Source organism: Chloroflexota bacterium, assembly GCA_026713825.1.
GTDB lineage: Bacteria > Chloroflexota > Dehalococcoidia > Lucifugimonadales > UBA1127 > UBA1127.
Window position 1 is genome coordinate 1 of record JAPONS010000026.1, and the last position, 57,245, is coordinate 57,245.

Below are 57,245 nucleotides of genomic sequence, written 5' to 3' on the forward strand. Positions count from 1 at the left end.
CCCCCGGCCCAACGACCTTCGGCGCCGGCAGCGGCCCGGGCTCCTCGGCCACGTCGGCCTCCGGTGCCGCCACCGCGTTCGCGGACGCCGCCACAACCTCGAACCGCACGTCGAGCGGCTCGCGCGCCACCCGTTCGACGGCCCGCTGCACGACGCCCCGCATGCGCTTCAGCAGGTACTCCGCGACGAAGGCCGTCGGCGCGGCCACCACCAGGCAGTCGCCGTCCATGGCGATACCCACGGTCTGCTTCAAGAAGGTATCATAGCTTGGCCGGGCGACCTGCACTTGCAGGTCGCCGAGCACAGCATCCCAAAGCTTTCGAGGGTCCCTGGAACTCAAAGTCGTCGTCTCCCTGGCCCGTACATGGCCTATGACACAGGCCGGTTGCGGGAAGTCAGCGGTAGGACTAAAGATAGAATCTATCATCGGGGCGGAGGGGCCTTCTAGGACAATGATTTGTGGATTTTCGACGGTTTTGCCCCGCCGTGCGCGTTCTACGACTGGGTGTACCGGTGTTCTACACCCGTCCAAAACATATTTTTCTCGGAAATACGACGGTCGTTCTGCAATAGCAATTCAATCAATGGCCCGTGAATTTCAGGTCAGGTTAGTGTGAGCGAGGTGCAATGTTCCCTATTAGCAGACACATTCAGGCTAGGGAGATAATCCGGAACGCTGACGGGCCTGCATCCTTGGACGTCGCACTGCTTCGCCACAAAAATGCTTTTGGCTGGAAGTTCCCGTGCGTATAGTTTTCCTCGGGACGCCCCATTACGCCGTGCCGGTGTTGTCAACCCTGTTTGACGCCCGTTATGAGGTCGCGGCGGTGGTGACTCAACCTGACCGCCCCGCCGGCCGCGGCCGAGCCCTCGCATCGCCCCCCGTCGCCGTCTGGGCCCGCGAGCACGGCGTCCCCGTCCTCCAGCCCCCGTCGCTGCGCCCGCCGGAGGTCGCCGAGCAGATCGCGGCCCTCGCCCCTGACGCCATGGTGGTCGCGTCCTACGGGCGCATCCTGCCGCCCCCGCTCCTGGCGCTGGCGCCCATGGGCTGCCTGAACGTGCACCCGTCGCTGCTCCCCCGCCACCGCGGCCCCTCGCCCGTCGCCGAGGCCATCCTGGAGGGCGAGTCCGTCACTGGTGTCACGGTCATGTTGATCGACGAGGGGATGGACACGGGCCCGATCGTCGCGCAGGAGGAGGTCGCCATTGGCCCCGACGACACCGCGGGCGCCCTCACGGCGAGCCTCTTCGCCCGCGGAGGCGAGCTCATGGCCCGCACCCTCCGCGAGTGGTCGGAAGGCCGCATCGAGGCCATCCCCCAGAGCGAGACACAAGCCACCTACAGCCGCAAACTGGAGAAAGCCGACGGCGAACTCGACTTCACGCGCACGGCCGCGCAACTCCACAACCAGGTCCGCGCTATGCACCCTTGGCCCGGTGCCTGCACAACGTTCAAGGGCGCGACACTCAAGGTGATTCGCTCGACGCGGCAGCCGTCAACGGGCGCAGCCGACCCGCCCGGCACGGTCATCGTGCTCCACGGTGCCCCAGCCCCTATCGGCGTTGTCACCCGCGATGGCGTGCTTGGCCTGCTAGAACTCCAACTCGAGGGCCGCCGCGCCGCCAACACAGACGCCTTCCTCCGTGGCCACCCGGACCTCCTCGGCACACGCCTGCCGTGCTAGCAACTCTGAATTACCAGCGAAAGCCGGTATCCAGGGGATGGAGAGGAAAGCCCAATCCGTTCGCCCTGAGCTTGTCGAAGGGTCGCAAGAACGGATGCACCGCCTATCCCTACAACAGCCGCTGCGCTCCCGTCTCCAGCGCCAGCAGCGCGTCCTTGCGGTGCAGCCCGCCGCCGTACCCGACGAGCTTGCCGCTCGACCCGATGACCCGGTGGCACGGCACGATGATCGACACGGGGTTGCTCCCGTTCGCGCTCCCCACCGCCCGGCTCGCCGAGGGCCTCCCGATTGCCGCCGCCACTTGGCCGTACGACCACGTCTCGCCGTAGGGGATGTTGCGCAGCTCCTCCCACACGCGGCGCTGGAACGGCGTCCCTCGCATGTCCAGCGGGACATCGAAGTCGCGCAGATCCCCCGCGAAGTAGGCGTCAAGTTGCGAGGCCGCCTGCGCGTTGTACGCGCCGCCCTCCTCGTACCGGGCGCCCTCCCGCTCCCACTTGTCCAGGTCGGGAAAGGACTGCTCCTCGGGCTTAACGCACGCCAGACCTTCGTCGGAGCTCACTAGCATGTAAACTCCCAGCGGGCTCTCGTAGCGGTGGTAGTACAGTGTCTCTTCCTTGGTCGTCACAGGTCCTCCGCTCGCGAATGTTGGCCAAAGCGTACCAGATTCCGCCATTCCAGCAAGCCTTCTGGAACCCCAAAAACCCTGCCACTCGCAGGCGCGCATCCGCCGCTTTTGCGGTATGATAGGGGCGACTTCCATCCTCCCGCGTACTTCGCACGCAACTACGGCAAAGGAGGCTGAACATGGACATCGCCAAGCTCGCCGCCACCGCCAAGGCCCTCGTCGCGCCCGGCAAAGGCATCCTGGCCGCTGACGAAAGCTCCGGCACCATCAAGCGCCGCTTTGACTCCATCAACGTCGAGAGCACCGAAGAGAACCGCCGCGACTACCGCGAGATGCTCTTCCGCACCATAGGCGTCGACGCCTACATCAGCGGTGTCATCCTCTACGACGAGACCATTCGACAGCCCGGCGCCGACGGCACTCCGCTGGTGCAGGTCCTCTCCAGCCGTGGGATCATCCCCGGCATCAAGGTCGACAAGGGCACCCAGCCCCTGTCATTCTCCCCCGGTGAGCTTGTCACCGAGGGCCTTGACGGCCTTGCCCCGCGCCTGGCCGAGTACCGTGAACTGGGCGCCCGCTTCGCCAAGTGGCGCGCCGTCATCAACGTCGGCCCCGGCATCCCGACGGCCCGCTGCATCGAGGTCAACGCCCACGCGCTCGCTCGCTACGCCGCCCTCAGCCAGGACGCCGGCCTCGTCCCCATCGTGGAACCTGAGGTCCTCATGGACGGCGATCACGACATCGACGCCTGCTACGACGCCACCAAGTCCACCCTGCTGGAGACCTTCGCCCAGCTCCACCGGCAGGGCGTCGAGTTGGAGGGCATGCTCCTCAAGCCCAATATGGTCCTCTCCGGCGCCTCCGCCCCCAACCGCGCCCCGGCCGAGGCCGTCGCCGAGTACACCGTCGACTGCTTCAAGCGCTCCATCCCCGCGATGATGCCCGGCATCGTCTTCCTCTCTGGCGGCCAGAGCGACGATGAGGCGACGGTGAACCTGAACGCCATCAACGTCCACGCCGCCAGGGTCGGCGCGCCGTGGACCATCAGCTACTCCTTCGGCCGAGGCTTGCAGAGCGCGCCGATGAAGGCGTGGGCCGGCCAGGCCGCCAACGTCTCCGCCGCGCAGGCCGCCTTCCACCACCGGGCCCAGCTAACCAGTGCGGCCCAGCAGGGCAAGTATTCCGCCGCCATGGAAGGGGCCGCCGCTGCCGTGTAGGCAACAGTCTAAGGACGCAAAGAGGAGCGAGCCGCATTTGCGGCCCGCTCCTCTTCATATTCGTCATTCCGGCGGAGGCCGGAATCCAGGGGTGGTGAGGCTGCTCGCCTGGGCGATTCGCGAATCACCCGCCCGTTCGCCCTGAGCCTGTCGAAGGGCCCCTACTCCGTAAACCTGATCTTGTCCAACCGGGAGAAATCGTGGATGGAGTCTATCCACCGCACCGTCCCGGACCGCGACCGCATCACCAGCGTCTGCGTCCGCGCGCCGCCGTCCTGCATCAGCACGCCCTTGAGCAGGTCCCCCGTGCTCGCCCCCGTCGCCGAGAAGAAAACGTCTTCCCCGCCCACAAGGTCGTTGGTGTCGTAGATCTTCTCCAAGTCCACGCCGTCGGCGATTGCCTGCTGGCGCTCGGCGTCGTCGCGCGGCCACGCCTTGCAGATGATCTCCCCGCCAATGCACCGGATCGCCGCCGCCGTCAGCACCGCCTCGGGAGACCCGCCGATGCCCAGCAGCATGTCGACGCCCGTCCCCGGCAGCGCCGCCTGAATGCCCGCCACAATGTCGCCGTCCGTGATCAGCTTGACGCGAGCGCCCGCTGCCCGCACTTCCGCCAGCAACTCGTTGTGCCGGGGCCGGTCCAGCATGATGACTGTCAGGTCGGTGACGCTGCACCCCTTCGCCTCCGCCACGCTTCGCAGGTTCTGCGGCACGCTCGCCTCGATGTCGATGGCCTCGCGCGCCTCCGGTCCAACTGCGATCTTGTTCATGTAGAAGACGTTGCCCGGGACGTTCATGGTGCCCCGAGCCGAAAGCGCGACCACCGCGACCGCACCCGGCAGCCCCTTCGACAGCAGCGTCGTCCCGTCGATCGGGTCGACGGCGATGTCCACCTCCGGCGGCTCCCCGTTCCCGATGCGCTCGCCGTTGTAGAGCATCGGCGCCTCGTCCTTCTCCCCCTCGCCGATGACCACCACGCCATCCATCGAGACGTAGCCCAGCGTGTAGCGCATCGCGTCCACCGCGGCCTGGTCCACCAGCTCCTTGTCGCCCATCCCCATGTGGCGCACGGCCGCCATCGCCGCAGCTTCTGTCACCCGGGCTAGTTCCATCGCCAGGTTGCGCTCGATAGGTTGGCGGGCACGCTGCATCGCCATAGCACACCTCCGGTTGTTTGGGGCGAGGGGATTATACCACCGCGCGCCTGGATATCGCTGGTGCCGCCATTGGAGCAATAGAGTCCTTTACCCTGACACAGCCCCGTTGGGTTAACCGCCAACATAGTGTAGATTACGCGTCAGCAAGAATCCCCATCCGAGGCTCACAGTCAAGGAGGCAGCATGGCAACGCAGACACAGGAAATCCGCAACATGCGGCTCATTTCCCACGACATGCTCAATGGCTTCGGAAACATCGGAGAGGGCATCCACCTCTACCAGGACAGGAGCGGCCGCCGGGTGCTCTACCTGGCGCACGAGAGCGCGCCCAAGGACATCACCGGCGTCGACGTGACGGACATCGCCAACCCGAAAGTCATCGTCCAGACGGACCTTGACTACCCCCACCTGCGCTCCAACTCGCTGTCCATCGTTGGCGACACCATGCTCGTGGCCTACCAGTCACAGCAGCCGGGGCAGCCCGGCACAGGCATGGGCGTCTATGACATCAGCAACGTTGAGGAGCCTCGCCGCATCGGCTTCCTAGACACCAGCGGTCCATACTCCCGAGGCTGCCACGTGCTCTGGTGGGTCGACGGCCCCTACGCCCACCTCTCCACCGGAGCCGCCGATTTCCAGCCGCGCGACCAGAAGGACGACCAGCTTTACATGATCGTCGACGTCAGCGACCCGTCGAATCCGAAGGAGGCCGGCCGGTGGTGGCTCCCCGGGACCCGTGAGGGCGACGACGCGCCTCCCGTGCGGCGGAACCCCTATTTCGACGCCGGACACCGGCTCCACAACGCCAACGTCTACCCGCAGCGCCCGGACCGTGCCTACTGCGCGTGGATCGACGGCGGCACCAACATCCTCGACATCTCCGACGTCGCAAACCCGACGGTGGTCAGCGAGTTCAACTTCGGCCCGAACTTCCCGGGCTTCACCCACACCGCCCTGCCTCTCTTCAGCCGCGACCTCATGGTGGTGACCCAGGAGTCCGTCCGCACCAACGGCGAGGACCACCCCAAGCTCGTCTGGATGGTCGACATCAAGGACGAGACCAACCCGGTCATCATCAGCACGTTCCCGACGCCCAACCTCGACGACTACTTCAGCCGTCCCGGCCGGTACGGCGCCCACAACATCCACGAGAACCAGCCCGCCCCCACCTGTTCCCAGTCGGACACGCTGATCTACGGCACCTTCTTCAACGGCGGCATCCGCGTCTACGACACCAGCAACCCCTTCCGCCCGGAGGAGGTCGCCTACTTCGTCCCGCCCATCCCCGAAGGCGCAGCAGCCAACGGCATCAACGACGTCTACGTGGACGAAAACGGCATCCTCTACGTGGTGGACCGCATCAAAGGCGGCCTCTACATCCTGGAGCTGACCCTCTAGCGCCGAAGTTCAATCATCGCAAGCAGGAACTCCCGCTGCCTGTCTGATAGTGGCTCAATCCCACTGATGGAAGCGTGGACCTGATTGCGGGCGGCGTCCACGTTGGTGCCGTGGTCGTATGAGCACCCCAGTTCCCCCAATCGACAGTGGTAGTCCCGCAGTAGCAGCAACGCCTCTACCACGGCATCGAGATTGGACGGCCCCAGCTCAATCCCTTGGGTAGCGCCCAACCCAGCGGCATAGAGCGGCAGCCGATGCAGGTGGATCTCCAGGTAGAGCGTCCAGCCCCCCGGCGAATCCTCCCACCACCCCCAGGGAATGTGGTCTTCCATTGTGTTTATGAAGTCCACAAGCAACTGTCTTTCGACGTCCCTGAGCGTGGTGCGCAGCGGTTCGGGTATCCGTGTCCTCGCAATGTAGTTTGGCGCACGTGGCGAGTTATGCAGGATTGCGTGTGTAACAAATGGAGACCAGAGTCCCCGGTCTTCATCTTCGAGCCTGATGTACCAATCAAGTTCCTCGTCCCAGGTTGTGCCTCCTCCATCGCTCATGAACCCGACAAAGTACTTCCTGATGCGGGGAGGGATCAGGGATGGGTGATGCGGGTTGAAGCCGGGTATGAGTGCCTCCATCTCCCACCAAAGACCGCCGAACTTGCCATACTCCCCTCTGTCCAGCACTTCCCAGTAGTCTTCGTCGCCCACATCGTGGTTGGCGAGAATCGCCCTGATCAGGTTGTAGTAGGGCCGCCAGGGCTCCAGGCGGTGTCCGGTCCCTGCCCTGTCCAGGTCACGAAAGTCGAGTGCAAACTGCGCGACGTCGCGTCTGAACGTGTAGAGGTTCATCCTATCGCACGGCTCCGAAAAGCCGTCCCAGTACGCCCAGTACGCCCAGTAGGCCCGCATAACGTCTGCCATCAGGTGGCCGATGAAGCTGTGGCCCATCTCAATGTGACCGTTGTGAGAGCTCCTGAACCTGATCTCGCCTCGCTTCCGTTCGATGAGTATGTCGTTGTTCATCCAGTCCTCTGCGGCCTGCGTGAGCCCATGGGCCCCAGCGGTGTCACGAATTCGCGCCTGCACCCACGAGTCTTGTGTGCCCGCGTGTCCCCACGCGTGAGCGGTACGCCCGCGAAGGATCTCGGGCCCACCGTCCTCTGCGAAGAAGTCGATTGCCCTCTCGGTGACGCCGTCAAGATTCCGCACTTCGACTGTCACTGAATAGACCGTCCCAGGTTGAAGGCCCTCAAGCGTCCTGCATTTGCTGGAGCTCCATTCAGACGTGGAAGCGACTCCTCCCCTGAATGCCTGCAACCTTACTTGATACTCCGTGTAGGCGGGATTCACCTCGTCAATGATGGGCAACTGCAGCCCCGTCCCATGGGTTGCCATCTGCCTTGCGACCCTGGGCGCATGGGCAAGCGTGGCTTTGCTGAGCTCAGCAGAAAGTTCCGCTCCGTTCGACCGCTGCACCTCGAGCTTGTATGTGTACCGAGTGTTGGGACTGAGGTCCGCGTCACTGTAGGACCGATCTTCAAGCGAGGGGGTCGCTATCAGGACGTCGTCCCGGAATACCTCGAATCGCTCCACATCATCGAAGTTTGTCGTCCACCGCAATTCAATCTTTGCTGGCGACACGGCAAAGCCCGAAAGGGTCAAGGGGAGTGGCGTCGGGGAGGGGGTTGGGGTAGGCCTGGGTGTAGCCGTAGGCGAGGGAGTTGGCGTCGGCGTAGCAACCGCGGTGGGAGCCGCTGCCGGAATGGGCGTCGGTACGGGCGAGGGCAGCGCAAAGATGTTGAGCGCGGGCGTCGCCGATGGTGCCGGCCGAGCCTCGGCGTCTTGGGCCGACGTAGTTGGCGCCGGGCTCCGAGTAGGCGACACGGTAGGAGTGGGAGGGGGCGCTTCATCAATTTGCGACGGGGTGGGCACTACGGGCTGAGATTCCACGGGAGGTTGGCATGCAAAGGTCAGCAATGCAAGGACAAGGGCCGCCGACAGGCCCCACACCACCGCAGACCCGGCTTTCATGAAGGGCAATACGTCACCCAACCTCAAAGTTAGCTGACTTCCCGGTATCGCTCTGGCGCCTTCTCTGACTTCCGCCTACACCGGCTCCGCCAGGAACACCGGGATCTTCCGCTCGGTCCTCGTCTGGTACTCGTCGTAGGGCGGAAAGGCCTCCGCCGCGAGGGCCCACAGCCGCTCCCGCTCCGTCTCGTCCTCGACCTCGCGCACGCGCATGCTATAGACCTCCGTCAGGTCGCGGATTTCCACATCGCCGTTCGCCCGCAGGTTGTAGACCCACTCCGGGTGCTTCGGCGCCCCGCCCCGAGAGCCCACCAGCACGTAGCTGTCGCCATCCTTGACGCGCATCAGCGGCGTCTTGCGGATGCCGCCCGTCTTGTTCCCGACGTTCGTGACGATGATGACCGGCAAGCCGGTCTCCCGCAGCGTCGTCCCCTGCGTCCCCCCGCTGCTCTCGTACAACTCCACCTGCTCGCGCACCCAGTCCGAGGTCGAGGGTAGGTATTCAGGCATGGTTCACTCCTTCTCCGTTCTGCTAGACATGTTCACTGCTCTTGGCTGCGAGGACAAGAGCGGGGTCAGGCGGCTCGTGGTTCGCCCCTACGGAGTCCCCTCTCGTGACTCCCGCGCCTGCTGCTGCAGCGCGTACAGCTTGTTCAGCGCTTCCAGCGGCGTCATCTCCGTGATGTCGAGTTCCATCACCGCTTCCCGCAGCCCGTCGTCAGCCGACGCCATCAGCGGGAGCTGCGCGCCCTGCGGCGCCGTCGCACGCGAGCGCCCGCCGCGGTGGGGCGCGTCCGTCGCCTCCAGCTCCGACAGCAGCTCGCGGGCGCGGTTCAGCAGCGGCGGCGGCAGTCCCGCCAGCCGAGCCACATGCACGCCGTAGCTGCGGTCGGCCCCGCCCGGCACGATGCGGTGCAGGAACGTCACCTGCCCGTCGGCCTCCACCGCCGAGACGTTGTAGTTCACTACGTTCGGCAGGTGGTCGGCCAGCGCCGTCAGCTCGTGGTAGTGCGTTGCGAACAGCGTCTTGCACCCCAGCCTCGGGTGGCTGTGCAGGTACTCGGCCACCGCCCGCGCAATGGCCAGCCCGTCGTACGTGCTCGTCCCGCGCCCAATCTCGTCCAGCACGACCAGCGACTGCGTTGTCGCGTGGTTCAGGATCGCCGCCGTCTCCACCATCTCGACCATGAATGTCGACTGCCCTGTCGCCAGGTCGTCCTGAAGCCCAACGCGCGTGAAGATGCGGTCGACGATGCCCATGCGCGCCGCGTCCGCCGGCACGAAGCTGCCCACCTGCGCCATCAGCACGATGAGCGCCACTTGCCGGATGTACGTCGACTTTCCTGCCATGTTCGGACCCGTCAGCACCATCAGCGACGCCCCCGGCTGCCCAAGCGAGGTGTCGTTCGGCACGAAGGCCCCCGCGCCGACCACGTGCTCCACGACAGGATGCCGCCCTGCCGTGATCTCCAGCACGCCGCCCTCCTCGAACGTGGGGCGCACGTAGCCATTCCTCGACGCCGCTTCAGCCAGGCCGCGAAAGAGGTCCGCCTGCGCAATGGCCGACGCCGTCTGCAGGATGCGGGGCGCCTCGTCCGCCACCTGCCTGCACACTTGTCGGAAGATGGCGCTCTCCATCTCCGCCAGCCGCTCCTCGGCGTTCAAAATCAGTGCCTCATACTCCTTCAGTTCGGGGGTGATGAACCGCTCGGCGTTGACCAGCGTCTGCCTCCGGATGTACTCCTCCGGCACCCGCGCCAAGTTGGAGTTCGACACCTCCAGGTAGTAACCGAAGACCCTGTTGTACCCGACCTTGAGCGTGCCGATGCCCGACCGCTCCTGCTCCTGTCGCTCCAGTCCCGCGATGTACTCCTTCGCGTCCCGCGACGCCGTCCGCAGGTTGTCCAGCTCCGGCGAGAACCCCGGCCGCACGACGCCGCCCTGACCGCTCAGCGCCACTGCGTCGTCGTTCACCGTCTGCGCGATGACCGCTACGATGGCCTCGCATGGGTGCAGGTCCTCGCGCAGCCAGCCGACGGCCTCGCCGCCCTCCGCCAGCAGATCGAGCATCGCCGGGACGGCCTCCAAACTCCGCCGCAGCGAAACCAACTCCCTCGGCGTCACCGTGCCCGCCGTGACGCGGTTCACCAGCCGCTCCAGGTCGCTCATCCCGCTGAGCATGGCCGCGGCGTTTTCCCGCCGGATGTTGCTCGCGTGGTGCCACGCGACGGCGTCTAGCCGCCGCTCCAGCTCCTCGCGGTCCAGCAGCGGCTGCCCCAACCACCGGCGCAGCAGCCGTCCGCCCATCGGCGTCTTGGTGTAGTCGAGCACGTTCAGCAGTGCCGTCCCGCCTCCGAAACGTCCGGCGCGAAAGAGCTCCAGGTTCCGCCGCGTCTGGTAGTCGAGCACCATGTACCGCTCGGGCGAGTATGTCCGCAGCGAGGTAAGCTGCCCCACCTTGCCCTTCTGCGTGTCCTGCAGGTAGGCCAGCAGCCCGCCCGCTGCCTGCACGGCGAGGGGCGCGTTCTCGCAGCCGTAGGCCTCCAGCGTACTCACTCCGAAGTGCTCCAGCAGCGTCCTCCGCGCTGCCGCGATCCGGAACTGCGCGTCCGCCCCCGCCGTCACCGTCGGCCCGCCGTCGTCACCCTGCGGCGGCCGCAGCGCACCGACGATGCTCGCGGCATCCAGTTCCTCCGGCATCAGCAGCTCCGCTGGCCCCAGCCGTTCCAGCTCCAGCGGAAGCGTCAGCAGCGGCATCTGCGCCGTCGCAAACTCCGCCGTGGTAATGTCGGCGTAGGCCAGCCCCGCGACATCGCCCTGCAGCGTCACGGCTGCGATGAAATTGTTGGCGCGCTCGTCCAGCAGCCCCGGCTCCACCACCGTCCCCGGCGTGACGATGCGCACCACGTCGCGCTCCACGAGTCCGGCGCCCGCCGAGGGCTCAGTGATCTGTTCGCATATGGCCACCTTGTAGCCGCGTCGGATGAGCCGCGCCAAGTAGCCTTCGAGCGAGTGTGCGGGCACGCCGGCCATCGGCACCCGCTGCCCCTTGCCCATGTCGCGGCCCGTCAGCACGATGTCGAGCTCCGCCGCAGCCGTCCGCGCGTCCTCGTCAAAGGTCTCGTAGAAGTCGCCGAGCCGGAACAGCACGATGGCGTCCGGGTGCCGCGCTTTCACCTCCAGGTACTGCCTGCGCAGGGGCGTAGCGGCTTGGGCGGCGACGCCGTCAGCCGCTGCGCCGTTGGTTGATTCGCGTGTCTTGCTTGACGACCGTGCCATAGTCAGCCCTGCATAGTCCTTTGGAGGGGAGTGCTTGCATCATACCCTGTGGCGATTGGGGATTCTATGCATTTATCCCCATCGTCATCCCGGCGGAGGCCGGTTTCCATGGGTGGGGAGCCGCGTTTGCATAGAACCTCTCGAAGCGGCCGCCAGAGCGAGGTAGACTTTGTGCGCCTCTACTCTTGGGATCCGCCTTGCTCTAGATCCTGGAGGTACGCGCAGTCCTCGTCCGAAAGATCTGCGCTCGCGAGCAGCTCCGGCCGCCACTGCCAGGTCCGCAGCAGCGCCTGCCGGCGGCGCCACCGCGCCACGGCCCCGTGGTCGCCCGACAGCAGGATCTCCGGCGTCGTCATGCCGCGGTACTCGGCGGGCCGCGTGTACGTTGGGCCCTCGAGCAGACCCTCGCTGAACGACTCCTCCACCGCCGACGTGTCGTCGCCCAGCACTCCCGGCAGCAGCCGCACCACCGCGTCGATGACGGCCATCGCTGGAATCTCGCCGCCGGTGAGCACATAGTCGCCGATGGAGATGACGTCGGTTGCCAGCGCATCCTCGGCGCGTGCGTCGACGCCCTCATACCGCCCGCAGATGAAGACGAGCGCGTCATGCGCCGCGAGCTCGCGCGCGATAGCCTGCGTGAACGGCCGTCCCTGTGGCGAGAGGAGGATGACGGGCGCGCCGTCGGCTACCGTCACCCCCTGCCTCTCCGCCAGCTCGGCCCGCACGGCCTCGACGGCGAGGAAGAGCGGCTCGGGCTTCATCACCATCCCCGGCCCGCCGCCGAAGGGCGTGTCGTCCACGACGTGGTGCCGGTCCTGCGCGAAGTCGCGGATGTTGTACAGCGCGATGGTCACTAGCCCGCGTTCCTGCGCGCGGCCCAGGATGCTTTGGTCCATCGGCCCGGCGAACATGCCGGGGAAGAGGGTGAGGACGGAAATGTCCATTTCGCTCCGATTGTGGCCCGTTTCAAAATGGGCCTCTTGGTGCCACCGGTGGACTGGAGGCTACTCAGCGCCGCAAAACGAGCGCTTTAGGCCCGATCAGCTATGGGCAGAAGAGGCTGCGCTCCACATAATGCCTGTTTCAGCTACAACGAGTCAGTCGGGTGCTGCTGGATCGGGCCCTCCATGGTCTGCAGCGCGTGAGGCAGCAATGGCAGCAGGATGTCCAGGCACTGCCGCACGCCGCGTGGGCTGCCCGGGAGGTTGACGATGAGGCACCCGCCCCGCGTGCCGGAAACGCCCCGGCTGAGGTACGACAGCGTCGTGAAATCCGAGGTCTTTGCCCGCATGTACTCCGATAGTCCGGGCGCCACCCGGTCGATGACGGCGCGCGTCGCCTCAGGGGTCACATCCCGTGGCCCGAACCCCGTTCCCCCCGTCGTTAGGATGACGTTCACCTGCTGCGACCACCGCGTCAGCCGGTCGACGATGGTCTCGTAATCGTCCGGCACCACTTCGCGGATCGTCACGTCGAAGCCCGCCGCCGTGGAGAGCTCTATGGCGGCTTGCCCGCTTGTGTCGTCACGTTCTCCCTGTGAACCAGCGTCACTCGAAGTAAGAATAGCTACCGTGTACATGAGCGTCCCTCCGTCCCGGAGCGGCTGTACCCAATGATAGCACAGGGACCATCCCAGCTATGGGAATAGTGACGTTGACTGTTCGACATCAAAATTGTGACAAATATGTGAAAGGTGAGATGAAAGTTGGTTTCCGACCAAAGTCGCGGACAAAACATTTGGCGCTCTCTAGTGGCTTCCAGGTGTAACATTACCGAAGAAACGGTAGATTCCATAGCTAAAAATGTTTGGAAACCAACTTTTTAAGTCGTCTAATTTGAGTTTTAAACTTGTCTCAGATTAGGGGTTGACAAATTGTGTGACGGGCCGTTTAATAGCGCTGTAGCCCAGAGGTTGGGCATTTCTGTTTTAGAGTCGTTAACAGTGACGCCTCAAAACGTTGGGCCCCAGCCGGTGCACACGCCGGTCCTTGTCAAGGAAGTGGTGGAAGCGTTGGCGGTGGCCTCAGCGGGCGCGATTATAGATTGTACGGTCGGCGAGGGCGGCCACACTGAGGCCATCCTCAACGCCGCACCGGACTGCGTTGTCATCGGCTTGGACCTGGACCCGGCGGCCCTGGCCATCGCGAAGGAGCGGTTGTCAGGCCACGGTGACCGCGTCCGTTTGGTCAACGCATCGTATACAACGCTGGCTGAGCAGGCGCGGTTCCTGGAAGAGATCTCTGTGATGGGCGTTCTCCTGGACCTGGGCCTCTCAAGTCTGCAGTTGGAGGGAGAGGAACGAGGGTTCAGTTTCCAGCGGAATGCTCCCCTCGACATGCGTTTCGGCCCAGACGATGACCTCACCGCCGATGACGTGGTCAACCGCTACACGGAGCGCGACCTCGCCTGGGTCATCCATGAGTACGGTGAGGAACCTCGGGCACGGCGGGTCGCCAGGGCCATCGTGCAGCGGCGCCCCATCCGGGGTACCGAGCACCTGGCTGAGGTCGTGCAGGGAGCATTGGGACGCCGGGGCCGTATCCATCCGGCCACCCGTACCTTCCAGGGCATCCGAATGGAGGTGAACCACGAGGTCGACGCGATCAAGACGGCCCTCGCGGCTGCGGCGGAGACGCTCCACCCCGGAGGCCGGCTGGTGGTCATCAGCTATCACTCGATCGAGGACAGGCTCGTCAAGACAACGCTAAGGGAGTCCACGGTGCTTAAGGCGCTGACCAAGAAGCCAATTACCCCCTCCGGAGAGGAGGTCGCGTTAAATGCGCGAAGTCGGTCCGCCCGCATGCGGACGGCCGAGCGGTTGGATGAAGGCACCGCCTTCAGGTAGATGCGAACCGGTTGTACAGGGGTGCCGGCCCCCTCCCTTCAGGCGCCCCTCTAAGTAGCCTGGCCACGCGGACGGCAAATGCCTGCCCATGTTCAAACCGTCCTCCCCTCGGCCGGTGCCCCTGTACCGCTGGTAAACCCGGGCCAGTCAACTGAAAGGAATTGCTCAGCCGCCCGAATGGGGCAGGTCTGAGACTCAAGAGCCGCCGTACCCGCATCGCGCCGCGGAATACGGAGAAAGGGACGCGATATGGCTAAGGACGTCACGATTGCAGTTATAGACGCGGGCACATCTAAGGTACTCACCCTCATCGGTCGCCACAACGGCATGGACAGAGCCGAGGTCCTCGGAGCAGGACTCGCCCCCACTGCCGGCATCCGCAAAGGCGTCGTCGTCGACGCTGGTGCGGCCCGCGAGAGCATCCGCGAGTCCATGGAGGATGCGCGCATTGCCGCCGGCGTCCTCGCACCCTCCGCCTTCATAATCGTCTCCAGCGGTCACCTGGAGGCCCACTCCTGCTGGAGCACCCTCCATTCCATGGGACAGGACGCGGCCATCACCGAGGCCGAGCTTGATCGAGCCGTCGATGCTGCTCGCCCCGAGGGGCTCTCCTCCAGGCAAGAGGTCCTGCACAAGCTCCCGCGCTCCTTCGCCGTTGACGGCCTCAAGGGTTTGCGCAACCCCATCGGTATGCACGCCCTCCGTATCGACGTTGAGACCGTGTGCGTGACCGCAGAGGCCGCCTCCATCAACGCTCTCGTCAGCGCTGTCGAAAGCGCCCGCGTCCGCGTCGACGGCATAGTCGCCGGCCCCGTCGCCACGGCCGAGGGCGTCCTTTCGCCCGACGACATGGAGCGCGGCGTGGCCCTCATGGACATCGGCGGAGGCGTCACAACTGTGGCCGTCTTTCGCAACGGCGCCCTCTGGAACGCCGGCGTCCTGCCGCTGGGCGGCAACCAGTTCACCACGGACCTTTCGCTCGCCCTGAACATCGCACCCGAGACCGCCGAGGATCTGAAGGTCCGCTACGGCCAGGCCGCCCTCGACGTCACGGGCGACGAGTCCGTCGAGATCGAGTCCCCCGCCGACCAGCGCCTGGTTCGCGTCGAGCGGCGTGTCATCGCCCGTTACCTTCACGAGCGCGCCGGCGAGCTCTTCCGCTTCGCCGGCCGGAAGCTGAACGAGTTCGGCTTCCCAAACCTGCCCCCGGCCGGCCTCGTGTTGACCGGCGGAGGTTCCACCCTGCGCGGCATTGAACGCGTGGCGCGCCAACAGCTCGGCGCACCGGTGCGTTTCGCTTTCCCGGAGGACCCGGACCTGCCTTATGACCTGCGCGATCCCGCCTTCTCCGCCGGCGTCGGCGCCCTGCATTGGGCCTCCCGTCAGCCGGAGACATCCATGCGGGATGGCGGCAGAAGACAGAAATTTAACACCACCTACGCTCAGGCCAACGCCGGTCCCCTGAGCCGGCTCAAGGACCGCATGAGCAAGGTTGCCCAGTAGGCGGCCGCTGGCAAAGCGAGAGAGGAAGGAGATCCCAATGGCAGAGTTCCCATACCAGCCCAACGAATTCGCAAACAGCAACAACGCGCCTCTGATCAAGGTGGTTGGCGCGGGCGGCGGCGGCTCCAATGCCGTCAACCGCATGTTCCGCACGCCCATCCCTGGCATCGACTACGTCGTCGTCAACACGGACTCCCAGGCGCTCCAGCGCTGCGATGTCCCAATGCGCGTACAGATGGGCGAGCGCCTCACCCGTGGCCTTGGGGTCGGTGGAGACCCCGAGACCGGCCGCCTCGCCGCCGAGGAGAGTCGCGAGCACCTCACCGAGCTTATCAAGGGTGCGGACATGGTCTTCGTGGCCGCCGGCATGGGCGGCGGCACCGGCACCGGCTCCGCCCCCGTTGTCGCAGAGCTCGCCCGAGAGGCCGGCGCCCTTACCGTCGCCGTCGTCACCAAGCCCTTCTCGTTTGAGGGCGCCCACCGCCGCCGCCACGCTGACGAAGGCATCCAGCGGCTGCGCGACAAGGTCGATTCCCTCATCGTCATTCCCAACGATCGCCTCAGCGCCATCAGCGGCGAGGAAGTCACCATCTCCAACGCCTTCTCGATGGCCGATGACGTCCTGCTGCAGGCCGTTCAGTCCATCGCCGAGCTGGTGACCGTCCCCGGCGAGATCAACCTGGACTTCGCCGACGTGAAGACCGTCATGTCCCACGCCGGACCCTCCTGGCTCGGCATCGGCACCGGCTCCGGCGACCGCCGCGCCATCGTGGCCGCCCGCGCCGCCGTGTCCTGCCCGCTCCTCGAGGTTTCCATCGAGGGCGCACGGGGCGTCCTGTTCAACATCACCGGCGGCACCAACCTCACCCTGGCAGAGGTCCAAAGTGCTGCCGATGCCATTAGCGAAGTCGTTGACCCTGACGCGAACATCTTCTTCGGCATGGCCACGGACCCCAGCATGGAAGACGATGTCCGCCTCACCATCATTGCCACGGGTTTTCCAACCCCGGACGTCCTGGTGCCCACCCACGCCGACGCTATTTCCGGCACGGAGGACCAGGACTTTGACATTGATCTACCGCCGTTCTTGCGGAACGCCCCCTCCCTAGCTCGTAACCGGGTCACATCCCGGATCAACGGGCTATAACCTCCACCCCTCTCAAACGCCCGATTCATCGGGCCCCTCCCTCGCCACCGGGCCGCCCTGCCAACCAGGGCGGCCCGCTTACGTCAGCACAAGGGCGGCCCGCAGACGCCCCTGCCAACCAGGGCGGCCCGCTTACGTCTCCCCTTCCCCGAGGGCTCAAGGCACAGTGGCTCAACGACGTCAAGACCATCTTCTTGCCACCAACCCGCACCCTTGCCGCCTAGCAGTCCACACCTTGCCGGGGTAACATTAGGGGAGAAGACCAGCGCGCCCGCCGATGCCCTCGGCATGCGCGCGGCACATTCGCCCAAGGGCCGGCCGCGCCGCCCCTCAACCCCGCTCGCGACGCCGGCTGCGTGAGGAGCGCTCTATGCCGGACGGCAACCTGGACACCCTCTGCATCAACACCCTGCGCCTGCTCGCCGCCGACGCGGTGCAGCAGGCGGGCAACGGTCACCCCGGCGGCCCCATGGGCCAGGCCGCCATGGCCTACACCCTCTGGGACCGCTTCCTCAAGCACAACCCGACGGACCCCAACTGGCATGACCGCGATCGATTCGTCCTCTCCGCCGGCCACGCCTCCATGCTCCTCTACGGCCTGCTCCACCTTACCGGCTACGACCTATCCCTCGACGAGATCAAACGCCTGCGACAGTGGGGCAGCATCACGCCCGGCCACCCTGAGCGCGGCTTGACCCCCGGCGTCGAGGTCACCACCGGCCCCCTCGGCCAGGGTTTCGCCCACGCCGTCGGCATCGCCATCGCGGAGCAGTGGCTCGCAAGTCACTACAACCGCCCTGGCCACACCGTCATCGACCACAACACCTACGTCGTCGCCTCCGACGGCGACCTCATGGAGGGTGTCACCGCCGAGGCCGCGTCCCTCGCCGGCCACCTCGGCCTCGGCAAGTTCATCGTCCTCTACGACGATAACGAGATATCCATCGAGGGCTCCACCGACCTCGCCTTCACCGAGGACGTGCCCGCCCGCTTCCGCGCCTACGGCTGGCACGTCGTCGACGTCGAGCAGGGCATGGAGCCCGACGCCGTCCACACCGGCCTCCGCGAGGCCCTCGCCGTCACGGACCGCCCCAGCATGGTCGTCTGCCACACCGTCATCGGTTTCGGCAGCCCCAACAAGGGCGGCACCGCCGCCGCACACGGCGCCGCTCTCGGTGCTGACGAGGTCACGCTGACCAAGGAGGCCCTCGGCTGGACTTACGAGGAGCCCTTCACGACGCCGCAGGAGGCCCTCGACGTGTACCGGCAGGCCATCCCCCGCGGCCAGCAGGCGCAAAGCGAGTGGGAGGAGCGCTTCTCCGCTTATCGCGAGGCCTACCCCGACCTCGCCGCCGAGCTCGAGCGTGCGTGGGCTGGCGAGCTTCCCGGTGGCTGGAGCGCCGACGCCGACGCCCTTTTCAACCCCGGCGATAAGCCTGTCTCGACGCGGGAGGCATCCGGCCGCACCCTCAACGCCATCGTGCAACACGTCCACGGCCTCGTCGGCGGCTCCGCCGATCTCGCACCCTCCAACAACACCCGTCTCGGCGACCGCGGCGACTTCTCCGCCGCTGAACGCACCGCCAACAACCTCCACTTCGGCGTCCGAGAGCACGCCATGGGGGCCGTAGCCAACGGCATGGCCCTCCACGGCGGCCTAGTGCCCTACACCGGCACCTTCCTGACCTTCTCCGACTACATGCGGCCGCCCATTCGCCTCGCCGCCCTCATGGGCATCCGCGTGGTCTACGTCTTCACCCACGACTCCATCGGCCTTGGCGAGGACGGCCCCACGCACCAACCCATCGAGCACCTCGCGGCCCTGCGCGCCATCCCCAACCTGACCGTCGTGCGGCCAGCCGACGCCACCGAGACCGTGGAGGCATGGAAGGCCGCCATCGAGCGCTCGGACGGCCCGACGCTCATGACCCTGAGCCGCCAGAACCTGCCCGTGCTGGACCGCTCCGTGCTTCCCCCCGCATCCGGCCTCCGGCGCGGCGGCTATGTCCTCTGGGAGAGCGGCCCAACGCCCGAGGTCATCATCATCGGCACCGGTTCTGAGGTGCAGGTCGCCCTCGACGCCGGTCGCCTCCTCCACGAGCGCGGCGCCGCCGTCCGCGTCGTCTCGCTCCCCTCGTGGGAGCTCTTCGACGCCCAGTCGCAGGACTACCGCGACAGCGTCCTCCCGCCGGAGGTCACTGCCCGCGTCTCCGTCGAGGCCGCGTCCTCCTTCGGCTGGGAGCGCCACGTCGGCGCCCGCGGCCGCATCGTCGGCATAGACCACTACGGCGCGTCGGCCCCCGGCGGCGAGCTCTTCAAGCAGTTCGGCTTCACCGCCGAGCGCGTCGCCGGCGAGGCCGCCGCCCTCTTGCAGCAGGTGACGGCATGAGCAGGCGCGTGGCCATCGCCGCCGACCACGGCGGATTTCCGTTGAAGGCCGACCTGTCGGCGTGGATCGCCTCGCAGGGCCACGAGGTCATCGACCTCGGCGCCCACGAGTTTGACCCCAACGACGACTTCCCTGACTTCGCGGACGCCGCCGCCCAGGCCATCGTCTCTGGCGACGCCGAGCGCGCCATCATCCTGTGCGGCAGCGGTGTCGGCGCCAGCGTTGCCGCCAACAAGGTCCCCGGCGTCCGCGCCGCCATCTGCCACGATGTCTACTCCGCCCACCAGGGCGTGGAGCACGACGACATGAATGTTCTCTGCATCGGCGCGCGGGTGGTCGGCATTGAGGTGGCCAAGGAGCTCGCCTCGGCCTTCCTTTCCGCCGAGATGCTCCCCGGCGAACGCTATCACCGGCGGCTGCAGAAGGTGAACGCCATGGAGCAGCGCGCCCTGCGTCAGGCTGTCGAAAGCGCTAACGGAGGTGAACGTGGCTAACCCCTTGCAGGAAACCAAGAAGCTCGGCCAGTCCATCTGGTATGACAACGTAAGCCGCGGCCTCATCGCCTCCGGCACAATGGCCGCCCTCGTCGAGGCAGGCATCACCGGCCTGACCTCCAACCCCACCATCTTCGAGAAGGCCATTGCCGCGGGCGCCGACTACGACGAGCAGCTTCTCGCCCTCGCCCTCGCCGGTGCCACCGCCACCGAGGCCTTCGAGGGCCTTGCCATCGAGGACATCCAGGCCGTCGCCGACCTCCTCCGCCCCGTATATGACGCCACCGGCGGCGCCGACGGCTTCGCGTCCCTCGAGGTCAGCCCAACCCTCGCCCACGACACTGAGGCCACCGTCGCCGAGGCCGAACGTCTCTTCGCGGCCCTCGACCGCCCCAACGTCATGATCAAGGTGCCCGGAACGCCCGAGGGCGTCCCCGCCGTCGAGCGTCTCATTGGGCAGGGCATCAACGTCAACGTGACCCTGCTCTTCCACCGCGACGCCTACAGCCGCGTCCGCGACGCCTACATCGCCGGCCTGGAGCGATTGGCGGAGGCCGGCGGCGACCTCTCGCGCGTCGCCTCCGTCGCCTCCTTCTTTGTCAGCCGCGTCGACAGCGCCGTCGACGGCCTCCTCGAGCCCTGGGTGCAGTCCGGCGAGGAGGAGCTCGCCGACCTGCTCGGCAAGGCCGCGATAGCCAACGCTGCCCTCGCCTACCGCGACTTCCAGGAGACCGTCGCCACCCAGCGCTTCCAGTCCCTGAAGGCGAAGGGCGCCCGCGCCCAGCGGCCCCTGTGGGCCAGCACTGGCACCAAGAACGCCGCATACAGCGACGTCCTGTACATCGACTCCCTCATCGCTCCTGACACCGTCAACACCATGCCCCCCGCAACCCTGGAGAGCTACCTCGACCACGGCAACGTCGCCCTCTCCCTTGAGCCCTCCATCCCAGAGGCCGACCGCGTCATGGATGCTCTCGAGGCCAACGGCGTCAGCATGACTGAGGTCACCGACAAGCTCCTCGCCGACGGCGTCAAGGCCTTCGCCGACTCCTTCGTCACTCTCCTCGCCAACGTCGAGGAGAAGAAGGCCGCCCTCCTCGCCAGCCACTACGCCGCGACCGCCGCCCTCGGCGAGTCACAGCCCGCTGTCGACGCCGCCGTCGCCGACCTCGTCGAGCGCGACGCTGTCCGCCGCATCTGGGACGCCGACCACACCCTCTGGAAGCCCGACCCCACGGAGATAACCAACCGTCTTGGCTGGCTCACGCTTCCTACCGCCATGCGCCCGCACGCCGAGGCTCTGCAGTCCTTCGCTGGCGAGGTCAGCGGCATGGGCATCGACGACGTCGTCCTCCTCGGCATGGGCGGCAGCAGCCTCGGCGCAGAGGCCCTCCGCAGCGTCTTCGGCGAGGCCCCCGGCCGTCCGCGTCTTACCGTGCTCGACACCACCGTCCCGGAGTGGACCGCCGCCGTCCGAGACGCTATCGACATTCGCCGCACCCTCTTCCTCGTCTCCTCCAAGTCCGGCGGCACCCTTGAGACCCTCACGGGCTACCGCTACTTCCGCAAGCTGGTAGACGACGCCCTCGGTACCGAAGGCGGCACACGCTTTGTTGCCATCACCGACGAGGGCAGCGGCCTCGAACGCCTCGCCCGTGACGAGGGCTTCCTGCGCACCTTCCTCAACCCGGAGACCATCGGCGGGCGCTACTCCGTCCTCTCCTACTTCGGCCTCGTCCCTGCCGTCCTCACCGGCATCGACGTGGCAGCCCTCCTCGACCGCGCCGCCCTCATGCAGTGTGCGTGCGCCCCTGGCGTCCCGGCCGGCGATCACCCCGGCCTGCAGCTTGGAGCTTCCATCGGCGCTCTCGCCAGGGCCGGCCGCGACAAGCTCACCTTTGTCACCACGCCCGCCCTCGGCTGCTTCGGCCTCTGGGCGGAGCAACTCATCGCCGAGAGCCTCGGCAAGGAGGGCGTCGGCATCGTCCCCGTCGCCAACGAGCCGCTCCTAGGCCCCGAGAGCTACGGCGCCGACCGTGTCTTCGCCTACCTCTGCCTCGACGGCGACGACGCCCAGGCCACCGACGGCGCAATCGCCGCCCTCGAGGCCGCCGGCCACCCCGTCCTCCGCTTCACCCTCCGCGACCGCAACGACCTTGCCGCCGAGATGTACCGCTGGGAGTTCGCCACGGCTGTCGCCGGCGCCGTCCTCGGCGTGAACCCCTTCGACCAGCCCAACGTGCAGGGCGCCAAGGACAAGACCGCCGAGGTCCTCGACGCCTACGCCCGCGACGGCGCCCTGCCGGCAGCCGCCGAGACCTGCTCCTTCGATGAGCTCCTCGCGCAGGCCGCCCCCGGCGACTACCTCTGCATCATGGCCTATGTCCGGCAGACGCCCGAGGTCGATGCCGCGCTGGAAGCCCTGCGCCTGCGCGTCATGCAGCGGCACGGCATCACGACCACGTCCGGCTACGGCCCGCGCTTCCTCCACTCGACGGGACAGCTCCACAAGGGGGGCCCCGCCACCGGCGTGTTCCTGCAGATCACCACGGACCACCCCAACGACATCGACATACCGGGGCAGGGCTACAGCTTCGGTACGCTGGCCGACGCCCAGTCCTTCGGCGACCTGCAGGCCCTGCAGGCCGCGGGCCTCCGCGCCGCGCGGGTCCGCCTCTCCGCCAACGCCGTCGCCGAGGGCATCGCAGCCCTCTAGCCCCTTGGGTCCTGAAAGGAGCGAGCCATGGAACTCGGGATGATAGGCCTGGGGCGCATGGGCGCCAACATGGTCTTCCGGCTCCTGCGCGGCGGCCACCGCGTCGTCGCATACGACGTCCGCGCCGAAGCCGTCCGCGAGGTCGAGGCCCAAGGCGCCGCCGGCGCCGGCTCCCTCGCCGAGCTCGCTGCCCAGTTAACGCCCCCGCGCGCCGCATGGGTGATGACCCCAGCCGGCGAGGTCACGGAGCGCACTATCAACGCAGTCTGCGGCGCCCTGTCGCCCGGCGACGTCGTCATCGATGGCGGCAACGCCAACTACAAGGACAGTATGCGCCGCGCCGCCGCCCTCAAGGAGCAGGGCATCTACTTCCTCGACGCCGGCACCAGCGGTGGCGTCTGGGGCCTTACCGAGGGCTACAGCCTCATGATCGGCGGCGAGAAGGAAGCCTTTGACCTCGTCGAGCCCATCTTCCAGACCCTCGCCCCCGGCCCGGACCGCGGCTACGGCCACGTCGGCCCCGCCGGTGCGGGCCACTTCGCGAAGATGGTCCACAACGGCATCGAGTACGGCATGATGCAGGCCTACGCCGAGGGCTTTGAGCTGATGAAGGCCAAGGAGGAGTTCGGCCTTGACCTCCCGCAGATTGCCGAGATCTGGCGCTACGGTAGCGTCGTCCGCTCTTGGCTCCTCGACCTCACCGCCGAAGCGCTGCAGGGCGACCCGGACATGTCGAGCCTGCAGCCCTACGTCGAGGACTCGGGCGAGGGCCGCTGGACCGTCGACGAGTCCGTCGCCCTCGCCGTGCCCACGCCGGTCATCACCCTCGCCCTGCAGATGCGCTTCCGCTCCCGCCAGGACGACTCCTACGGCGCGAAGCTCCTCGCCGCCATGCGCAACCAGTTCGGCGGCCACGCGGTCAGGAAGGCCGAGTAATGCCCGGAGAGGCCATCACCATCGTCATCATGGGCGCGACGGGCGATCTGGCCCGCCGCAAGCTCATCCCCGCCCTCTTTGAGTTGCGCTGCAACGGCGGCTGTCCTCTCGAGATGAACCTCGTCGGCTTCTCCCGCACGCCTCTCACGCACGAGGGCTTCCGGCAGATGGTGTGGGAGAGCGTCCGCGAGTTCGGCCCCCTCGCCCTCCGCACGGACGAGTGGGAGGACTTCGCCCAGCACCTCCACTACGTCACCGGCGACCTCGACAGTCTCGAGGACCTCGAGTTACTCACCGAGCTCCTCAACGAGTTCGAGCGCGGCTTTGAGGGCGTCGCCAACCGCCTCTATTACCTCTCCATCGCCCCCTCGCTCTACGAGGTCACCCTGCGCAACATGGGCGCCAGCGGCATGACCGACGAGGGCAACGGCTGGCGCCGCGTCGTCATCGAGAAACCCTTCGGCCGAGACCTCGCCACCGCGCGGGATCTCAACCGCACTGTCCACTCCCTCTTTCGAGAGGAGCAGGTCTACCGCATTGACCACTACCTTGGCAAGGAGACCGTGCAGAACCTCATGGTCTTCCGCTTCGGCAACATCCTCTTCGAGCCACTCTGGAACAGCCACTACGTCGACAACGTGCAGATCACCGTCGCCGAGGAGCTCTCCGTCGGCGACCGCGCCGGCTACTACGACACCTCCGGCGTCGTCCGCGACATGGTCCAGAACCACCTGCTCCAGATCCTCACCATCATCGCCATGGAGCCCCCGACCGGCGTCGACGCCGACTCCCTCCGCGACCGCAAGGTCGATGTCCTCAAGGCCATCCGCCACTGGACGCCCGGGGAGGCCGCCGTCAACGCCGTAGCCGGCCAGTACGACGGCTACCTCGGCGAGCCTGACGTCCCGCCCGGCTCCCGCACACCCACCTTCGCCGCCATGCGCCTCTTCGTCGAGACCTGGCGCTGGCACGGCGTCCCCTTCTACCTGCGCTCCGGCAAGTCCATGGCCGGCAAGATCTCTGAGGTCGTCGTCCAATTCCGCCGCCCGCCCTCCGTCATCGCCGGCCCTGACACCGTCTTGCCCGGCAACCCCAACCTGCTCGCCCTGTGCCTCCAGCCCGACGAGGGCGCCCATCTCCGCTTCGAGGTCAAGGTGCCCGGCCAGGGCCTCACCATGCGCTCCGAGCACATGCAGTTCCAGTACGAGTGGGCATTCGGTCAGCAAGCAATCCCCGACGCCTACGAGCGCCTCCTGCAGGACGCCATCAACGGCGACCCCGCGCTCTTCATCCGCAGTGACCACATTGAGGAGGCCTGGCGCGTCGTAGACCCGCTCTTGGAGGCGTGGTCGCGCCCCAACGCCCCGCGTCCTGAGCGCTACGCCCCCGGCACTTGGGGCCCCCACGCCGCCGACCGCCTTCTCGCCGAGCACGGCCACCACTGGATCACCGTCTGCGGACAGCGGTATGCCCCATCCCCCTGACATCCATATCCATGCGACGCCCCACGAAGCCGCCGAGGCCCTCGCCCGTGAGGTCTCCCGCCTCTCCGCCGACGCCATCGCCGAGCGCTCCCGCTTCACGATAGCCCTCGCCGGCGGCAGCACCCCCGCCGCCCTCTACCGCCTGCTCGCCTTGCCCCCGTACGTCGCCGAGATCGACTGGCCCCGCTGGCACGTCCTCTGGGGCGACGAGCGCTGCGTCCCGCCGGACCACCCCGACAGCAACTACGGCATGGCCAAGCGCACCCTCATCGACCACGTCCCCATCCCCGAATCGCATGTCCACCGCATGGCGGGCGAAGCCCCGCCGCAGCAGGCTGCCGACGCCTATGCCGCCACCCTCGCCGGCGCCCTGGCCCCCGACGGCCGCCTGGACTTCGCCCTCCTCGGCGTCGGCGATGACGGCCACACCGCCTCCCTATTCCCCGACACCGCATCCCTCGCCGAGAACGAGCGCTCTGTCGTCGCCAACTGGGTCCCCCACCTGGACACCCACCGCATCACCCTGACGCTCCCGACACTCAACCGAGCCCGCCACGTCGCCGTCCTCGCCACCGGCGCGGACAAAGCCGACGCCGTCCGCCGCGCGCTTGCCCCAAACGCAGCCGACGCCACGCCCCCCATAGCCCTCGTCATCCCTGAAGACTCAGCCGTAGTCTGGCACCTGACCGCCGCCGCCGCCGCCTCACTCCTCCATTCCGGCGAAAGCCGGAATCCAGGAGAGGGGCAGCCCGACAACGCGCACTCTCACCCTGCCAACGACCCCTCGGGCCAGAGCTAGGCGCGACGCATGGACATGGCGGAAATCCTCTCCCTCTGGTGGGTCTACCCCGCCGCCGTCTGCATCGCGACCCTCGCCATCTCGACGGGCATCAGCGGCGGCCTCTTCTTCGCGCCCTTCTTCCTCCTCGTCGTCGGCCTGCCGCCCGCCCAGGCCATCGGTGGCGGCCTGATGACGATGATCGCCGGCACGGGCTCCGGCGCCTTCAGCTACAACCGCCAGGGCGTCGTAGACTTCACCATCGTCCGCTCGCTCCTGCTCGTGACCGTCCCCTTCGCCATGGGCGGCGCAGTCGTCGCCCTCATAGTCGACGCCGACGCCCTCCGAGCCGCCTTGGGAGCAGGCCTCATCGCCCTCGCCGGCTTCCTCCTCTGGACCAACCTCCGCCGATCAACCTCTCGTCGTTCCCGCGAAGGTGGGAACCCCGACGCCACGGACAAGGCTACGGCTCCCTCTGACCCCGTCGAAGGCTCCTCCGCCGCGGCCGTCGTCCAAGCCCGTGACGGCCGCGAGTACCATTACACCCGCCCCGGCCGCACCGGAAGCCAGGCGATGGGCGCGGGCGGCGCATTCCTGCAGGGCCTCATGGGCGCTGGACTCCCCGAGGTCACCACCACCCAGCTCGTCCTTCGAGGCAAGCTCCCGCCGCGAATCGCCGTTGCGACCTCCGTCACGACGCTGACCGTCACCGTCTTCTTCGCCGCCCTCATCCACGCCATCGGCGGCGAGCCTCCATGGCACGTCGTCGTTTGGTCCATGCCCGGCGCTCTCACCGGCGCCCAGTTCGGCGCCCGCCTCCAGGCCAAGCTCCCCCCCAACGTCTCCCAACGCTTCCTCGCCGTAGTCTTCCTCGCCGTCGGCATCCTAGTCATAGCCCTCCGCGATGCGGGGTAAGCCCCCCAACCCGTCGTTCCCGCGCAGGCGGGAACCTCACCATTCGAGGCCCTCGTCATTGAGCTGCGTGTTGCGGCGCAGTTGAACTCCGCCGAAAGGCTCCTTCAACCACCGAAACACCCCCGCCCCCTCTGCTATACTCACTAGCAGCCCCCACACCCCTCGCAGGAGCCGCCCATGCCCGCCTTCGCCGAAAACCTCCTCGCCGCCGCCGAGCGCAACCGCAGCCTCCTCTGCGTCGGCCTCGACCCCGACCCCGTGCGCATGCCCGTCGCCGACGTCGCCGAGTTCAACCGCGCCATCATCGAGGCTACCGCGGATCTAGTCTGCGCCTACAAGCCCAACCTGGCCTTCTACGAGGCGTTCGGCCCTCCCGGCCTCGACGCCCTCCGCGCCACCCTCGACGCCATCCCCGACTGGATCCCCGTCATCGCCGACGCCAAGCGCGGTGACCTCGACAACTCCTCCGCCGGCTACGCCAGGGCCCTCTTCGACGTCTGGGATTTTGACGCCGCCACCTTCCATCCCTACATGGGCCGGGACTCCCTCGCGCCCTTCCTCGCCCGCCCGGAGCGCGGCATCCTCGTCCTCTGCCGCACCTCCAACCCCAGCGCCCGCGAGTTCCAGGACCTCCAGGTCACGCCCATGACCGGTGGCGACACCCGCCCCATGTACGAGTACGTCGCGATGACCGCCGCCAAGTGGAACGACAACGGCAACGTCGGCCTCGTCGTCGGCGCCACCTACCCCGACGAGCTCGAGCGCGTCCGCGACCTTTGCACCGACATGCCCATCCTCATCCCCGGCGTCGGCGCGCAGGAGGGCGCCCTTGAGCGCTCCGTCGCCGCCGGCATCGACGAGCGCGGCCGCAACGCCATCGTCAACGCCAGCCGCGGCGTCATCTACGCCGGCGACGATCCCGCCACCTACCCCCAGGCCGCCCGCGACGCCGCCCAACACCTCCGCGACACCATCAACCGCGTCCTCGAAGACCGCGGCCTCGGTTGGGCCGCCTAACCCCGTTCGCCCTGAGCCTGTCGAAGGGCCCCCTCGCTACCGTCATTCCCGCGAAAGCGGGAATCCAGAGAGGAAGAGGGGCGCAGCCGGAAAGGAAGTCACGTTGCCGCCGATCCTCGACCTGCACCTCGGAGACATCCTCACGCTGAAGAAGCAGCACCCCTGCGGTGGCTCGACGTGGGAAGTCGTGCGGGTAGGTATGGACATCGGCATCGTCTGCCGGACGTGCAACCGCCGAGTCATGCTCCCGAGAAGCGAGCTGGAGCGGCGCGTAAAACGCCACGAACAGGCTCAGTAGAGGGGAAAACTGGAGCGGAAGAGGGGATTCGAACCCCCGACCTCCTCCTTGGCAAGGAGGCGTTCTACCACTGAACTACTTCCGCTCAGGTAGGCATTCATTATAGGAATCCCGTTGCCAACCGGTCAACCAACTTAATCGTCATACCGGCGAACGCCGGTATCCAGGAATCCAAAAACTAGCCCGCAAACTCCGTTCGCCCTGACCCCGTCCTGAGCGCGCCGAAGGAGCCTGTCGAACGGAGACCCCCCTACCCCGCCACCCGGCTCGGCATCGCCTCTCCCTTGCACGCCGCGATCGCGTTCTCGACTGCCATCATCGCCATCCGACGCCGCGTCGCGAAGCTCGCGCTCCCGATGTGCGGCGTCACCACCACGTTCGGCAGCGCCAGTAGCGGGTGGTCGGCCGGGATCGGCTCCGGCGCCGTCACGTCCAGCCCCGCCCCGGCAATCTGCCCTTCCCGCAGCGCCGTCAGCAGCGCCTCAGTATCCACGACGTCCCCGCGAGAGGTGTTGATGAGGAACGCCGTCGGTCGCATCGCCGCCAGCTCCGCCGCGCCCATGAGGTTGTGCGTAGAGACCGTCAGCGGCACGTGCAGCGACACAAAGTCGCTCTGTGCCAGCAGCTCTTTTAGGTCCGGCACGTACACGGCCCCCAGCGCCGCTTCCGCCTCCGTCCGGCGGTTGTTCGCCGTGTACCGGAGGCGCATGTCGAACCCCCGGGCCCGCCGCGCCACCGCGCTCCCAATCGCGCCCATGCCAACGATGCCCAGCGTCGCCCCGTACACGTCCGTCCCCAGCCACAGCGCCGGGTGCCACAGCCCCCAGTTGCCCGCCCGCGTGTCCGCGTCGGACGCCACCACGTGCCGCGCCACCGCCAGCATCAGCGCGAAGGCCAGGTCCGCCGTCGTCTCCTCCAGCACGTCCGGTGTGTTGGAGACCAGCACGCCCCGCCCCGCGCACGTCGCCACGTCGACGTTGTTGTACCCGACGGCCATGTTCGCGACGACCCTGAGCGTCGGCGCCGCGTTCAGCAGTTCTGCGTCCACCCGGTCCGAGATCATCGTCACGATGGCGACGCACCCCGCAGCCCGCTCGGCGAGCTTGTCCGGTGGCGGCGGCTCATACGCCTCCCACACGTCCACCTCGGCAAACTCCTCCCGCAGCCGGGCCAGCGCGTCGGGCGCAATTTCCCGCGTGACAAACACCCGTCCGTCAATCATGCGCGTCTCCAAAGCGGTCTCTGTCTTCATTGTAGATGCTGGAAGGTGGGACGCTTCAATGCCGTTGCGAAGCTGTTGGTGGTATAGACCATTCCTTTAGCTTGGGGGCTATTGATACATGCCAGACGCTGACTCCAAACGTATTGCCGCTCTCGCTCGCCCTTGCCCATACAAGACCAAGTTGGGTACTATGGCTGCAATCTGCGCTGGCTTTGCTACGGTCTTGCTGTCGCAGTCGACGGGAGACGGGGCCGTCCCCCGCACCCAACACCGCCGGGGAGGGATCCAGCAATGACCACGAGGCACAACCCTAGTATCGCCTATAGCATCACGGTGCGGGCCCAGTACCCCAACCGCGTCGGCATGCTGGCCGCCATCTCCGCTGCCATCGGCGAGGTAGAGGGCGACATCGGCGCGATCGACACCGTCAGCTCCAGCCGCACCTCCATGACCCGCGACATCACCGTCAACGCCCGCGACGTTGCCCACGGCGAGCGTATCGCCAACCGCGTCCGCAAGGTGCCCGGCGTCAAGGTGGCCAGCGTCTCTGACCCCGTCTTCCTGCGGCACCTCGGCGGCAAGATTGAGGTCAACAGCCGCTCGCCCGTCACCACCCGCAATGACATGTCCATCGTTTACACGCCCGGCGTCGGCCGCGTAAGCATGGCCATCTACCACGACCCGCAGGCCCTCTGGACGCTGACGGGCAAGGGCAATACCGTCGCCGTTGTCACCGACGGCACCGCCGTCCTCGGCCTCGGCGACATCGGCCCCGGCGGCGCCATGCCCGTTATGGAGGGCAAGGCCGTCCTCTTCAAGGAGCTCGCCGGCGTCGACGCCTACCCCATCTGCCTCGACACCAAGGACGCCGACGAGATCGTTGAGATCGTGAAGGCCATCAGCCCCGGCTTCGGCGGCGTCAACTTGGAGGACATCTCCGCCCCCCGCTGCTTCTATGTCGAGGAGCGCCTGAAGGACGAGTTGGACATCCCCATCTTCCATGACGACCAGCACGGCACTGCCGTCGTGGTGCTGGCCGGCCTCATCAACGCCGTCAAGATCACCGGCAAGAAGATGGAAGACCTGAAGGTGGTGGTCAACGGCGTGGGCGCCAGCGGCATTGCCTGCGCCAAGATCCTCATGACCGCCGGCTGCTACAACATCATCGGCTGCGACACCCAGGGCATCGTCTACCGCGGCCGCGACAACCGCGGCAACAAGGCCAAGGACGAGTTCGCGGAGATCAGCAACCCCGACAACATCGAGGGCGACCTCGCCAAGGCCATGCAAGGCGCGGACGTCTTCCTCGGCCTCTCCGGCCCCAACACCGTCACCCCCGCTATGGCAAGGGAAATGAACGACGAGCCCATCATCTTCGCCATGGCCAACCCGGACCCGGAGATCTGGCCCGAGGAGGCCCAGGGCATCGCGAGGGTCATGGCAACCGGCCGTTCTGACTACCCCAACCAGATCAACAACGCCCTCTGCTTTCCCGGCATCTTCCGGGGCGCCCTGGACGTCCGCGCCCGTGAGATCAACGAGGAGATGAAGCTCGCCGCCGCCCAGGCCATCGCCGCCGGCGTCCCCAACAGCGACCTCAACGAGGACTACATCATCCCCAGCATCTTCGATAAGGGTGTCGTCCGCCGCGTCGCCCGGGAGGTGGCCGCCGCCGCCCAGCGCACCGGCGTCGCCCGCCGCTCCCGCCGCCGCGTAACCTCCTACTCCCCCCGCAGCCGCGGCGTGTAGGTGGTCACTATTCCCGGGCGTCCACCCGCACGAGCTCGCTCTGCCAATCGAGGATGCGGCGGTCTGAGGTGAGAAGGTCGTGGCCTCCAAGCGCCGTCGCGACGATAAAGCGATCGGCTGGGTCTCGATGGAGGTCGGTGAGAAGACCGGCGCGCACTGCGATGTTGCCGTCGACAGGAATCTCCACCAGACCATCGCGCAGCAGGGTAGCGCGCCATGTTTCTACATCCACGCGAAGTTCTATGCGCCCCTTCCCGTGGAGCATCGCTACTTCCCAGAACGTAATGGTTGAAACGGCAAGATTGGCGTCTTGTAAGGCCTGCTCAATACGGAGTCTGGCCCGCCTGCCTAGGCGTGAGTCCCCAAGCCGGTCCCAGACAAGCGCTTGTGTATCCAGCACTAGCATGGGTTCAACACCCGGTCCGGATTGGACTCCGCCTCCCACTCTTCGCTCGTGTCAATATCGAGGTCACCGTGGATGACTATGAGCCCTCGGTCCCGTCCAAACCACGGCGTCTTCGGCTTTTCCCGCAGCGGCGCCAGCTTCGCCACCGGCTCCCCGAACTTCGTAATGACAATCTCCTCGCCGCTCTCCGCGACTTCATCCATCAACTGCAGGCACTTCGCCTTGAACTCGGACGCCTTGATCGTCCGCGTTGGGGTTTGTCCTGTATAGGTCGCCATGTACGGCTCCTTGCAAAGTGGTCTCCGAATAATACCATGGTCATGGCCATGGTCACAATCCGCTCGCCAGACGCTCCAACGCCCTCACCCCGGCAGCCTCCGCGACGACCGCGTGATGCCCCGCCGAATGGCGAGCGCGTTCGGCATCGCCTTCGTCACCACGCGCCAGAACGCCTTCGAGTGGTTCCGCACCTTCAGGTGCGCCAGCTCGTGCACCGCGACGTACTCGATATCCTGCTCGTCCAGCATCAGGCACCGCCAGCTGAACCGCAGCACCCCGTCCGCCGAGCAGCTCCCCCACTGCGCCCGCGCCCCGCTGATGCGCACCACCGGCTTGGCCATCGGCGCCACAAACGGCTTGCACTCGTCCACCGCTTGTTGAATGACCTCCGCCGCCTGTGTCCTGTACCACCCGACCAGCGCCTCTCGAACGCTTTCCCTGAGGGCATCTCCCTCCAGCCCCGGTGGCGCCGTCACATGAAAGTGCCATCTGCCGAGGTAGATGAGGTCGGGCTCCTCGACGAAGACGTTGCAGTCCTCGTCGTGAAGGCTCACCGCCACTGCCTCAACCGGTCCTGCCTCGATGGTTATCGCGGCGTTTCGACCGAGGTACGGCACGCTTTCGCCGTACCCGAAGGGTGGGATCTTGGGCCGCTCTCGGTACTCGATCAGCTTGTCCACTACCCAGCTGCCCTTGGCCTGCACGAACTCTCGAACGCGCCTCTGCGAGATCCGCACCGGCGCCCGCACCTCCACTATCCCGCCCAGCACGCGAAGTCCCATCGTCCGCTTGCGCCTAGGGCTGCGAATAACGGTGAAGTCGATGCGGCGTCCGTTCCACTCGACCGAGTCCAGCTCAGGCGGTGGCGGCGGGCGAATCGGCCGCTTGCGCGGTCGGGGAATGGCCAATTTCATAGGTGTAGTTTAGAGCTGCGTTGGTGTACACGCTATGTGCTGAGGTAACAGTTTCTGGGCTTGCGCTGAACCGGGCTGGATGGTGAGGAAATCAGCTATTGCACAGTCACGTTCGGCACGTCCTCGTCCAGCCCGATGATGAAGTTCCGAACGATGCGGTTAAACCCTTCCGGCCGCTCCGCCATCGGCAGGTGCCCCGCGCCGTCGACCCCCGCCAGTCGCGCGTTCGCCATCCGTTCCCGCAGCCGCTCCGCCTGCGACAACGGCGCGATGCCGTCCATGACGCCCCACACCAGCAGCGTCTCCGCCGTCAGTCCCTCGACGGCCCCCGTAAGTTCCGCGTCGCCGATGCCGTCCGCGACCTTCGCCAGCGTCTCCCGTCCCTTCGACTGCCGCATGAACTCCGGCCCCTGCCGCACGTTCTCCCACTGCGTGCCGAAGCCCGTCCGGTCCGCCGTCGCGACCATCCCCAGACGGGCGAACATCCCCGTCGCAAACGCCTCGTCGTCCATCGCCGCCATGTCCACCGATGGCGCGTCGTCCCACGAGAGCCCCAGTGGGTCGACGAGCACCAGCCGACGGAACCGCTCCGGTTGCGCCGCCGCCATCCGCATCGCCAGCCAGCCGCCGACGCAGTGGCCTATCAGCGTCGCCTCCTCGATTCCCGCGTCGCCGAGCAGCCCGGCAATGAGCCGCGCGTAGTCGTCGACGCTCGAGACACCCTCCGGCGGCGCACCGTCGGCCCAGCCCGGCATCTGCGGCGCCCAGATGTCCGTCACGGTGCCCATTGCGATGTGGTAGCTCTCCCACCGCCCCGACGGCCCCATGCCGTGCAGGTACACCACCGGCGCGTACCGTTCCAGCCGCCCGCCCCGGAAGTAGGGCACCTCCACGCCGCCAACTTGCGCCGTGTGCCGGCCGTAGACCGAGCCGTCTGCTGCACCCATGAGTCCGCTCCTGAAATGCTATGCGTTGAGGATGTTCGCCAACCCGTTCATCGAATCGTCATTCCCGCGGAGGCGGGAATCCAGTAGGGCAGGGTTGGCGCTTGTTCGCCAGTCCGTTGGGCTTTAGGTTGTCAAACTGCCTGGCTGACAGATGGCCCTTATGCCGACTCCGTCCACCAGATCTTTACGCAGTCGATGTGAAACCCGGACCCCGGCGCCGCGGGATCCGGCACCGGCCCGCCCTCTGGCACCGCCACCTCGACGCGCACCAGGTAGTCCTCGCCCGACTCCACCCGCCGCTGTGCCGAGAGCGAAGCGTCAGGGTCCGTCTGGTCGGCGATGGCGCTGAAGTCCCCGTACGCGCCGGAGTAGATGGCCTGCCGCTCCGAGCCCGACTTGTAGAAGCTCTCGATGAGCACCTGCGCATCGTCCGGCACCGTCGCCCCGTCCTTCGCCGCCATGTGCAGCCGGAGCCTGCTGCCCCGGTGCTCCGCCGTCGGCCCAACGAAGATGAACAGGAACGGGTTCCCGTCCGGCCCCGGCTCCGGCACCGCCAGCTCCCAGCCCCCCACCGCCATCCCGTCGCGGGTCTCCTGTATCAACCGGGTTATCTCCACCGAGTTCTCGTCGAGGACATGGTTCGCGCCGTTGTACAGGGGCAGGGGCATCGCGATCGCCTCCGTGGCCGAGGCTCGCCTCAAGCGCTCCACCGGCCGGTGTTGGTATTGGTTAGCTGGCGTTCACTCCCGCCAGCGCGGGCATCACGTGCTCCGCAAACAGCCTCTTGGACTTCATCACGTGCTCGTGCTTCAGCTTCCCGCACCGGAACATCCCCAGGAAGTTGCCGTAGCCCGCCGTCTCCATGTCGTTCCGCAGCCACTCCGTCACGTAATCCGGGTCGCCGCACACGATGTAGCCCGACTCCCGCAGCTTCTCGAACGGCGTCCCCGGTGCCGGCATCTCCGAGCCCCGTGACCGCTTCCGGTAGTCGAAGCTCCTGTCCGTCTGCACGCCCGGCAGCGGCGCCGGCATCGGCACCGGCCGGCTGAACGCCGTTAGCCGCCGAACGTACATCACCGCCTCGCGGCACTCCTCGATCGCCTGCTCGTTCGTCTCCGCCACGTGCAGGTACCGCGACCCGATGAAGTAGTCCGGCGTCGCCTCCCACCCGTACTGGTCCCGCGCGACGTCCTTGTAGTACTCGAAGGCGTCCTGGAACACCGCCGTCGGATTCCACACCCGCGCGATGGGGATGCGCCGCTCCGCCGCAAACTCGATCGTCTCCGCCGACCCCGCCGGCATCCAGATCGGCAACGGGTTCTGGATCGGCTTCGGCCACACAGAGACCGCCCGCAGGTTGTAGAACTTTCCCTCGTAGTCGAACAGCTCCTCTGACAGGCACTTCTTCACGATGTCGTACGACTCCGCGAACCGCTCCCGGCTCGTGAACGGGTCCACGTTGTACGAGATCAGCTCCTGCGGCACGCCCCGCACGATCCCGCCGATGAATCGCCCGCCCGACAGGCAGTCGAGCTGCGCAAACTCCTCCGCCGTGTGCACCGGGTGGCGCAGCGGCAGCACGTGACCCATCACGCCCACCTTCATCCGCTTCGTCAGCGCGATCAGCGCCGACGCCAGCGGCGTGCTCGACGGGTTCAGGCTGAAGTACGTGAAGTGGTGCTCGTTGACGAACACCCCCTCGAACCCCAGCTCCTCGCAGAGCAGGAACTCCTCCAGGTGCTCGTGGTATGTCTCCGCTGCCAGGCCGGGGTCGCAGAAGCGGTTCGTCTGCAGCGTCTCCGGCCCCACCTCGTCGGGTACGCCGGGGTACGTGAACTCATCGAAGCCATAGAATTTCATGGGGAGAGTGACTCCTCTCTATCGCGGTCGCCGAAAACGGCTACGCAGTGATACCACGTTCAACACCGTCAGCGCAACCTTGGTCGCCATCGGCGAGGTGGTACAATCACGCATAGAACAACACACCCGGAGGCCCCAATGCCCGTAGACGCCGTATCCCTCGAGGTCTTCAAGAACCTCCTCGCCTCCGTGGCAGAGGAGATGGGCGTCGCCCTCGGACGCACCGGCTTCTCCCCGAACATCAAGGAGCGCAAGGACTACTCCTGCGCCCTCTTTGACCCGCACGGCAACATGGTCGCCCAGGCCTCCCACATCCCCGTCCACCTCGGCGCCATGCCCGCCTCCGTCGCCGCCGCCCTCGAGGGCTTCGACTTCGACCCCGGCGACATCATCGCCCTCAACGACCCCTACCTCGGCGGCACCCACCTCAACGACGTCACCCTCGTCGCCCCCGTCTTCGCCCCCCCATCGTCGTTCCTGCGAAGGCAGGAACCCCGACAGACAGGGAGGATTGATGAGGCCGTTCACCCTGAGGGAAATCGAAGGGCGAACGGAAGGGGTGGCCGTAGTCGAGAGGCCCTCGTCGGCTTCGTCGCCAACCGCGCCCACCACGCCGACATCGGCGGCATGACCCCGGGCTCCCTCCCGCGCTCCACCGAGCTCTTCCAGGAGGGCTTCATCATCCCTCCCCTGAAGCTCGTCCGCGCCGGTGAGGTCAACGCCGAGGTCGTCGCCCTCTTCTGCCGCAACTCCCGCACTCCCGACGAGCGCCGTGGCGACCTCGCCGCCCAGATCGCCGCCTGCCGCACCGGCGAGCGCCGACTCCAGGAGATGGTCGAACGCTACGGCTGGGCCACCGTCCGCGAGCACGAGTCCGCCCTCCTCGACTACTCGGAGCGCCTCACCCGCGCCGCCATTCGCGCGCTCCCCGACGGCGACTACTCCTTCTCCGACGTCCTCGACGACGACGGCCTCACGGACGAGCCTGTCCCCATCGCCGTCACCGTCTCCGTCCGCGGCGACGCCATGACCCTCGACCTCTCCGAGACCGCCGCCCAGCGCCGCGGCTGCGTCAACGCGCCCCTCGCAGTCACCCTCTCGGCCGCCCTCTACGTCCTCCGCTGCATCGTCGGCGAGGCCGCCCCCTCCAACCAGGGCATCCTCCGCCCCGTCGCCGTCGTCGCGCCCGAGGGCAGCTTGGTGACCCCGCGCCCGCCCGCCGCCGTCGCCGGCGGCAACGTCGAGACCTCCCAACGCATCACCGATGTCCTCTTGGGCGCCCTTGCCAAGGCTCTCCCGGACGTCGTCCCTGCCGCCAGTCAGGGAACCATGAACAACGTCCTCGTCGGGGGCCACCAGGACGCCGCCAACCGCGGGTTCGCCTATTACGAGACCATCGCCGGCGGCATGGGCGCCCGACCCGGCGCCGACGGCCTCTCCGCCGTTCACACCCACATGACAAACACCATGAACACGCCCATCGAGGCCCTCGAGCTCTACCACCCCATGCGCGTCCGCAGCTACCGCGTCCGTCGCGGCTCCGGCGGCGACGGCCAGTTCCGCGGCGGCGACGGCGTCGTCCGCGACACCGAATTCCTCGCCCCCGCCGTCGTCACCGTCCTCGCCGAGCGCCGCCGCTCCGCCCCCTACGGCCTCCAGGGCGGCGCAGACGCCACCCCCGGCGAAACGGTCCTCCTCAAAGACGGCGTAGAAGAAGTCCACCTACCCCCCAAGGTAACCCTCGATGTCGCCCCCGGAGACGTCCTGAGCATCCGCACCCCCGGCGGAGGCGGCTGGGGCAAACCCGCCTGACCTTCTCCATACCGGCGAAGGCCAGTATCCAGTGGGCTAAGGGGAACACGTCGTCCCTGCGGATGCAGAGCCTGTCCCCTACTCCGATACAAGGGCGGGAACCTTGGGGTTGCGGAGTGGAACCGTTCGTGCTGAGGGAAATCGAAGCATGAACGGGGGCCGCAGTCCCCGCGAGGCGTCCTCCCCCAACCACCCCCACCTCCGTCGCGTGGTGTACAATCCCCCCGCATTCCATCCGCCCGCCCCGAGGGCAGCATCCCACCGGAGGCCCCCATGCCAGAAACCATGACCGGCAAGCAGGCCCTGCTCGAAATGCTCAAGGCCGAGGGCATCGAGTACATATTCGGCAACCCCGGCACCAGCGAGGCGCCCTTCATCGACCTGCTTGGCGACTACCCGGAGATCCGCTACTTCCTCACCCTCCAGGAGAGCGTCGCCATGGGCATGGCCGAGTCCTACGCCCGCGCCACCGGACGCCCCTCCTTCGTCAGCCTCCACGTCGACAGCGGCCTCGCCAACGGCATCGCTCTCATGCTGGACGCCCTCAACACCGGCACGCCCATGGTCGTCACTTCCGCCAACTACGACGTCCGCAAGGTGAACGAGTCCATGACCGACCTCGCCCAGCTCGTCCGGCCCGTCACCAAGTGGGCCGTCGAGCTCACCCACGCCGAACAGGTCCCCAGCGCCCTCCGCCGCGCCTTCAACGAGGCCAACACCCACCCGAAGGGCCCCGTCTACGTCGGGTTCGCCTCCAACGCCCTCGAGGGCATCGCCGAGATGAACATCGTGCCCTCCCGGCCCGCCTTCGATGCGACGCGCCCCAGCGCGGACGGCATCGCTCGCGCCGCCTCCCTGCTCCTCGACGCCGATCGCCCCATCATGCTCGTGGGCGACCGCGCCTCCGACGACGGCGCCAACGAGCAGGCGGTCGAGCTGGCGGAGCTCATTGGCCTACCCGTCTACCAGGTCCGGGGCGCCGAGGTGGCGTTCCCCTCCGCCCACCCCCAGTTCCACGGCAACCTCTCCCTGCGCGTCGCCGCCTCCCGCGCCGCCGTGCAGCGCGCCGACCTCGTCCTCGCCGTCGGAGCTGAACCCTTCGAGGAGCTCTTCTACTGGGGCGACGTCATCCTGCCCCCCGAGGCCGGCCTCGTGCACATCGACCCCGTCCCCGGTCGCATCGGCCGCTCCGAGCCCACCGATGTCGGCATCGTCGCCCACTGCGGCCTCGCCCTCGCTGATCTGACCGCGCTCGTGAAGGAGCGCCTGTCGCCCGCCGCCCTGCCCGCCATCGACGAACGCCGCCGCGCCGTCGTCGCCGAGGCCCGCCGCAACCGTGAGGCCTACGAGGCCTCCGTCGCCGAGCGCTGGGACAACCGCCCCATGAGCCCGGCCCGCATGATGTCCGAGCTCGCCGACGCTCTCCCACCCAACGCCATCGTCGTCGACGACGCCATCAGCAACCGCGGCCCGCTCCGCCACTACATCCACGCCGCCCGTCGCGCTGACATCCGCGCCGTCCGCGGCCAGTCCATCGGCGGCGGCACCGGCGCCACGATGGGCACGCAGGTCGCCTACCCGGACCGCCCCGTCTTCGGCATCCTCGGCGACGGCAGCGCCATGATGACCGTCCAGGGCCTCTGGACCGCCGCCAACGACAACATCCCCTGCGTCTTCGTCATCTGCAACAACGGCATGTACCGCGTCCTCAAGGTCAACTTCAACGTCTACCAGGGCGAGGTCCTCGGCATGCCGGAGACCTCTGGCGGCCGCTTGCCCTACTCCGACTTCGCCGCCCCCTTCGACATGGCCGCAATCGCCAACAGCATGGGCGTACACGGCGAGCGCATAACAGACCCCGCCCAGATAAAGCCCGCCATAGACAGAGCCGTAGCCTCCAACCGCCCCGCCCTTCTGGACGTCATCATAGACGGCTCGCTGTAGCACACGATTGTTGCCGGTGCCAAAGTCCCTTCCCCCGCCCACCCCCATCGTCATACCGGCGAAAACATGCCCTGTACCCCGATACGGGGCCGGTATCCAGGGGTGGAGACGAAGGTATCCCTTCCCCCGCTCGCGCCGGCACGCTAGCATACGCACACCACCCCGCACGCAACCAAAAAGGGGAAAGAAAATGCGCACCAACACCACGAAGGCCAAGCTCAACGAGGGCAACGTCGTCTTCGGCGGCATCGTCACCCGCTACGCCCCCGACATGGTCGAGATCCTCGGTGCCCTCGGCTACGACTTCGTCATGATCGACTGCGAACACGGCCCAGCCGACCTTGACCAGGTCGAGCACATGGTCCGCGCCGCCGAGTCCTTCGGCATCACCCCCATCGCCCGCATTCCCGACCACTCGGAGCAGACCATCCTCCGCTACCTCGACCGCGGCCTCCAGGGCATCATCGTCCCCCACGTCAACACCGGCGAGCAGGCTGCCGCCGTCGCCCGCGCCGCCCGCTACCATCCCGACGGCTACCGTGGCGTCGCTGGCGGCCGCGCCCACAACTACGGCATCCGCGTCTCCATGAGCGAGGCAACGGCCTGGATCAACTCCCAGCTACTCGTCATCCCCATGGTTGAGGACATCGAGGCCGTCAACAACCTCGACGACATCCTGCAAGTAACCGGCGCCGACGTCCTCCACGTCGCCCCCTCCGACCTCGGCCAGAGCCTCGGCAACCCCGGCGCGGCAGAGGTCCGCCGCGTTATGAGCGATGTCATCCCCCGCATCCGACCCGGCGGCAAGCACGTAGGCGTAGGCGGCAACAACCCCAACGACACCGCCGCCGTAGCAGACTTCATCCGCCAGGGCGCAAACTTCGTAACAGTCTCCGCTTGGGCCCTCCTCCGCAAAGCTGCGGAGGACTTCCTCAAAGACGTCAACGCGGACCTTTGAGTACCCCCCGTCATACCGGCGAATGCCGGTATCCAGAAGGGCCGCGCGGCAGTCCCTTCCCCCCTTTGTGGGGGAAGGTTAGGATGGGGGGAGTCCCCCAATCGCCTTGAGCCTGTCGAAGGCTCCTGCGAAGGCAGAGCCTGCCCCCGCGCAGGCGGGGGAACCCGGAGGTGCGGGGCTGGGACTCCTTCCCCCGCTCGCGGAGGAAAGCTGGGATGGAGGGCCGCGCCCCCTCCGTTCGTCCTGAGGGAAATCGTAGGGGGCGAACGCCCCCTACCGCCCCGCCGTCGAGGGCTGGTGTGCCTTCAAAAACGACCGCACCTGCTCGATCGTCCGCGACTTCACGTCCTCGGCTTCCTTCCACGGGTACGCCGTCACCTCGGCCTTGGGCGCCAGCGCCACCAGGTCCATTGCCGCTTGGTACGAGTGCGCCGGCGTGTCGTCCGGCATCACCAGCAGCGGCGTCTGGCACGACGCGGCAAAATCGCGAGACACGCAATACATGAAGTCCGGCTGCACCCGATATAGGTTGTGCAGGTACCGCTCCACAACGTCCATTGTCACGTCGGGCCGCTGCTCACACAGCGCCGGGCCCCAGCTCTCCATCCCGCCGTTGTACATCGCGTCCGGCGTCGCCTCCGCGTGCCCCACCGGCTGGCACAGCACTGCGGCCAGCACCCGCTCCGGCGCCCGCTCGATGAGCTTCATCGCAAACGGCCCGCCGATGCAGTAGCCCATGAAGAAGAATTCCCGGATGCCCAGGTGGTCCATCAACCCCAGCTGGTCGTCCGCGAAAGCGTCCCACGGGTCCTCCACCTGCACCGGCCCGCTCGACTCGCCGCCGATGGCGTTCCGCTGGTCCATCGTGATGCACCGGAAATCGTCCTTGAACGCCTCCATCGCATTGAACACCTGCCCCGGCCAAACCTCCACCCGAGAGTTCAACCCCCCGCCGGGCGTCACCAGCAGCGGAAACCCGGACCCCACCTCCTCATACCGTATCCGCACATCCCCCCGCTCATACATAGGCATAGCAATACCCCTTTCTCAGCCGCAGCAGTCGATTGCACGCGATTGTAGTTTGGGGGTGCAAGGTGTCAAGGCGAGCGCCAAACTGTTCGCCCTGAGCCTGTCGAAGGGTCCCACGAACGGATTGGGTGTTTCCCATTCGGCATTCCTGCGAAGGCAGAAATCCAGAGGCGCGGTGTCGAGGGGCTAGTCCCTTCCCCCTTGGGGGGAAGGTTAGGATGGGGGAGTTCTCCCCCTACTCCGCGTCAGCCCCACGTCCCCCAACCCACCGCAACACCACATACCCCACAACCCCCGCCAGCACTGACGCCGCAAACACGCCCATCTTCGCCTGGTCCACGACCGCCGGGTCGCTGAACGCAATCCCGGAGATGAAGATCGCCACCGTGAACCCGATACCGGACAGCAGCCCCACGCCCAGCACCTGCGCCCACGACACGCCCGCCGGCAGCCCGCTGACGCCCAGCCGCACCGCCAGCCACGTCGCGCCAAGGACCCCGATCGCCTTGCCCACCGGCAGCGCGACGAACACCCCCAGCGTCACGCTGCTCTCCAGCGCCGCCGACAGCGTGCCGGACGTGAAGACGATGCCCGCGTTCGCCAGCGCGAAGACCGGCAGGATGACAAAGCTCACCCACGGGTGCACCTGCCCCTCCAGCCGCTCCATCGGCCCCTCCGTCCCGCTGCTCAGCCGCTCGATCTGCGCCGTGATGGCCTCGGCCTTCTCGTTGTCCTCGTCCCTGATCGCCTGCCTGTAGTCGGTGAGCAGCACCTCCACCGCCGCCGCGTAGACCTCCCTCTGGATGTACGGCTTGGACGGCACGACCGCCGCCAGCGCGACGCCCGCCAGCGTGGCGTGGATGCCGGACTCCAGCAGGAACTGCCACATCACGATGCTCAGGATCACGTAGAACCCCAGTGACCGCACCCCAAGCCGGATGCACACCGCGATTATGGCGAAGACCGCGATGGCCAGCCCCAGGTCGCTCCAGCTGATGGCGTCCGAGTAGAAGACGGCGATGACCCCTATCGCGCCCAGGTCGTCCACCACCGCCAGCCCCAGCAGGAACACCCGCAGCTCCGCGGGAGCCCGTCTCCCCAGCAGCGCCAGCACCCCCAGCGCGAACGCGATGTCCGTCGCCATCGGGATGCCCCAGCCCGCCGCGCCCGCCCCGGACGTCCCGTTGAACGCGACGTACACGAGCGCCGGGACCACCATGCCGCCCGCAGCAGCTGCCGTCGGCAGGAAGGCCTTCCTGAAGCTCGAAAGCTCGCCGTGCAGCAGCTCGCGCTTGATTTCCAGCCCCACCAGGAAGAAGAAGATCGCCATCAGCCCGTCGTTGACTAGGTGCCCAAGGTTCTCGTGGAGGTGGAAGATGCCGATGTCTATCGAGATGTAGTTGTGCCAGAAGCTCCCGTACGAGTCCGCCCACGGCGAGTTCACCCACCCGAGTGCCGCCGCCGCTGCCGCCAGCAGGATGAACGCGCCGACTTCCTCGGTGTGGATGTAGTTCTGGATGGGGACCCGCAGCGCCCTCACAAGGTCGGACGGCCCCCGCAAGACCCTCAGTATTCGCAACGTCCCCGCACCTAACCTTCTGCCCCTTCTCCCTCAGGGGGAAGGGGCTGCCCCGTACTCGATACGAGGTTGGGATGAGGGTTGTTCCCCCTAGTGCACCTCGTGCCCGCCGGCCATGTTGATCGCCTGCCCCGTCACGTAGTCCGCCTCGTCGCTAGACAGGAACGCCGCCAGTCGCGCGATGTCCGCCGCCACCGCTAGCCGTCCCAGCGGGATCGTCGCCGACCGGTCGCGCACCATGAACGCCCGGTGCTCCATGGCCGACTGCCCCTCCGGCGCCGTCGCCGCCGCGATGAAATCGACCCGCTCCGTGTCCACCAGCCCCGGGCAAATAGCGTTCACCGTGATCCCGTACTGCGCCACCTCCAGCGCCAGGCTCTGCGTGAACCCGATCACCGCAAACTTGCTCGCGCAGTACGCCGCGTACGTCGCCGTCCCCGTCTTCCCCGCGCGGGACGACATCGTGATGATCCGGCCGCCCCCGCCGCGTGCAATCATGTGCCGCGCCGCCGCTTGGCACACCAGCCACGTACCCTTCACGTTCACCCGTTGCACCAGGTCGAAGTCCTCTTCCGTCACCTCGACCACCGGCTTCCGGTCCCCGCCGGGCCGCGAGCCTGCGTTCGAAACGACGATGTCGATCTTGCCGAACTCCGCCACCGCCTCGTCGTACATCGCCTGCACCTGCGCCGAGTCCGAGACGTCCGCGATGATCGCCTTCGACCGGCGCCCCATCGCCTCGATCTCCTCCACCACCGACGACACGCCGCGCCACGGCCGGTCCGGGTACGGTATCGCCGTGAAGTCGTTGACGATCACGTCCGCGCCCTCTTGTGCCAGCCGAGTCGCAATCCCCCGGCCCATCCCATTCTCACCGCCCGCCCCCGTAACCAGCGCAACCTTCCCCTCAAGTCCGTACATCTCTACCCTCTCTCCTTAGTCTCGTCATACCGGCGAATGCCGGTATCCAGAAACCCCGCGGCCAACCCCATCTGCCATACCCCGGCTCCCCCGCTTCGTCGTTCCCGCGCGGCCTGCCCCGTACCCCAATACGGGGGCGGGAACCCAGGGGGCCGTGTGTGGGGCGCATCTACCTCATCAACATTCGCACAACCGCGACGCCCGGTTCGCTACGGCTCGTCCAGCCGCTTCACTGCCCGTTCATTCCTGCGGGCCACCATGCGAGCCAGTCCCAGGGTTCGCCCCGCGTCCAGCCTAAGCATGTCGGCCTCGTCCATGGGCGTGCCGCGCCGTTCCGAGGTCACCAGCGCCGACGCCATCCAGTACTTCCAGCCGTCGGGGAGCAGGCTGCTGTCCTCTATTGTCACCAACCCGCTACGTTCCCAGTGGCGCCTCCACCATGCCGGGCTGTGGAGGCAGAAGAACGCCGGCTCCCAGTATGGCCGGAGGTGTTCCGGCGGCTCGTCCGAGGTCATTTCCTCGACCAGCCCGGCCACGACGATTCCCATCTGCCCACCCGGCTTGACCAGCCGGGCCATGTACGCCTCCAGGTAGAGGTCGTCCGTCCCGAAGTATTGGTACGCGTCGACGCACACCATCGCGTCGAAAAACTCGTCGGCGAATGGCAGGGCATGCGCATCGGCATGAATGGGGTACACGCTGTCCTCAACACCGGCGTCGCGAATGCGGTCGAAGTTGGCGCTGGCGTCAATCCACAGGTCCGTCGCCCATACCTGCACCCCGTACTCCTTCGCAAGGAATATGGAGCTCAATGCCTTGCCGCAACCCATGTCCAGGACTCGTATCCCGGGCTTGAGGTCCATGCACTCCGCCAGGAACTCCGTCAGCAAAAGGGCATTCGGGCCCATCATGTTTTCCATCACCCATTCGGCATCATACTTGGCCGAGCGGGGAAATGCGGTCGGATTGAAAAGGTGCTCCCGTCCTGCATCGCTGCCCTGCAAACTTCGCCTCCATACCCGCGTAGAGCTTGCCCCGTGCCTCGATACGGGGCCGGTATCCAGGGCGAGGAGGGGCAACCCTGACACCACCTCATTGCCCTCAACCCACGCTCCCCGCTACCGTCCTCCCATGGTAATGGCAATCCACCACCGTAACCACATCACAGGGCGCCTTCACGCCGCGGGCAACACCAACGAATTCGTTGCAAACACATCCCATGCCAATCACGTAAGCCGGTCCGCAAGCAGGGAAGGGGGGGAGGATGCTCCTGCAAAAAATTTTCGTGTTGTAGCTAAAATGTGCCACACTCGCTACAAAACAAGGCAGGTTGTTTTGCGATTCAACCTCAAGAACCGTCACCAACTATCTTGTTGCCGATGCACGGTGCGTCACCCCTGCCCCCCGCGAAGGCGGAAGGATCGAGAGTGGCAAAGGCGTTGGGGCGCCTTGACGCCTGAGGCTTCCTGGGAAGTTGGGTTGCGACCACGCCCTACGCCGCGAACGCGTCCAGCGCCTCCAGGTCCCACGCCAGCCCCAGCCCCGGCGCGTCCGACAGGATGATCTCCCCGTTCTCGATGGCCGGGACCTCCTGGAACAGCGGCGCGCTCCACGGCATGTTCTCGACGGTCAGCCCGTTCGGGATCGCCACCATCGTGTGGGCCAGGATCTCCGGCGCCAGGTGGCTCACCACCGGCAGGTTGAACGCCTCCGCCATGTGCGCCGCCTTCATCCACTGCGTGATGCCCCCGGCCCGCAGCAGGTCGATCATCACGATGTCGATGCTCCGGTGTTCCAGCATGTGCCGGAACGGCGCGATGCCGTAGTGGTACTCTCCCGCCGCCACCGGCATCGTCAGCGCGTCCGCGATCCGCGCCAGCCCCGGGTAGTCGAGGTGGTCGGTCGGGTCCTCGAACCAGTAGAGCCCGTACTCCTCCAGGCGCCGCCCGATGCTGATCGACTGGTTCACGTCCCACCCCTGGTTGATGTCCACCATGATGTCCACGCCGTCCCCGACGGCCTCCCGCATCACCCGGGCCCGCTCCAGCTCCGCGGCCGGCGTCTTCTCCCCGCCCAGCCGGAACTTCATGGAGGTGTACCCCTCCTCCACCAGTCGCGCGCCCGTCGTGGCCAGCGCCTCCAGGTCGTAGGTGCGCCACAGGAAGCCGCTCGCATAGGCGGGCATCCGGTCCCGGTAGCCGCCCAGCAGCTTGTGCACCGGCTGCCCCAGCGCCTTCCCCTTGATGTCCCACAGCGCCACGTCGATGGCCGCCGACGCCCGCGTCAGCATCCCCTCCGGCGACCCGCCGCCCACGGCCCGCAGCCGCTTCCCGATGGCCTCGATGTCCATCGGGTCGCTGCCGATGACGAGCTCCGTCAGTGCGTTCACCAGCTCGTGCAGCGGCTTCAGGATCACGTCGCTGACGAACCCCGCATACCCCATCCCCTCGATGCCCTCGTCCGTCCGCAGCGTCAGCGTCACGAAGGGCGCCACGTTCGCCCCGCCCACCGGCGGCCCCGGCTCCCGGGGCACGCATACGGCCCGAGTCTCAAAGCTGGCAATCTTCATAGCCCCTCCAGAAGTGCAGCATGAACCTTGACGCGAACAGGGTACGCGAGACGCAGCCCCCCGCGAAACCCCAAACCCTGACACAGCGCCGTTGCCCCAAAGCGCCATCCCTCGCTACCCTCACCCCCTGGCGACGGTAGCAGCGCCCCGCAAGGAGACATCAAGACAATTTGGAAGAGAAACTTTCAGAAGGGGTTACGAAGAAGTCCCGTCGTGGAGGTGAAGCGAACGTGACCGCGGCGCTTGGGGCGCTACAGGTCCCCAAGCCCCTGCGGCGGCCGCTCCGCCACCGGCTTGTCGAGGATTTCCTGCGCGAGCATGGCCTGCCGGAGCGTGTTCTTGTTCAGCACCTTGGCCGCACCCGAGCGGCGCGCTCGCTGGCCCGCGACGGCCGCGGCCGGTCCCCGCTGCGCCGCCTGCGGAGGCGCTGCCTGCGTGGAGGTGGTTGCCCGTTGCGGCTGCCGACGCGGGGCCTCCGGCTGTGCCCGGGGCACTTCATAGCCGGGCCCCTCCAGCGATTCCCCTTCCAGGGACCGCTGGTCAGGCCCCACACGGTAAGCCTCGGCCGTCGTGGACGTAGGACGCTGCGGGGCGCGTGGCGGCTCCGGCGGGGGCGGTGGCTCGGCCGGAGACACGTTCTCGCCGCGCTCCATCGCCTCGCGCACCTCTTGGATGCGCTCCTGCGCCCGCCGCCGAAGCTCTTCAAGCCTGCTGTTGGCCATATCCGGTCCGCTCCTGCCGCCGATACTCTACGGCTGGGTGCCCTCTTCCGGCTGGTCGCCCAGACTCTCCCGCATGGAGGTGTCCGCCTGGACGTTGCGCATGCGGTAGTAGTCCATGATGCCGAGGTTGCCTGCCCGGAAGGCCTCCGCCATCGCGCGGGGTACCTCCGCCTCGGCCTCCACGACGCGGGCCCGCATCTCCTGCGTTCGCGCCACCATCTCCTGCTCCTGCGCGACTGCCATGGCGCGCCGCTGCTCCGCCCGTGCCTGCGCAATCTGCTTGTCCGCCTCTGCCTGGTCGATCTGCAGCTGCGCCCCGATGTTGCGCCCCACGTCCACGTCCGCAATGTCGATGGACAGGATCTCGAAGGCGGTGCCCGCGTCCAGCCCGCCCGACAGCACCTTGCGCGATATCTGGTCGGGGTTCTCCAGCACGGCCTTGTGCGCGTCGGCCGAGCCGATAGCCGAGACCGTGCCCTCGCCCACGCGGGCAAGGATGGTCTCCTCGCCGGCGCCTCCCACGAGGCGGTCAAGGTTCGCCCGCACCGTCACCCTCGCGACGGCGATGAGCTGGATACCGTCCTTGGCCACTGCCGACACCCGTGGCGTGTTGATGACCCGCGGGTTGACGCTGGTCTGCACAGCCTGCAGCACGTCGCGGCCCGCAAGGTCGATGGCCGTTGCCCGCTGCCACGTCAGGTCGATGTTCGCCTTGTCGGCGGAGATCATGGCGGACACCACGCGGCCCACGTTGCCGCCGGCCAGGTAGTGCGCTTCCATGTCGTTGATGTCGAGGTCCTGCCCCGCCTTGGTCGCGGAGATGAGTGGCTCGACGATGGCGTTCGGGTTCACCTTCCGCAGCCGCATGCCGATGAGGCTCAGCAGGCTGACCGGCACGCCCGCGAAGATGGCGCTCAACCACAACCCGACCGGGATGAAGAAGAGGATGAGTCCCAGCGTGAAGATAATGGGAAGTATGAGAAGGAGAAGGACTACGATTCGTCCGATCCATGCCATGGTTGCATCTCCTATGTGCCTATTTTTGTGGTGGTGCGCTGTCCTCGCTGGGGGGAGTCTCTTGGCCTTCGCCGGGCGCCACCGCCCGTACCACACGCCGGTACTCCTCATCGGCTATAACGACGACTGAGGTCCCGGCGTCGATGAAGCCCCCTTCTGATACCACGTCCACTCGTTGGGTGTCAATTTGCGCGACGCCCGCCGGGTGCAGCACTGTAAGCGTCACACCCCGCTTGCCGAGCATCGAGACGTACCCGTGCGGCGCTGCCTCGGCGACCGGTGCACCGGCAACGCCAAACCTGTTCAGCAGCCCACTGCCCCGCGGCAACGAAGTCTGCAGCGCAAGCCCGCCCAGGCCGCGCCTGTTGGGCAGCAACGTCAGGATTGCGGCGGCTCCCACCACGATGGTGACCAGTGAGCCGAGCAGCACCAGTCCCGCCCGCACGAAGTCTCCCGTCGTGGCGCCCTGCCCGATCAGTGATATGTATAGTCCGGCAAAGAACGCGATGCCGCCAATCAGTCCCGCCACGCCGAACCCGGGGGTGAGCACAAGTTCCACCGCGATGAGCGCTATCCCTATCGCCACTAGCACGACGCCCTCCCAGCCGGAGAGCTCCGCCAGGAAACCGCCCCAGAAGAACAGCGCCAGCAGCAGGACGCCAGCGATGCCCGGCACGCCAAAGCCGGGCGAGGTCAGTTCCGCCAGCAATCCCAGGAACCCGAGCGAGATGAGCAGCGACGCCACAACCGGGTTGGTCAGAAAGCGCACAAAACGCTCCGCAAGGCTGTACTCGACCTGCACCAGCTCCGCCCCAGAGATGCCCTCCAACTCGAGGACCTCCGTGATGCTGGAAGCCTCGCCGTCGGCGTACCCCCACTGGAGCGCCTCGCTGGTGGTCATCGTGAGGAGCTTGCCCTCCTCCACCAGCCCGTCGATGGCCACGCTGTCGTCCACCATCGCCTCCGCGATGCGAGGGTCGCGCCCCCTCACCTCAGCGACGGCGCGGAAATCACTGCGGACAGCGGACACCACCTTCTCTGAGGCGGTCTCGCCCTCTTGGTCGACGGGCGTCGCGGCCCCAATGACGCCGCCCTCGTCCATGTATATCTTGTCGGCGGAGATGGCGATGAGCGCCCCGGCGGAGAACGCCTCGCGGTTGACGTACGCGATGACTGGCACCTCGGCGTCGAGGAGTGCGTCCTTGATGGAGAGTGCGGCGTCCAACCGGCCGCCCGGGGTGTTGATGTCGAGGAGGACGGCGTCGGCGCCCTCCTCCGCCGCGGTACTGAGCACCCGCTTCACGTAGGGCGTCATGCCGAGGTCGATGGTGCCGTTGATGGTGGCGACGTACACGCGCCCGCCGGCGCCGGACTGCCCCAGCACGGTCGGCACGAGCAACCCCAGCAAGCCGAGGACGATGAGCGTGGCGCTGAACGCGCGCATTGCCGTGCGTAGTGCTGGCATTCGATGCGCCCCTTTCGCTCGGTTGAGCCCCCGCGCTCTCCTCACACCTCTCCCTGCTATAGTTCAAGTATACCCTACGGAGTCGGACAAAGCCTCGCGCGTAGCGCCGCGCACGGGACTTCAGATTGACGCAGCTACGGCCCACTGCTACCATGATCCTGCTATTGACAGCTACTTTGTCGCGTTGTGTGTTCAGTTTGGCCGGTACGCCGGAGGTGAGGGAGAGCAGCCTTGGCATTCGCAAGCGCCTTGAAGTGCAGGGAATGCGGCCGTGAGTACCCCACGGACCCGCTCAACGTCTGCGAGTTCTGCTTCGGTCCGCTGGAAGTGTCCTACGACTATGAGGCCATCGCCCGCGTGATCAGCAGGGAGCGCATCCAGAACGGCCCGCTGACCATGTGGCGCTACCAGGACCTGCTCCCCGTGGACGGCGACAACGCGGTCGACCTGCAGACGGGGTTCACTCCGCTGATGAAGGCGCCCAACCTCGGCCGCCTGCTCGGTCTCGACCACCTGTACATCAAAAACGACGCGGTCAACCCCACCAACTCCTTCAAGGACCGCGTGGTCTCCGTCGCCTCCACCAAGGCGCTGGAGTACGAGTTCAAGACGCTAGCCTGCGCCTCGACGGGCAACCTCGCCGGCAGCGTCGCCGCCCACGCCGCGAGGGCCGGCATGAACGCCTACATCTTCATCCCCGCGGACCTCGAGAGGGGCAAGGTTGTCGGCGCCGCCATCTACGGCCCGACCCTCGTGGCCATCAACGGCAGCTACGACGACGTCAACCGCCTCTGCAGCGAGTTGGCCGACACCTACCCGTGGGCCTTCGTGAACATCAACATGCGTCCCTACTACGCCGAGGGCAGCAAGACCCTTGGATACGAGGTCGCGGAGCAACTCGGCTGGCAAGCCCCTGCGCATTGCATCGTGCCCTCGGCCTCCGGCTCCATGTTCACCAAGATATGGAAGGGTCTGAAGGAGTTTGAGGACTTGGAGCTCATCCCAAAGGTCCACACGCACATGCACATGACCCAGGCGGCTGGCTGCGCCCCCATCGCCGAGGCCTACGAGGCTGGCGTGACCCGCGTCCGCCCCGTCAAACCCAATTCCATCGCCAAGTCGCTGGCCATCGGCAACCCGGCCGACGGCTACTACTCGCTCAAGACCATTCAGGAATCGGACGGCGACGCCACAATCGTCCCTGAAGAAGAGGTGGTCGCCGGCATCCAGATGCTCGCGGAGAACGAGGGCATCTTCACGGAGACCGCCGGCGGTGTCGTCATCTCCGGCCTCAAGCGCCTGGTCGAGCGCGGCGCCATCAAGCGCGACGAGGTGACGGTGGCCTACATCACCGGCAACGGCCTCAAGACGCTGGAGGCGGTGGAGGACACCGTCCGATCAGTCACCATCGACCCGACCACGTCGTCCTTCGAAGAGCAAGTGCTGAACGCCTAAAGGGCAGGAGTGGCAAGGCCGCAATGGCGAAACTCAGAGTACGGTTCACCTTCACCCCGGAGCTGATCCAGGAACCGGTCATCTGGCAGCTTGGTCAGAAATTCCCGATTGTGACCAACATCCGGGGTGCCGACGTGCGCCAGGCCTTCGGCTGGGCTCTCCTGGAGTTGGAAGGCGAGGAAGACCAGATCAACCAGGGCATCGAGTGGGTGCGTTCCACCGGCATCGAGGTGGAGCTCGTCACCGGAGACGTAATCGAGTGACCGCAGCTCCAACACAACCAGTCCTTTCCCCCTGAAGGGGAAGGTTAGGATGGGGGCTGCTGGGAATCAGGGTACTGCAAGAGGAGGAAGGCCAATGGGCGTCACAGTGCGGATTCCGGCCCCGCTTCGGCGGGTCACCAACGACCAGGACCGCGTCGAAGTCGACGCGGAGAATCTGGCGGACATGGTCGACGCCATGGAGGAACAGTTCCCCGGCATCAAGGAGCGCCTGATCGACGAGACCGGCGGCCTCCGGCACTTTGTGAACATCTACGTGAACGGCGAGGACGTCCAGTTCCTCCAGGGCCTCGAAACCGCCATCAAGGCCTCGGACGAGGTCAGCATCGTGCCAGCGGTAGCCGGCGGGTAGGCCGGCCCCTTCCCCACCCCCGTCCTTGTAGGAGACGCCACAGAGGTCTGCTGATTATGCAGAGCAATGAAGATACAGCCATAAGGGCGGCGCAAGACCAGAACGCTGCTGCATTTGAGGAACAGCGCGCTGACTTGGAGCTGGAATCCCCTGGCTTGTGGGCCCTCTTTCATAATGGGCGGCTTGTCAACACGTACGATACCCAGCAATTTGCCATAGAAAGCGCAGAGCGACGATTTGGCCCGGGACCGCACTTTGTCACGCAAATTGCTGAGGAACCGGAAGCGGCTCTGGACACCGAAGATCCTGCGGACGAGGAGAAGAGGTCGTTTGCCAGGCTGGCTCTTCGATTCGCCTGGAATACATGTACCTTCATCGGCGCTGTTGCCCTTTGGCTTGCAGACCACATCATTGACCTGATGCCGATGGCGTTTGATGTGTGGCAGCGGATCAAGGGAACTCCCACGCGAGAGAGGCAAGACAAAAACAGGCCTCGTTTTTCCAAGAAGGAGAGGGAGAACTACCTGCACAGCCAAGGAAAGCGATGCATGTACTGCGGGGGCAGGTTTTCCTCGCATTACTACGATGTTGACCATAAGATTCCATGGGCTCGCTCAAGGGACAACAGGCGAAGCAACCTACAGGTTCTTTGTACTCCCTGCAATCGCCGCAAGGGTGACCAATACGATGACGACTTTAGAAAGCGCTATGCCAGTGTCTTTCCGTCCCGCCGCAAGACTCCTCCAAATCCGCCGATCCCGCAACGTAAGTTTGACGCAGTTACAAGGGCAACCAACAGAACGCGGCGCGCGCACGCAGGGAGTGGGATGCCCGTCGTAACGCGACAACAGAAAATCTTGGGTGTCAGTTTCTTCCTTGGCATTTTTTCTTTCGGCTTGTCCCTTGTGGTCCTGCAGGAGTTGGGGGTCACTTGGGACGGAATGGGGATACCGACTGCTGTGGTTGGTCTCTTCGTTGGGGGTGGGTTGTATCTGAGGGCGTGGTTGACGGGAAGGCTCTACAGCTAGCTATAATGTGACCCCCCCCACCCCTACCCACCGGCCCCTCCCCGCGCTATCCTGACCCGCAATCGACCCCGCGACGTTGGAGGCAGCCATGGCCCGTCTGGCGATTTCCGCCGACTCCCACATCCTCGAGCCCCGTGACGTGTTCGCGGGCCTCGCCGAGCGCTTCGGTGACCGTGCCCCCCGCGTCGTTCGTGACGAGGGCGTGGGCGACTTCATCGAGATCCCGGCCACCGGCACCCGCCTCAACGCTGCCATCGGCGGCGTCGGGCGCCTCGGCATCGCCGGCATGAGCCTCGACGACCCCGAGACCCACCGCATCATCGCCCTCGGCTACGACGGCCTCCGCCCCGCCCTTAAGGACCCCGTCGAGCGCATGAAAGAGATGGACGGCGACGGCGTCTGGGGCGAGGTCATTTTCCCCAGCCTCTTCATGCGCCTCTTCGGCACCCGGGACGCCGAGGTCCTTGCCGCCGCGTTCCAGAACTACAACGACTTCCTCTGGGACTTCTGCAACACCGTCCCCAACCGGCTGCGTGGCCTCGCCCTGCTGGTCATGCACGACCCCGCGGCCGCGCACCTCGAGATCCAGCGCGTCATCGCCAAGGGCTACGTCGGCGTCTGCATTCCCTGCGCCGCCCCACACGGCACGCGCTACTCGGACCCCGTCTACGACCCCATCTGGGCAACCGCGCAGGAGGCCGGGGTCACCGTCAACATGCACATCTTCACGGACGGCCACGCCGCGAACACCGGCCTGACCGGGGCGGACCTCATCCAGGCCTACGCCAGCGCCCCCAACGTTATCCAGTTCACCCTGTCGGACCTCATCGCGGGCGGGGTGGCCCATCGGTTCCCCGACCTCAGGTTCGTGGCCGCCGAGTTCAACACCGGCTGGATAGCCAACTGGCTCGAACGCATGGACCACTCAGTCTACCGCAGCCGCCGCTCCGTGCCCGACTACCTCGACCTGAAGCCCAGCGAGTATTGGCGGCGGCAGTTCTTCGCCACCTTTGAAGACGACCGGCCGGGCATGCTCACCCGAGAGGCCATCGGCGTCGAGACCCTCATGTGGGGCTCAGACTTCCCGCACCACGACTCCGTCTGGCCGCACTCGCAGGAAGCCCTGGACATGGTCTTCGAGGGCATGCCGGACGACGTCCGTCGCACCACTACCGTCGACAACGTCGCCAAGCTCTACGGCCTGTCGGTTCCCGAATGATCTACCGCATCGTCATGCTCGGGCTCATATTCATTGTGGTGCCGGGCTTGGCGATATTTTGGGCGTACCTCGCAATGAGGGGATGACGAGACGTTTGTTGTGGCCTGCGCCGGTGGAGTGACAGGCCAACTTGATTGCGGATTGTAGCTGCCCCTATAATGGCGGATAGGCCAATTCCCGGATTGGAAGGAGATTGTTATGGCGCCTACACCTTTAGCCTGGTTCCGCGGAGAGTTTGTTCCCGCGTCAGAGGCCAAGGTCGGCGTCATGACCCACGCCCTCCACTACGGCACCGCATGCTTCGAGGGTATCCGTTGCAACTGGAACGAGGAAGAAGAGAAGCTCCTCATCTTCCGCCCGCTCGAGCACTACCAGCGACTGGTCAATGGCGCCAAGGTGTTGCGTATGGAGCTGCCCATGTCGGCGGAGGATCTGGTGAAGCTCACCGTCGACCTGGTGGAACGAACGGGCTACCGTGAAGACATGTACATCCGCCCCCTCGCCTTCAAGAGCGCGGAGCGCGTCGCGAACTTGAAGCTTCATGAGCTCGACGATGGGTTGACGATAATAGCCGTGCCCTTCGGCCAGTACATCGATGTGCAGGTCGCGCGCTGCGTGACGGCCAGCTGGCGCCGTATCGACGAAACGATGATGCCCCCGCGCGTGAAGTTGAGCGCCACCTACGTCAACAGCATCCTCGCCAAGACCGACGCCGTCTTGTCCGGCTTCGACGAGGCCATCCTCCTCAACTACGACGGCAAGGTGGCCGAGGGCAGCGGCGAGAATCTTTTCGTTGTGAAGGACGGCGAGTTGGTCACCCCCCCATTGACGGCCAACATCCTCCCCGGCATAACGCGTTCATGCATCATGCAGATCGCCCGCGAGGAGCTTGAGATCGACACCGTCGAACGGCCCATCGGTCGCGCCGAGCTCTACCTTGCGGATGAGGTGTTCCTCACCGGCACGGCCGCCCACGTCACGCCCATGGGGGAGCTCGATCACCGGCCCATCGCCGACGGTCACATTGGCCCCATCACCCAAGCGCTGCAGGAGGTCTACTTCAAGGCCATCCGGGGGCAGATGCCGAAATACCGCCACTGGTGTGTTGAGGCGGTCCCGGCGCCCCTGGCGAAGGTCTAAGGCCGCCGAGCAGCTGCCGCGTCAGACCGGAGCGCCGACTGTGGATGACCTCTCCCGAGACTACGTCATCTGGGTCTTTCTCGCGGCCACCGGCGTTATCCAGATAGCCGCTGCGCACGCCGGCCTGACCAAACTGCTCTTCATTCGCGCCAAACCTTGGGCATGTGCCCTTGGCCTTCTTCTTGTCGCCGCAGGCTTTGTATGGTTCTTCCGCGACGGCGCCCGCCACATCCCCGATACAGGCAACGGCATCAACGGCAACGAGCAGGCCGCCCGATTCACTCTCACATGTCTCGCTGTCGGGGCCTTCACCTTCACCCTCTCCTCGCTCTTGAACTGCCGGGGCGGGGAGGAGGCGACGCCGCCAAACGCCGAGGGGTTTGAGGCCCTCCGCCATCGGACGTACGCGCAGGCGGTGGCGGACAGCATGAAGCTGCTCTGGGACGAGGGTCGCCGGTGGATGCGGCGATAGTCCGCTGGCTCAACGGCGGTGTCGGAGCTGTGCCGCCCTTCGATGACATCGTCCGCATCATCGTGGGCGACTACTTCTGCCCGGTGGTGCTCTCCCTGCTGCTCTTTGGCGCGTGGTTCGGTGCGAGGACTGCGGTGTCGCGCATGGTGCATCAGAAGGCCTGCCTGTCGGCGCTGATCGCCATGGCGTTCGGCAACTGGGCGGTGGAAATCTTGGACGAGCTCGTCGCCCGGCCGCGGCCCTTCGTGGAGGAGAACCTGCAACTCCTCTTCTACACCCCAAGCGACCCATCGTTCCCGTCCAACCCTGCGGTGGTTGGGATGGCGTTCGCGGCGGGGCTGTGGACGGCCAACCGCCGGCTCGGGTACGTGGCTTTCGGCGTGGCGACGGCCTGGTCTGTGTCGCGAGTCTACGCCGGTGTGTCCTATCCCACAGACGTCCTGGCGGGCGTTGCCATTGCCCTCGCCATCACGGCGATTGTCGTATGGGTCGTGCGCCGCATTGAGCCCGCGCCGACGCTGCTGCTGCGCGTGGCCCAGCGCTTCCATCTGGCGTAGCCGCCTGGTAGCTAGGGGAGAACGTTACGCGACAGCCCGGTCGGACTCGATGGCGGGAATGGCGGCAGCGTAGCGGCGGGCAAGGGTTCCCAGAAATGCCCTCATCGCCGGACTGTAAAGTCGGCCGCGGCGGATCATGACAGATGTCGGTAGCGCCACCTCGTGGCCCTCCTGTATCTTCGCTTGGGCCAGCGCGCCGGTCTCGACCTCCCGCGTTATGCCGTGTACTGGCAGGAACGAAACGCCGAGCCCCCGCTCGATCATGCGCTTTGTCGCCTCGATGCTGTCCAGCACCATGCCCACGTTCGGAATGATGCCCGCCTCGCGGCATACACGGTCGATCAGCTGGAAGTAGGACGATTCGCGGTCGTAGAGGATAAGCGGCTCCTTGGCTACGTCGTAGATGCTCACCTCTCCATGAGCCGCAAAGGGGTGCTGCGGGTGGATGGTAAGCGCCAACTCCTCGTTGTAGAGGTTGACGGCAAGCACGTCTGGGTGCCGGAGCGTCCGGGCGAGGCCCACTTGGACCTCCTCGTCCGCCACCATCTTGAGCACCTCGGAGGACCTGCCTGTGCGGATATGGACCTCGATGCCCGGGTACTCCGTGCGGAACTGCGCCAGGATCTCGGGCAGCACGTACGCGCCAATGGCCCGCGCCGTGCCGACCAGCAATGTGCCGCTGGTGGCCGCCTGCAGGGCGTTCAATGTTGAGCGTCCTTGTTCGAGGGTTTCGAGCGCCCGCTGCGCGTACGGAAGGAACGACTTGCCCGCTTCAGTCAGCCGAACACCACGGCCCATGCGGTGGAAGAGCGTGGCCTTTAACTCCGTTTCCAGCGCCTGAATGCGAGCGCTCAATGACGGTTGAGTGAGGATGAGCGATTGCGCCGCGCGGACAAAGCTCCCACGCTCCGCAGCCGCGATAAACGCCTTTAGTTGAGCTATTTCCACCTGTACCCTCCAGACTATCCGGCAGCCGCTACGAAATGGACAGAAAATATTCCTTCTGCAATTATAATTGACTATAGCTCCTATAGAAAGACTCTGTAACGGAAATGCAGGGTGTCAGGTTTGCGCCACAGGCTAACCGCTATCCCGTGTAGGTGACGCCATCGAGGGAGCAGTGTGGCGAAAGGGCGCACCGGTGCAGCATCACGTGCAGCACCGGCTCACCGCTGCGAACTGCGCGATGCGGCCCGCTCGCCATGGGTAGGGCGAGTGCCCGGCACACGCTTGTCCATGATGCCGTGTCCGCAGGCGACAGTCCCCAGTCCCGCAGTCGGGGGCCATCGACTGTAGTTCCCGCAGATCGAGCAAAACGTCGTCATACGCCTTCTGTGTGGCCGCTAGACGTTCGGCCAGTCGGGAGACGTCGAGGGTGTCGTGGGAGGGCGCAGAGGCCGCCGCGTACTCCGACTGTAGCGCGGCCATCGAC

The 57,245-nt window shown here is 66.6% G+C and carries 52 protein-coding genes and 1 tRNA gene (1 of these 53 running past the window's edge); 27 read left to right on the forward strand and 26 right to left on the reverse strand.

Annotated elements, in window-relative coordinates; all coding sequences use genetic code 11:
- On the reverse strand, nt 1-427 hold a 427-nt coding region (locus tag OXC99_03060; GenBank protein MCY4623966.1), incomplete at its 3' end, for a hypothetical protein.
- 316 nt (nt 428-743) lie between these two features.
- On the opposite strand from OXC99_03060, the gene fmt reads away from it, so the two are divergent.
- Nucleotides 744-1,685 carry a methionyl-tRNA formyltransferase gene (gene fmt, locus OXC99_03065; protein MCY4623967.1) on the forward strand — a complete coding sequence of 314 codons (942 nt, stop codon included), beginning with the start codon at nt 744-746 and terminating at the stop codon, nt 1,683-1,685.
- A gap of 109 nt (nt 1,686-1,794) precedes the next feature.
- Here the strand turns inward: fmt and OXC99_03070 are convergent, their stop codons facing one another.
- Nucleotides 1,795-2,313: a methylated-DNA--[protein]-cysteine S-methyltransferase gene (locus OXC99_03070; GenBank protein ID MCY4623968.1), complete on the reverse strand. Its 519-nt coding sequence runs from the start codon at nt 2,311-2,313 to the stop codon at nt 1,795-1,797.
- A gap of 179 nt (nt 2,314-2,492) precedes the next feature.
- On the opposite strand from OXC99_03070, the gene OXC99_03075 reads away from it, so the two are divergent.
- Nucleotides 2,493-3,530 carry a fructose-bisphosphate aldolase class I gene (locus OXC99_03075; protein MCY4623969.1) on the forward strand — a complete coding sequence of 346 codons (1,038 nt, stop codon included), beginning with the start codon at nt 2,493-2,495 and terminating at the stop codon, nt 3,528-3,530.
- A gap of 161 nt (nt 3,531-3,691) precedes the next feature.
- Here OXC99_03075 and glpX read toward each other — a convergent pair whose 3' ends face one another.
- Nucleotides 3,692-4,687 (reverse strand): class II fructose-bisphosphatase, encoded by a 996-nt coding sequence (gene glpX, locus OXC99_03080; protein MCY4623970.1) that lies wholly within the window; start codon nt 4,685-4,687, stop codon nt 3,692-3,694.
- Between the two features lie 183 nt (nt 4,688-4,870).
- On the opposite strand from glpX, the gene OXC99_03085 reads away from it, so the two are divergent.
- Entirely contained in the window at nt 4,871-6,085 is a 1,215-nt protein-coding gene (locus OXC99_03085) for a hypothetical protein (GenBank protein MCY4623971.1), read from the forward strand.
- On the opposite strand, the gene OXC99_03090 is transcribed toward OXC99_03085, so the two are convergent.
- From OXC99_03090 to OXC99_03110, 5 genes are all read right to left on the reverse strand, one after another.
- Nucleotides 6,082-7,743 (reverse strand): hypothetical protein, encoded by a 1,662-nt coding sequence (locus OXC99_03090; protein ID MCY4623972.1) that lies wholly within the window; start codon nt 7,741-7,743, stop codon nt 6,082-6,084. The two genes, OXC99_03085 and OXC99_03090, sit on opposite strands and share 4 nt — an antisense overlap.
- Before the next feature lie 444 nt (nt 7,744-8,187).
- On the reverse strand, nt 8,188-8,622 hold the full coding sequence (locus tag OXC99_03095; protein MCY4623973.1) for a nitroreductase family deazaflavin-dependent oxidoreductase: 435 nt from the start codon (nt 8,620-8,622) through the stop codon (nt 8,188-8,190).
- Between the two features lie 87 nt (nt 8,623-8,709).
- Nucleotides 8,710-11,391, reverse strand: coding sequence for a DNA mismatch repair protein MutS (gene mutS / locus OXC99_03100; GenBank protein ID MCY4623974.1), 2,682 nt, complete (start codon nt 11,389-11,391; stop codon nt 8,710-8,712).
- Nucleotides 11,392-11,570: 179 nt separating this feature from the next.
- On the reverse strand, nt 11,571-12,338 hold the full coding sequence (gene trmD / locus OXC99_03105) for a tRNA (guanosine(37)-N1)-methyltransferase TrmD (protein ID MCY4623975.1): 768 nt from the start codon (nt 12,336-12,338) through the stop codon (nt 11,571-11,573).
- A 143-nt stretch (nt 12,339-12,481) separates the two neighbouring features.
- Nucleotides 12,482-12,973: a MogA/MoaB family molybdenum cofactor biosynthesis protein gene (locus OXC99_03110; protein MCY4623976.1), complete on the reverse strand. Its 492-nt coding sequence runs from the start codon at nt 12,971-12,973 to the stop codon at nt 12,482-12,484.
- 363 nt (nt 12,974-13,336) lie between these two features.
- Here OXC99_03110 and rsmH point away from each other — a divergent pair, with 363 nt between their 5' ends.
- The 12 genes from rsmH to OXC99_03170 all read left to right on the forward strand — a co-directional run bounded on the left by rsmH (nt 13,337) and on the right by OXC99_03170 (nt 27,916).
- Entirely contained in the window at nt 13,337-14,239 is a 903-nt protein-coding gene (gene rsmH, locus OXC99_03115; protein MCY4623977.1) for a 16S rRNA (cytosine(1402)-N(4))-methyltransferase RsmH, read from the forward strand.
- Between the two features lie 249 nt (nt 14,240-14,488).
- Complete coding sequence (gene ftsA / locus OXC99_03120) at nt 14,489-15,742, forward strand: cell division protein FtsA (protein MCY4623978.1); 1,254 nt, start codon at nt 14,489-14,491, stop codon at nt 15,740-15,742.
- 37 nt (nt 15,743-15,779) lie between these two features.
- Nucleotides 15,780-16,889, forward strand: coding sequence for a cell division protein FtsZ (gene ftsZ / locus OXC99_03125; GenBank protein MCY4623979.1), 1,110 nt, complete (start codon nt 15,780-15,782; stop codon nt 16,887-16,889).
- Between the two features lie 370 nt (nt 16,890-17,259).
- Nucleotides 17,260-19,278, forward strand: coding sequence for a transketolase (gene tkt / locus OXC99_03130; protein MCY4623980.1), 2,019 nt, complete (start codon nt 17,260-17,262; stop codon nt 19,276-19,278).
- Nucleotides 19,275-19,772 carry an RpiB/LacA/LacB family sugar-phosphate isomerase gene (locus tag OXC99_03135; protein ID MCY4623981.1) on the forward strand — a complete coding sequence of 166 codons (498 nt, stop codon included), beginning with the start codon at nt 19,275-19,277 and terminating at the stop codon, nt 19,770-19,772. The genes tkt and OXC99_03135 overlap by 4 nt, the downstream gene beginning before the upstream one ends.
- Nucleotides 19,765-22,488 (forward strand): bifunctional transaldolase/phosoglucose isomerase, encoded by a 2,724-nt coding sequence (locus tag OXC99_03140; protein MCY4623982.1) that lies wholly within the window; start codon nt 19,765-19,767, stop codon nt 22,486-22,488. Before OXC99_03135 ends, OXC99_03140 begins: the two co-directional genes overlap by 8 nt.
- 27 nt (nt 22,489-22,515) lie before the next feature.
- A complete protein-coding gene (gene gnd, locus OXC99_03145; GenBank protein MCY4623983.1) occupies nt 22,516-23,424 on the forward strand; it encodes a decarboxylating 6-phosphogluconate dehydrogenase in 909 nt (302 codons plus the stop codon).
- Entirely contained in the window at nt 23,424-24,908 is a 1,485-nt protein-coding gene (gene zwf, locus OXC99_03150; GenBank protein MCY4623984.1) for a glucose-6-phosphate dehydrogenase, read from the forward strand. Before gnd ends, zwf begins: the two co-directional genes overlap by 1 nt.
- Complete coding sequence (gene pgl, locus OXC99_03155) at nt 24,892-25,707, forward strand: 6-phosphogluconolactonase (GenBank protein MCY4623985.1); 816 nt, start codon at nt 24,892-24,894, stop codon at nt 25,705-25,707. The genes zwf and pgl overlap by 17 nt, the downstream gene beginning before the upstream one ends.
- Nucleotides 25,708-25,716: 9 nt before the next feature.
- The gene (locus OXC99_03160) at nt 25,717-26,601 is read left to right on the forward strand and encodes a sulfite exporter TauE/SafE family protein (GenBank protein ID MCY4623986.1); all 885 of its coding nucleotides are present in this window, start codon (nt 25,717-25,719) and stop codon (nt 26,599-26,601) included.
- A 177-nt stretch (nt 26,602-26,778) separates the two neighbouring features.
- A complete protein-coding gene (pyrF, locus tag OXC99_03165) occupies nt 26,779-27,618 on the forward strand; it encodes an orotidine-5'-phosphate decarboxylase (GenBank protein MCY4623987.1) in 840 nt (279 codons plus the stop codon).
- 103 nt (nt 27,619-27,721) lie between these two features.
- Complete coding sequence (locus OXC99_03170) at nt 27,722-27,916, forward strand: DUF951 domain-containing protein (protein MCY4623988.1); 195 nt, start codon at nt 27,722-27,724, stop codon at nt 27,914-27,916.
- Between the two features lie 10 nt (nt 27,917-27,926).
- Here the strand turns inward: OXC99_03170 and OXC99_03175 are convergent.
- Nucleotides 27,927-28,001, reverse strand: a tRNA-Gly gene (locus OXC99_03175).
- 165 nt (nt 28,002-28,166) lie between these two features.
- Nucleotides 28,167-29,138, reverse strand: a complete 972-nt coding sequence (locus OXC99_03180) for a D-glycerate dehydrogenase (protein MCY4623989.1) — start codon at nt 29,136-29,138, stop codon at nt 28,167-28,169.
- Nucleotides 29,139-29,429: 291 nt separating this feature from the next.
- Between OXC99_03180 and OXC99_03185 the strand changes: the two genes are divergently transcribed.
- Complete coding sequence (locus OXC99_03185) at nt 29,430-30,887, forward strand: NAD-dependent malic enzyme (GenBank protein ID MCY4623990.1); 1,458 nt, start codon at nt 29,430-29,432, stop codon at nt 30,885-30,887.
- A 7-nt stretch (nt 30,888-30,894) separates the two neighbouring features.
- On the opposite strand, the gene OXC99_03190 is transcribed toward OXC99_03185, so the two are convergent.
- The 6 genes from OXC99_03190 to OXC99_03215 all read right to left on the reverse strand — a co-directional run bounded on the left by OXC99_03190 (nt 30,895) and on the right by OXC99_03215 (nt 35,293).
- Nucleotides 30,895-31,293, reverse strand: a complete 399-nt coding sequence (locus tag OXC99_03190; GenBank protein MCY4623991.1) for a type II toxin-antitoxin system VapC family toxin — start codon at nt 31,291-31,293, stop codon at nt 30,895-30,897.
- Nucleotides 31,287-31,571, reverse strand: coding sequence for a type II toxin-antitoxin system prevent-host-death family antitoxin (locus OXC99_03195; GenBank protein MCY4623992.1), 285 nt, complete (start codon nt 31,569-31,571; stop codon nt 31,287-31,289). The genes OXC99_03190 and OXC99_03195 overlap by 7 nt, the downstream gene beginning before the upstream one ends.
- Before the next feature lie 84 nt (nt 31,572-31,655).
- Nucleotides 31,656-32,486, reverse strand: coding sequence for a SprT family zinc-dependent metalloprotease (locus tag OXC99_03200; protein MCY4623993.1), 831 nt, complete (start codon nt 32,484-32,486; stop codon nt 31,656-31,658).
- A 95-nt stretch (nt 32,487-32,581) separates the two neighbouring features.
- The gene (locus tag OXC99_03205; GenBank protein ID MCY4623994.1) at nt 32,582-33,433 is read right to left on the reverse strand and encodes an alpha/beta hydrolase; all 852 of its coding nucleotides are present in this window, start codon (nt 33,431-33,433) and stop codon (nt 32,582-32,584) included.
- Between the two features lie 158 nt (nt 33,434-33,591).
- Nucleotides 33,592-34,101, reverse strand: coding sequence for a hypothetical protein (locus OXC99_03210; protein MCY4623995.1), 510 nt, complete (start codon nt 34,099-34,101; stop codon nt 33,592-33,594).
- A gap of 61 nt (nt 34,102-34,162) precedes the next feature.
- Nucleotides 34,163-35,293, reverse strand: a complete 1,131-nt coding sequence (locus OXC99_03215) for an LLM class flavin-dependent oxidoreductase (GenBank protein MCY4623996.1) — start codon at nt 35,291-35,293, stop codon at nt 34,163-34,165.
- Nucleotides 35,294-35,431: 138 nt separating this feature from the next.
- Between OXC99_03215 and OXC99_03220 the strand changes: the two genes are divergently transcribed.
- The 3 genes from OXC99_03220 (at nt 35,432) to OXC99_03230 (ending at nt 40,007) form a co-directional block, all read left to right on the forward strand.
- Nucleotides 35,432-37,105: a hydantoinase B/oxoprolinase family protein gene (locus tag OXC99_03220; protein ID MCY4623997.1), complete on the forward strand. Its 1,674-nt coding sequence runs from the start codon at nt 35,432-35,434 to the stop codon at nt 37,103-37,105.
- Nucleotides 37,106-37,378: 273 nt separating this feature from the next.
- Nucleotides 37,379-39,049: a thiamine pyrophosphate-binding protein gene (locus OXC99_03225; protein ID MCY4623998.1), complete on the forward strand. Its 1,671-nt coding sequence runs from the start codon at nt 37,379-37,381 to the stop codon at nt 39,047-39,049.
- A gap of 190 nt (nt 39,050-39,239) precedes the next feature.
- Nucleotides 39,240-40,007, forward strand: a complete 768-nt coding sequence (locus OXC99_03230) for an aldolase/citrate lyase family protein (protein ID MCY4623999.1) — start codon at nt 39,240-39,242, stop codon at nt 40,005-40,007.
- Between the two features lie 273 nt (nt 40,008-40,280).
- Here the strand turns inward: OXC99_03230 and OXC99_03235 are convergent, their stop codons facing one another.
- The 8 genes from OXC99_03235 to OXC99_03270 all read right to left on the reverse strand — a co-directional run bounded on the left by OXC99_03235 (nt 40,281) and on the right by OXC99_03270 (nt 49,309).
- On the reverse strand, nt 40,281-41,039 hold the full coding sequence (locus tag OXC99_03235; protein ID MCY4624000.1) for an alpha/beta hydrolase: 759 nt from the start codon (nt 41,037-41,039) through the stop codon (nt 40,281-40,283).
- A 232-nt stretch (nt 41,040-41,271) separates the two neighbouring features.
- The gene (gene nhaA, locus OXC99_03240) at nt 41,272-42,615 is read right to left on the reverse strand and encodes a Na+/H+ antiporter NhaA (GenBank protein ID MCY4624001.1); all 1,344 of its coding nucleotides are present in this window, start codon (nt 42,613-42,615) and stop codon (nt 41,272-41,274) included.
- A gap of 90 nt (nt 42,616-42,705) precedes the next feature.
- The gene (locus OXC99_03245) at nt 42,706-43,536 is read right to left on the reverse strand and encodes an SDR family NAD(P)-dependent oxidoreductase (GenBank protein MCY4624002.1); all 831 of its coding nucleotides are present in this window, start codon (nt 43,534-43,536) and stop codon (nt 42,706-42,708) included.
- A 209-nt stretch (nt 43,537-43,745) separates the two neighbouring features.
- Nucleotides 43,746-44,456 carry a methyltransferase domain-containing protein gene (locus OXC99_03250; GenBank protein ID MCY4624003.1) on the reverse strand — a complete coding sequence of 237 codons (711 nt, stop codon included), beginning with the start codon at nt 44,454-44,456 and terminating at the stop codon, nt 43,746-43,748.
- Nucleotides 44,457-45,028: 572 nt separating this feature from the next.
- Nucleotides 45,029-46,105 (reverse strand): mandelate racemase/muconate lactonizing enzyme family protein, encoded by a 1,077-nt coding sequence (locus OXC99_03255; protein MCY4624004.1) that lies wholly within the window; start codon nt 46,103-46,105, stop codon nt 45,029-45,031.
- Nucleotides 46,106-46,356: 251 nt separating this feature from the next.
- Complete coding sequence (locus OXC99_03260) at nt 46,357-46,827, reverse strand: hypothetical protein (protein ID MCY4624005.1); 471 nt, start codon at nt 46,825-46,827, stop codon at nt 46,357-46,359.
- Between the two features lie 27 nt (nt 46,828-46,854).
- Nucleotides 46,855-47,844: a flotillin-like protein FloA gene (gene floA, locus OXC99_03265; GenBank protein MCY4624006.1), complete on the reverse strand. Its 990-nt coding sequence runs from the start codon at nt 47,842-47,844 to the stop codon at nt 46,855-46,857.
- A gap of 19 nt (nt 47,845-47,863) precedes the next feature.
- Nucleotides 47,864-49,309 carry an ATP-dependent Clp protease proteolytic subunit gene (locus tag OXC99_03270; GenBank protein MCY4624007.1) on the reverse strand — a complete coding sequence of 482 codons (1,446 nt, stop codon included), beginning with the start codon at nt 49,307-49,309 and terminating at the stop codon, nt 47,864-47,866.
- Between the two features lie 231 nt (nt 49,310-49,540).
- Between OXC99_03270 and thrC the strand changes: the two genes are divergently transcribed.
- The 8 genes from thrC to OXC99_03310 all read left to right on the forward strand — a co-directional run bounded on the left by thrC (nt 49,541) and on the right by OXC99_03310 (nt 55,813).
- On the forward strand, nt 49,541-50,764 hold the full coding sequence (gene thrC / locus OXC99_03275) for a threonine synthase (GenBank protein MCY4624008.1): 1,224 nt from the start codon (nt 49,541-49,543) through the stop codon (nt 50,762-50,764).
- A gap of 23 nt (nt 50,765-50,787) precedes the next feature.
- Nucleotides 50,788-51,027, forward strand: coding sequence for an NIL domain-containing protein (locus OXC99_03280; GenBank protein MCY4624009.1), 240 nt, complete (start codon nt 50,788-50,790; stop codon nt 51,025-51,027).
- A gap of 94 nt (nt 51,028-51,121) precedes the next feature.
- Nucleotides 51,122-51,397 carry a MoaD family protein gene (locus OXC99_03285; protein ID MCY4624010.1) on the forward strand — a complete coding sequence of 92 codons (276 nt, stop codon included), beginning with the start codon at nt 51,122-51,124 and terminating at the stop codon, nt 51,395-51,397.
- A gap of 56 nt (nt 51,398-51,453) precedes the next feature.
- Nucleotides 51,454-52,425, forward strand: a complete 972-nt coding sequence (locus tag OXC99_03290) for an HNH endonuclease (protein MCY4624011.1) — start codon at nt 51,454-51,456, stop codon at nt 52,423-52,425.
- An 88-nt stretch (nt 52,426-52,513) separates the two neighbouring features.
- Complete coding sequence (locus OXC99_03295; protein ID MCY4624012.1) at nt 52,514-53,644, forward strand: amidohydrolase family protein; 1,131 nt, start codon at nt 52,514-52,516, stop codon at nt 53,642-53,644.
- Nucleotides 53,645-53,842: 198 nt separating this feature from the next.
- A complete protein-coding gene (locus OXC99_03300; GenBank protein MCY4624013.1) occupies nt 53,843-54,784 on the forward strand; it encodes a branched-chain amino acid transaminase in 942 nt (313 codons plus the stop codon).
- Nucleotides 54,785-54,824: 40 nt separating this feature from the next.
- A complete protein-coding gene (locus OXC99_03305) occupies nt 54,825-55,256 on the forward strand; it encodes a hypothetical protein (GenBank protein MCY4624014.1) in 432 nt (143 codons plus the stop codon).
- Nucleotides 55,241-55,813, forward strand: coding sequence for a phosphatase PAP2 family protein (locus tag OXC99_03310; GenBank protein MCY4624015.1), 573 nt, complete (start codon nt 55,241-55,243; stop codon nt 55,811-55,813). Before OXC99_03305 ends, OXC99_03310 begins: the two co-directional genes overlap by 16 nt.
- 24 nt (nt 55,814-55,837) lie before the next feature.
- Here the strand turns inward: OXC99_03310 and OXC99_03315 are convergent, their stop codons facing one another.
- Together OXC99_03315 and OXC99_03320 are read right to left on the reverse strand one after the other, a co-directional pair.
- Nucleotides 55,838-56,761, reverse strand: coding sequence for a LysR family transcriptional regulator (locus OXC99_03315; GenBank protein ID MCY4624016.1), 924 nt, complete (start codon nt 56,759-56,761; stop codon nt 55,838-55,840).
- A 201-nt stretch (nt 56,762-56,962) separates the two neighbouring features.
- Nucleotides 56,963-57,245, reverse strand: the 3' portion of a protein-coding gene (locus OXC99_03320; protein MCY4624017.1) for a hypothetical protein. The gene runs 77 nt beyond the window's last position; only the last 283 of its 360 coding nucleotides appear in the window; its start codon lies beyond the right edge, outside the window; its stop codon occupies nt 56,963-56,965.

Excerpts from the sequence above, each read along its gene's own strand:
- OXC99_03075 (MCY4623969.1), top strand. The coding sequence starts at position 2,493 with ATGGACATCGCCAAGCTCGCCGCCACCGCCAAGGCCCTCGTCGCGCCC.
- glpX (MCY4623970.1), bottom strand. The coding sequence starts at position 4,687 with ATGGCGATGCAGCGTGCCCGCCAACCTATCGAGCGCAACCTGGCGATG.
- OXC99_03085 (MCY4623971.1), top strand. The coding sequence starts at position 4,871 with ATGGCAACGCAGACACAGGAAATCCGCAACATGCGGCTCATTTCCCAC.
- OXC99_03095 (MCY4623973.1), bottom strand. The coding sequence starts at position 8,622 with ATGCCTGAATACCTACCCTCGACCTCGGACTGGGTGCGCGAGCAGGTG.
- mutS (MCY4623974.1), bottom strand. The coding sequence starts at position 11,391 with ATGGCACGGTCGTCAAGCAAGACACGCGAATCAACCAACGGCGCAGCG.
- trmD (MCY4623975.1), bottom strand. The coding sequence starts at position 12,338 with ATGGACATTTCCGTCCTCACCCTCTTCCCCGGCATGTTCGCCGGGCCG.
- OXC99_03110 (MCY4623976.1), bottom strand. The coding sequence starts at position 12,973 with ATGTACACGGTAGCTATTCTTACTTCGAGTGACGCTGGTTCACAGGGA.
- ftsA (MCY4623978.1), top strand. The coding sequence starts at position 14,489 with ATGGCTAAGGACGTCACGATTGCAGTTATAGACGCGGGCACATCTAAG.
- ftsZ (MCY4623979.1), top strand. The coding sequence starts at position 15,780 with ATGGCAGAGTTCCCATACCAGCCCAACGAATTCGCAAACAGCAACAAC.
- tkt (MCY4623980.1), top strand. The coding sequence starts at position 17,260 with ATGCCGGACGGCAACCTGGACACCCTCTGCATCAACACCCTGCGCCTG.
- OXC99_03135 (MCY4623981.1), top strand. The coding sequence starts at position 19,275 with ATGAGCAGGCGCGTGGCCATCGCCGCCGACCACGGCGGATTTCCGTTG.
- gnd (MCY4623983.1), top strand. The coding sequence starts at position 22,516 with ATGGAACTCGGGATGATAGGCCTGGGGCGCATGGGCGCCAACATGGTC.
- zwf (MCY4623984.1), top strand. The coding sequence starts at position 23,424 with ATGCCCGGAGAGGCCATCACCATCGTCATCATGGGCGCGACGGGCGAT.
- pgl (MCY4623985.1), top strand. The coding sequence starts at position 24,892 with ATGCCCCATCCCCCTGACATCCATATCCATGCGACGCCCCACGAAGCC.
- OXC99_03160 (MCY4623986.1), top strand. The coding sequence starts at position 25,717 with ATGGACATGGCGGAAATCCTCTCCCTCTGGTGGGTCTACCCCGCCGCC.
- pyrF (MCY4623987.1), top strand. The coding sequence starts at position 26,779 with ATGCCCGCCTTCGCCGAAAACCTCCTCGCCGCCGCCGAGCGCAACCGC.
- OXC99_03180 (MCY4623989.1), bottom strand. The coding sequence starts at position 29,138 with ATGATTGACGGACGGGTGTTTGTCACGCGGGAAATTGCGCCCGACGCG.
- OXC99_03185 (MCY4623990.1), top strand. The coding sequence starts at position 29,430 with ATGACCACGAGGCACAACCCTAGTATCGCCTATAGCATCACGGTGCGG.
- OXC99_03190 (MCY4623991.1), bottom strand. The coding sequence starts at position 31,293 with ATGCTAGTGCTGGATACACAAGCGCTTGTCTGGGACCGGCTTGGGGAC.
- OXC99_03195 (MCY4623992.1), bottom strand. The coding sequence starts at position 31,571 with ATGGCGACCTATACAGGACAAACCCCAACGCGGACGATCAAGGCGTCC.
- OXC99_03200 (MCY4623993.1), bottom strand. The coding sequence starts at position 32,486 with ATGAAATTGGCCATTCCCCGACCGCGCAAGCGGCCGATTCGCCCGCCG.
- OXC99_03205 (MCY4623994.1), bottom strand. The coding sequence starts at position 33,433 with ATGGGTGCAGCAGACGGCTCGGTCTACGGCCGGCACACGGCGCAAGTT.
- OXC99_03210 (MCY4623995.1), bottom strand. The coding sequence starts at position 34,101 with ATGCCCCTGCCCCTGTACAACGGCGCGAACCATGTCCTCGACGAGAAC.
- OXC99_03215 (MCY4623996.1), bottom strand. The coding sequence starts at position 35,293 with ATGAAATTCTATGGCTTCGATGAGTTCACGTACCCCGGCGTACCCGAC.
- OXC99_03220 (MCY4623997.1), top strand. The coding sequence starts at position 35,432 with ATGCCCGTAGACGCCGTATCCCTCGAGGTCTTCAAGAACCTCCTCGCC.
- OXC99_03225 (MCY4623998.1), top strand. The coding sequence starts at position 37,379 with ATGCCAGAAACCATGACCGGCAAGCAGGCCCTGCTCGAAATGCTCAAG.
- OXC99_03230 (MCY4623999.1), top strand. The coding sequence starts at position 39,240 with ATGCGCACCAACACCACGAAGGCCAAGCTCAACGAGGGCAACGTCGTC.
- OXC99_03235 (MCY4624000.1), bottom strand. The coding sequence starts at position 41,039 with ATGCCTATGTATGAGCGGGGGGATGTGCGGATACGGTATGAGGAGGTG.
- OXC99_03245 (MCY4624002.1), bottom strand. The coding sequence starts at position 43,536 with ATGTACGGACTTGAGGGGAAGGTTGCGCTGGTTACGGGGGCGGGCGGT.
- OXC99_03250 (MCY4624003.1), bottom strand. The coding sequence starts at position 44,456 with ATGGAAAACATGATGGGCCCGAATGCCCTTTTGCTGACGGAGTTCCTG.
- OXC99_03255 (MCY4624004.1), bottom strand. The coding sequence starts at position 46,105 with ATGAAGATTGCCAGCTTTGAGACTCGGGCCGTATGCGTGCCCCGGGAG.
- OXC99_03260 (MCY4624005.1), bottom strand. The coding sequence starts at position 46,827 with ATGGCCAACAGCAGGCTTGAAGAGCTTCGGCGGCGGGCGCAGGAGCGC.
- floA (MCY4624006.1), bottom strand. The coding sequence starts at position 47,844 with ATGGCATGGATCGGACGAATCGTAGTCCTTCTCCTTCTCATACTTCCC.
- OXC99_03270 (MCY4624007.1), bottom strand. The coding sequence starts at position 49,309 with ATGCCAGCACTACGCACGGCAATGCGCGCGTTCAGCGCCACGCTCATC.
- OXC99_03280 (MCY4624009.1), top strand. The coding sequence starts at position 50,788 with ATGGCGAAACTCAGAGTACGGTTCACCTTCACCCCGGAGCTGATCCAG.
- OXC99_03285 (MCY4624010.1), top strand. The coding sequence starts at position 51,122 with ATGGGCGTCACAGTGCGGATTCCGGCCCCGCTTCGGCGGGTCACCAAC.
- OXC99_03290 (MCY4624011.1), top strand. The coding sequence starts at position 51,454 with ATGCAGAGCAATGAAGATACAGCCATAAGGGCGGCGCAAGACCAGAAC.
- OXC99_03295 (MCY4624012.1), top strand. The coding sequence starts at position 52,514 with ATGGCCCGTCTGGCGATTTCCGCCGACTCCCACATCCTCGAGCCCCGT.
- OXC99_03300 (MCY4624013.1), top strand. The coding sequence starts at position 53,843 with ATGGCGCCTACACCTTTAGCCTGGTTCCGCGGAGAGTTTGTTCCCGCG.